Below are 57,671 nucleotides of genomic sequence, written 5' to 3' on the forward strand. Positions count from 1 at the left end.
ACAGCGGCGTGGCCAGGAGGGGAAGAGCGCGAGAAGGGGAGACGGCCTTCGCAACTATGAGTGCTTCCCCTTCTCGCAAATTACCCACTTTCAAAAAGTGAAAACTATAATCCAAAAAAATCAAACCATCCAATTTCCTCTCACTTTCAAAAAGTGAAAACTATAATTCAAAAAAATCAAACCATCCAATTTCCTCTCACTTCAAAAGGTGAAAACTACAATCCCAAAAAATCAAACTACCCAATTTATCTCACTTCAAAAAGTGAAAACTATAATCTAAAAAATCAAACCACACAATTTCCCCTCACTTAAAAAAGTGAAAACCATAATCCAAAAAGCAAACCACATAATTATAGATTCAAAGGAAGTCGTCCCACAACCTCCTTTGTCAACCCACCTATGAGAATCCCCGCCAGGACACCTGACACCAGCAGTGCCGGTGCATAAACCATCAAACTCGTATTGCTCACCACGATCATGGCAACGATCAGCTGCCCGATATTATGTGTGACACCACCGGCCACACTGATACCGATCAGACTGAAGCCGGAATGTTTTTTCAAAAGATCCATCACAGTCAGGCTAAGCGCAGCGCCAGCCAGACTATACAAAATACTGAACAGATTTCCAAACATAAATCCGATCACCAGGATTCTGACAACGGACACGAGAGCCGCTTCTTTAAAGGAATATCGGTCCAGTATAAAAAGTACCGCCAGGTTTGCAAGCCCGAGCTTGATACCCGGAATTCCTGTAAATACAGGGACCAGAGACTCCACATATCCAAAAATGATCGCTACTGCGGCAAATAATCCGAGATAAGCTGTTTTTCGTTTCATAAATAAATCCTTTCATTTGTTGCAGGAATATCGTTGCAAAAATAGCACAGACAGAATACCGTCTGTCAGAGAAAACTCTACGGAGAACACGTATTACGCATATTCTCCGGAAATTTTATGTCACCGCATCAATTTTAGGCGAACTATCCGAATCCAAATCCTCTGCAGTATTTTCCCCTTCTATCACAACCTTATTAGGAAGGCAGATGATGGAACCGCCGTGCTCGTCCACAGCCTTCTGTTTCATACAGTAATGATCCGGGCAGGTTGCTTCGATCATTGTAACTTTTCCATCTTTGATCTCGCAGACATTGGTGTCTCCGATGTGGATGATCTGGTCCTGGGAAAGCGAATAGGTTCCGAATTCTTTTCCGTCAACGGTAATATGGATCGTATTATGGGAACGTTTCCCCGCAATCTGAAAACCAAGCCAGAGAACCCCCGCCAGAATCAGGATCCCGGCAATAAAAATCAATTCTTTTTTCTTCAAAACAAATCTCCATTTCTGTTACAGATTCAGAAAAATCATATCATAATCGAAATTAAAAGGCAAACATAAGTTAATGATATCTAACCATAATTCATACAGCTGTTCCCAACGGAAAGGGAGGAGTGGCGATGATTTTTCTTTTATAAAAGACATAAAACAGAAAAATTCATATTGGAAAAAGTTATAAACTACTAACAAAAGTGTAGACAAGAAAAAAAACAGGTGATATAATACCTAACTGTAAGTTAGCATCGTCTAATTTTACAAAAAAGGTTAATCAAAACTAATTTATGTATATGGATAAAAACTATATAATTTGTCCAAAAGACAGTTATACGCAGATTACAGGACTGGATCGAGAGCATCTGACGTAGCAATATATGTTCGCATAGCGTGAGTCTGATGCAGCAATTTACAGAATTGTTAAAAATACAAGGGAGAAAAGAGATGAAAAATCAGAATTTTTATATGAGAGTGATCTCCTTACTGTTGGTGATCCTGGCTGTACTTTTTTATAACAGCAGCATGAAAGCCCAGGCAAATGAAAAAGAGATCGCGGCTCTGACAGATAAGGTAGATACACTTCAGGAGCAGCAGAATGAACTTCTCAGTGCGCTGGAGACGAGTTATGTAAATCGTATGCAGAATCAGGCAGCATCTGCAGGATCAGGCAGCAGTGATACAGATACAGCAGGCGATGACAAAACAACAGACACTTCAGACGGCAATGTATCCGATGCAGACGCAGAGGACACAGCAACCGCAGATTCCGATAATGTATATAAAGATGGAACCTATACAGGAGAAGCCGAGGGATACGGCGGGACCATTCAGGTGGAAGTGACACTTGCCGGTGATGAGATCACATCCATCAACGTAGTCAGCGCCCCAGGCGAGGACAGTGCATATCTTTCACAGGCAGAGAGCGTGATCGATTCCATCCTGAGTGCTCAGAGTACAGATGTGGATACCGTATCCGGAGCAACGTTCAGCTCCACAGGAATCCTGAACGCAGTGGATGCGGCACTTGGAAAGGCGGAAAACTCATGAAAAAAAGACAGCGGGAGGTAAGGCTGATGCGTGCGGGAATACAGCTGGCATTTTTTATTGCCGCCCCGTCTCTGTTTTCTACAGCCTTTGCAGGGATCAAATCGATCTTTCTTGCCATTGCGGCCGGTCAGCCGGTGGAGTGGAATTCCTTTCTGACTGTAACGGCAGTGCTTCTGATCTTTACCTGCTTTTTCGGAAGACATTTCTGCGGATATGCGTGTGCATTCGGATCTTTCGGAGATGCCGTATATGAAGGCTTTTCCTGGATCCGGATGAAATGCTTTCACAAAAAAAAGAAACCGGCTCTTTCCGAAAAAATGGTTCACGGGCTTCAGAAAGTTAAATATATCGTACTGGCACTGATCCTGCTTTCCTGCCTTACAGGTGTATACGGAAAGCTTACGGGAACCAGCCCGTGGGATGTTTTTTCCATGCTCACGGCAGGACGGCTCCCGAACAGCAAATATCTGGTGGGAATTGTGTTCCTGGTGCTGATCATTGTGGGAATGTGTACACAGGAAAGGTTTTTCTGCCAGTTTCTCTGTCCCATGGGAGCGGTTTTTGCATTAATGCCAATCCTTCCGGGCGCACTGTTTCGGAGAAACCGTGAGAAATGTCCGCCGAAATGTGGTCTCTGTAAAAAAAGATGTCCGGCTCATCTGGATATCGACGGCGACACAGGCAGATCCGGCGAATGTCTTTGCTGCCACGCATGTGCCGCAGCATGCCCGAGAAAAAATATTCACATTGGAACAATTGAGGAAAAATGATCTATGAGATATCAGGCTCTGAAAAAGAAAACTTTTCTGGCAGCAGCTACATTTACAGGAATTGCGGTGTTGTTTCCTGTGCTGTGCATGGCTGCTTCGGAAAATGATGTACAGACATATACCGATACAGATTTTGCAATGGATACTGTGGTATCAGAAACACTCTATACCACAGGTGACGATATAAACAGTAAGCTGACAGCTGTGCTGACAGATGTGGAGACGAACCTTCTTTCCTGGACCAATGAGAAGTCCCAGATCTATAAGGTGAATGCAGACAGCGGAAAAGATACGGAGATTTCCGACGAGCTTTCCGGATACCTGAAACGTCTTCTGAAGATCGCAGAGGATTCTGACGGAGCCTTTGACCCAACCATCGGGAAGCTGATCCGCCTGTGGGATATTGGAGGGGAAAACCAGAAAATTCCGGAAGAAGCAGAAATTAAGAATGTTCTGAAGGATTCCGGATATCAGAAAATTTTTCTTGACGGAAATACGGTCCACATGGAGGAGGGCTGTTCTCTGGATCTTGGAGCAGCGGGAAAGGGTATTGGCTGTGACCGGATCCTTAAAGAACTGGAAACAAAGAAGGATGTAATAGCAGCACTTATGAATCTGGGAGGAAGCAGTGTCATGACCTACGGAAGCAAGCCGGATGGTTCTTCCTGGAATGTGGCAGTGACAGATCCCAGAGCTGAAAATGAGGATGACTATCTTGGTGTGGTTGCCTTAAATGGTACAGAATTTCTTTCCACATCTGGAGATTATGAGAAATATTTTATCGAAAATGCTGTAAGGTATCACCACATTATGGACCCGTCTACCGGCTATCCGGCAGAAAGCGGAGTGACCGGGGTAACGGTAGTCTGTGACTCAGGTCTGGAGGCAGATGCGCTTTCCACAGCATGTTTTGTGCTGGGGGTGGAAAAAGGGACACAGCTGTTGAAAGCTTACGGTGCAGACGGACTTTTTGTGGATGAAGACCATCATGTATATCTCACTGAGGGGATGAAAGAGCGGTTCAGCCTGCTTGCGGATTCCTACAGTGTGGAGAATATTGCAGAGTGAAGCTGATCTCCCGGCGATCCGGTTTATGATTGTTTGGCAGAGGGGAATGCTCATATCCGCAGTACTTGCGATAGTAAACCTGGAAAGGGTTCTATAAATATATCATATTTTTAGGAGGAATAAGCAATGCAGAAGTGGAATCTATTGAAAAAAACAGCTCCATGCATTTTAAGTCTTGCAGTGGCAGCAACAACCTTTCCGACCGCTGTAATGGCATCTGATCTTGATGCAGCCGTGGTTTCCGAGGCAGAGGCAGGAGATACGGAGGATTTTAGTACAGAGGAAACGGCAGAGGATACTGAAGCTGTAGCAGAAGAAGCTATAGAGGATGCTGCAGACATAACAGAAGAAGCAGCAGAGGATGCAGCAGTGCCAGAAGCTGCTGCAGACGAGACAGAGGATATCCAGCAGGAAGATACAGCAGAGGAAGCAGACCCGTTCTCTACAGGGGAAGAGAATTTCACAGAAGGCGATGAAGTGGCGGAAGCATTTTCCGATTCTGACCAGCTGACAGGCGAGTATCAGTACGTATATGCAGGACTTACCTGGGGTGAGTACTGGGCAGCAGAAGGCGTATATGCAGCTGGAGATACAAGCTCTTCAGAAGAGAAGGATTCACATAGTGAGTTTGATACAGGAGCTTTTGATACAGTAACAAGAGCGACTGCAAATCATGGACTTCACAGAGGAAGCTATCAGACAGAAGCTACGATCATTGCTGAAGACGGAACCAGATTCGACGTATCCTACTGGGAGGATAAAGGAAGCACACTTTATCTTACAGACGGTTCCAAGGTAAAATGGAACAGAGGCAGTATAACAACAGAAGATGGAAAAACCTATACGATGGATCATTATGAGATATATGGTCTGAAATATGTCCCGGTAGCAGTTAAGACCGCAGATTTTGCAGATTTTTGCAAAAAGTATAATGTTGTACAGGATGGAGCTGTGCTCTCCGGAGGATACAGTGAAAACAATCTCCAGTATTATAAAGGCCTTGTGGCAGACGTAAATGCACAGACAAATGGTCTGAAATATGCGGAGAAAAATGGTGACGGCTTTACATTTACAGCAAGAAAATCAGACGGAACAGCTTCCGGTATCAAGGATCAGGCGTTAAAAACAGCAACAGAGATCAAGCCGAGTGTAAAAGCAGCAAGCGGAAGCTACGGCGAATTCCTCCGTGTGGATCTCAATGGAAATTATGGTGATCTTGGTGCAAATATGCAGGCTGTACGCTGGGATTATTATGGAGATGATTCCACATATACAAAATGCCTCGCTTCTTATGGAACCAAGTTTGCCGCAGATAACTGGATGCATAAAGCAATGGGAATCCAGCTTGGACTTACAAAATCTGCACGCTGCAAGCTTCCGGGAGGAACAGACGGAACAGGATACTGGAAACTGACAGTGTATGCTCTTGGATATAATGACTATACCTACAGCTTCCAGGCAACTGCAGAGAATATCGTAAATCCTACAATGGAGCCAACTGATTTTACAAGTCTTAAAACAGAAGTGGAAGCTGCAAAGGCTCTGGCAGAGGCAGATTACACAATTGCAACCTGGAAGTCCTTTGCCGGTGAGCTTCAGGAAGCAGAAGACATTCTTACAAAAACAGATGCAAGTCAGGCTGAGGTAAATGAAGCACTTGAACATCTTCAGGGAGCAGAGAAAGAGCTTCAGAAGGTAACAGTTACACTTGATAAGACAGCAGCTGTATATACAGGAAAAACAACGACTCTTAAGGCAACAACAAATGACAGCGATGCAACAGTGACATTTGAGTCCGGCAACACAAAGGTTGCAACGGTAAGCAGCAAGGGTGTTGTTAAAGGCGTAAAAGCCGGAACAGCAGTTATCACAGCAAAGGTAGGAAATACCACAGCAACCTGCAAGGTAACAGTAAAAGCTTCTACAATCAAGTTTGCAAAGGCTTCCGTAACGATCTACAAAGGAAAAACAGCAACTGTAAAAGCAACTGCAACACCATCTGCAACTGTAAAATACACAAGCAGCAACACAAAGGTTGCAACCGTAAACAGTAAAACAGGTGTTGTAAAAGGAATCAAAGCAGGAACCATTACGATTACAGCAAAGGCAGGAGCCCTGAAGACAACCTGCAAAGTAGTTGTCAAGAATCCTGCATTCAGTCTTGTAAAATCTTCTGCAACGATCAAAAAAGGTAAAACAACAACCATCAGATCCAAAGCAACACCTGCAGGCAAGGTTACATATACAAGCAGCAATAAAAAAGTTGTAGCTGTAAACAGCAAGGGTGTTGTAAAGGGAATCAAAAAAGGTAAAGCAACGATCACAGTGAAATGCAACGGAATTACAAAGAAATTTGTGGTAACAGTTAAATAATTTCACTGTTGAACCGAATGTGAGCACAGATATCCAGAAGCCTCTGCCGCAGACATAGAGCAATGTCTGCGGCAGAGGTCTGCTGATTTCTGAAGAGCAATGTCTGACAGAGGCCGCAAGAAAAGAGGAGAGAGTAAGGAAGCATGGAAAAAGATCTGAAAGATAAAAAGCAGGAGGAAAAAAATACTCCGAAGATACCCTGGACCAAGCTGGTCCCTGCAGCTGCTGTGATTGCGGCGCTTGTGTTTTCAGGCATAAAGGCGAAGGGCTCTGATGGAGAGACAGAAGCAGTCGGGCAGGCAGAGACGACCGTAATGTCCGCTTCAGAGCTGGAAAAATATTTCGGGTATGAAAAAGAAAATACTGTTTCTGACAGCACAGCTGAGAAAAACAGTACAACAAAAAAGAAAAGCTCATCGAAAAAAAGTTCAAAAAAAACAGCAGCGAAAAAAAGCTCAGGTACAAGAACGGTTTCCGAATCTGCAAAAAGCAATGCCGGCGCCGCAGGACAGGGAACCACGCAGACACCGGTAGCAAGCGTTCCGGCAGATGGATATAAGGACGGTACGTATGAAGGAAGCGGAACCGGATTTGGCGGGACGATCCGCGTGAGAGTAACAATCAGCGGTGGAAAGATTGCGGCCATAGATATTCTGGAGGCATCTGGAGAAACTGCGTCGTATTTTGCGTCAGCTCAGGGTGTGATCAGCAGGATGATCGCCGGAAATACACCGAATGTAGATGCAGTAAGTGGAGCAACCTATTCCTCCAACGGAATCATCCAGGCAGTTCAGAATGCCCTCTCCCAGGCAGCGGCAGATGGAAACAGCCAGCAGGTCACCCCTACACCTGCAGCAACTGCTTTACCAACTCCGACATCAGCTCCGTCACCTACAAAAAAACCATCCAAAAAACCATCTCCTACAAAGGAACCGGAAGATCCGGACAGTCCGAAAAAATATCTGGATGGTAAATATACAGCTTCGGCAAAGGGCTTCAATGGAGACGTGAAAGTAATTGTGACCATCAAGGATGGAGTGATCAAAGCTCTGAAACAGGAAAATACGGACACAAAGCAGTTTTTTGAAAAAGCATGGAGCGTGCTGGAAGAACAGATCATCGGTACAGATTCTGTGGATGATATTGATGCAGTCAGCGGAGCAACCTATTCCTCCAACGGAATTCTCAACGCTGTAAAAAAAGCTCTTAAAGAAGCGATCAATCCGGAGTATGGAAAGAAACCGACACCAACTCCGACAAAGAAACCGACACCAAAGCCAACAGCCACACCGAAACCTACGGCAACGCCGAAACCAACAGCCACACCGAAGCCAACAGAGACGCCGGCAGCAACCCCGACGCCGGAGCCGGACGACCCGGATGTGACGCCGGTTCCTGAAAAACCCAATGTAACTCCAACACCAGGGACAGATGAGCCGGATGCAACACCGGAGCCAACGGAAGCACCGGAACCGGTGGGAATGTACAGAGATGGAACGTATACAGGCTCGGCTTTTGGATATGGAGGAAAAACATATCTGACAATTACGATCTCAGGAGGCCAGATCGTATCCATTGAGCAGACAAATCAGGATACACCGGAATTTTTTGATCCTGCATGGAGCACGATCTATTCTCAGATCATGGCAAACCAGTCGGCGGATGGAATCGATACTGTCAGCGGAGCCACATATTCTTCCGAAGGGATCCTGGACGCTGCACAAAAAGCCCTTGCCCAGGCAAAGAATTAACCGGGTGAACGTTGGAGCAGCTATAAACATCTGAATCTAAGCCAATAATAAGAGGTGAAAGAAACCTCTGGACTTCTTGATTTTTTTTGAAGTTCAGAGGTTTTTTGCTAGGTTTCTGAAATTGCTTCTATAAATCGATAAAAAAATAACAGGAATGTATACAGAATAATATGGAAAATATCAGAAAATATAATCGGTTTAAATAATTTGAAATACAAATTAGCGGGAATTAACCTGAGAAATACAATAAAATTTTTATTGCACAGGGCAATGTTTTATGTTATGTTTGAATGTGTGTAATTAAAGTTGTTATTAAAATGACAAACAACGCTGAAAGGAGAACAAATATGAGCAGTAAAATTACGATCATCGGAGCAGGAAGTGTAGGAGCAACTATCGCTTATACCTTATCACAGAGGAGTATTGCATCAGAGATTGTTCTGATCGATATTAACAAAGATAAGGCTGAAGGTGAGGTTATGGATATTGAGCAGGGAACCAGTTTCCGTGAGCCGATCTCCATCGTGGCAGGAGATTACCCGGATGCTGTAGATTCTGACATTGTGATCATCACTTCCGGTATTGCCAGAAAACCGGGACAGACTCGCATCGAGCTGACACAGACCAACGTCAACATTATGAAGAGTATTACTCCGGAGATCGTAAAGGTGGCTCCCAAAGCGCTTTATATTATCGTAAGTAATCCATGTGATATTATGACTTATGCATTTGCAAAGCTTTCCGGACTGCCGGAAAATCAGATCCTTGGTTCCGGAACCGCCCTGGATACGGCCCGTCTCCGCTGCAGACTTTCTCAGCACTACGGTGTATCTGAGAAAAACATCCACGCCTATGTATTCGGAGAGCATGGAGATACTTCCTTTGTACCGTGGTCCAGAGCCTTTGTTGCAGGTGCGACCCTTGATGAGTTTGACAAGATCGTTCATGAGGATCAGAAAGATCTGCAGCCACTTGACAGAGAAGAGGTTCTGGAGTATGTTCATACTTCAGGATCAACTGTGATCGCCAAGAAGGGTGCTACATTTTATGCGGTAGCCGTATCTGTTTGCAGACTTTGCTCGCTTCTTCTTGCAGCATCTGATACAATAGTCAGTGTATCAACCATGCTTCACGGAGAGTACGGTGTTGAAGACGTATGTCTTAGTACCATGGCTTCTATCGGACCGGAAGGTGTAAAACGTATCGTTCGTGTTCCGCTGACCGAGGAGGAGACAGAGAAGCTTCATGCGAGCGCCAATGCTCTGAAGGACGTGATCGCACAGATTGATCTTTGATAAATGTCAGAAGCTGTGTAAAGAGGAAAAAGCAGCCTCAGGCAAATTTGAAACAACGGGAGAAAGATAAAAATGGATATTATTCAGGTAATTACCAGAGAATTGAACGTTGAGAAATGGCAGGTCGAGGCAGCGGTTAAGCTGATCGATGAAGGCTGCACCATTCCTTTTATTTCCAGATACCGTAAGGAAGCAACCGGTACACTGAACGATGAACAGCTTCGTAATCTTAATGAGAGACTTACTTATTTAAGAAATCTTGAGGATAAAAAGGCTCAGGTTCTGGGCAGCATCGAGGAGCAGGGCAAGCTGACTCCGGAGCTGAAGAAACAGATCGAGGCAGCGCAGACACTCGTTGTGGTAGAGGATCTTTACCGTCCGTACCGCCCGAAGCGCCGTACACGTGCCATCATCGCCAGGGAAAAAGGTCTGGGACCTCTGGCCGACATCATCCTTCTCCAGATGACGAAGAAACCTCTTGAAGAAGAGGCAAAAGCATTTCTTTCTGAGGAAAAAGAAGTCAAAACTGTGGAAGAGGCCATCAGCGGTGCCAGAGATATCATTGCAGAACACATTTCTGATGAAGCAGATTATCGTATCAGTATCCGTAAGAGAACAATGGATAAGGGAACTATATGTTCTACCGCAAGAGATGAGAAGGAGCAGTCTGTATACGAGATGTATTATGACTTTGAGGAGCCGGTGAAAAAGCTTGCAGGTCATCGTGTCCTTGCTCTGAACCGTGGTGAGAAAGAGAAATTCCTTACTGTGAAGATCCTTGCACCTGAGGAAGAAATCATCCGTTATCTTGAAAAACAGGTGATCGTCCGCGATAATCTATACACTACACCTGTTCTGAAAGAAGCCATTGAGGACAGCTATAAACGTCTCATCGGACCGGCTATTGAGCGTGAAATCCGAAGCGCCCTTACAGAGGCAGCAGAGGACGGTGCCATCCATGTCTTTGGCAAAAATCTGGAGCAGCTTCTCATGCAGCCTCCAATTGCAGGACAGGTAGTTCTTGGCTGGGACCCTGCCTTCCGTACCGGATGCAAGCTGGCAGTGGTAGATCCTACCGGAAAGGTTCTGGATACCACAGTTATTTATCCCACAGCACCAACCAATGAGACCAAGATTCGTGCCGCAAAGGAAACCCTGAAAAAGCTTATCAGCAAATATCATGTGACACTGATCTCTGTAGGAAACGGAACGGCATCCAGAGAATCCGAGCAGATCATCGTGGAGCTTCTTAAGGAAATCCCTGAAAAGGTCCAGTATGTTATCACCAACGAGGCAGGTGCTTCTGTATATTCCGCAAGCAAGCTTGCTACGGAAGAATTCCCGAATTTCGATGTTGGACAGAGAAGCGCCGCATCCATCGCAAGACGTGTACAGGATCCGCTTGCAGAGCTTGTAAAGATTGATCCGAAATCCATCGGTGTCGGTCAGTATCAGCATGATATGAACCAGAAAAAGCTGGGAGAAGCCCTTAACGGCGTTGTGGAAGATTGTGTAAACAAGGTCGGAGTGGATCTGAATACTGCGTCTGCATCCCTTCTGGAGTATATTTCCGGAATCAGCAAGGCCATCGCAAAGAATATTGTAGCCTACCGTGAGGAAAACGGCCGTTTCCAGACAAGAAGAGAGCTTCTTAAGGTTGCCAAGCTTGGTCCGAAAGCCTTTGAGCAGTGTGCAGGTTTCACACGGATCACAGGAGGCAAAAATCCTCTGGACGCAACCAGTGTCCATCCGGAAAGCTATGACGCAGCAAAAAAACTCCTGGAAAAGCTGGGCTACACACCGGAAGATGTGGCAGAGCGTAAGCTTACCGGTATTTCCGGGCAGATCCGCGATTACGGAAAACTGGCAAAGGAGCTGGAGATTGGAGAGCCAACCTTACGTGATATCGTAAAGGAACTGGAAAAACCTGCCAGAGATCCACGTGACGAGATGCCGAAACCGATCCTCCGTACCGATGTCCTGGATATGAAGGACCTGAAAGAAGGCATGGTCCTCAAGGGAACTGTCCGCAATGTTATTGACTTCGGTGCTTTTGTGGATATCGGTGTGCATCAGGATGGCCTGGTCCATATTTCCGAGATGAGCGAGAAATTCATCAAACATCCGCTGGAAGCAGTCAGTGTGGGAGATATCGTGGATGTCCGTGTTCTTGGGGTTGATATGAAGAAAAAACGGATCAGCCTTTCCATGAAGGGGATCAGTAAATAAAGAGAAAAACTGAGTAAAGAGAAGCAGGCAAGTATATTCTGCAGCATTCTGCGGCGGATTACCGGACCGATATACAATAAAGCTATAACAGAAATACAGCAGTGGTTTATACCCTATACTTTATAGAACCGGAGAAATCAGGTTTACAGGGAAAAACCACTGCTGTATTATTATATTACCAGATGCGGATTATAGGAAATGCTTATATCAGAAATAAGCTTTGAAGCTCATAGATTGATCCGCATATGTATATCGAATGATCGATCAGACAGGAGGGATTATATTTGGATAGTACTGTACAGACCGTGCAGGAGGTCGGAAATCAGGTAAGCCAGTACAGGCAGATGTTTGAAAATTATCTGCCGGACATCACGAAATTCGGAATCAAGGTTGTTCTGGCTATTGTTGCTTTCTGGGTAGGAAGCACGGTAATTAAATGGATCGTAAAGTTTGTGAGGAAATCACTGACAAAATCCAGGCTGGATACAGGAGTGGCACAGTTTATGTCCTCACTGGTCAAGATCGTACTTTACATACTCCTGATCTTTAACATATCCATAAGCTTTGGAGTAAAGGAATCATCTCTGGCAGCACTTCTCGGAACTGCAGGTGTTACTATGGGTCTTGCCCTCCAGGGCGGACTTGCCAACCTGGCAGGAGGTATGATGCTTCTTCTGTTCAAGCCTTTCCAGGTAGGGGATTACATCATCGTTAACGGACAGGACGGAAGCGAGGGAACGGTAGCCAAGGTCGAGATCTGTTATACAACGCTGTTATCCATTGATAACAAGCACATCGTGATCCCGAACGGTACTCTTTCCAATGTGACCATCACCAACGTAACAGCAAGGGATCAGCGAAGGCTGGAGATCAAAGTGGGGATCTCTTACAATGCAGATATCCAGAAGGCCAAGGATATCCTGGAAGATATCCTCACCGAGGATCCGGATACAAGAGAAGACGAAGAGATGGTGGTATTCGTAGACGAGCTGGCAGAAAGCTCTGTGATCATGGGCTTTCGTGTCTGGGTAGATACCGACCGCTACTGGGCAGCCAGATGGAGATTGAACCAGAGGATCAAGGAAGATTTTGATTATTATGGAATTGAGATTCCTTATAATCAGCTGGATGTGCATATCCATAAATAATGTGCATAAAGGAAGAAAGCTAAAGCCCTTTCACATGGCAGAGAAATTGCTGTGTGGGAGGGTTTTTTGGTGAAAGTAACTGGTTTTGGGATTATTACTGCCATTCACGATAATAGAGAATATGAAAATTATTGACAAACCAGTGTCGGGGTGCAATAATACCCCACAGAGATAGTATTTGGACTCAAAACTATACTCTGGCTGAAATCACTGGAATCTTATATAAAAATAGCCAGCCGGAACCCGGGATCGGGAACGGACGGATATATGAAAATTATAAAAGATACGAGCCTGTATCGATGATAACGAAGGCGTTACAACAGTTATGGGAATTTTGAGCAACTGTTGAAGAGCATGCTTTTCGTGTATAAAAAACAGGACTCAATATACAGGGAATCAATCAGAAGCGTTTCAGGGTCGAAGTGTACCCCGAGACGCTTTTTTATTAAATACGGAAGCGGATGTTTTTATCCACTTGAAAGTTATTCCCTGCAGGAAAGGACTTATATAAGATGACAATAGAGATGTTAAAAGGAAAGATCCACAGAGCAACCGTTGTCCAGGCGGAACTGGATTATGTAGGAAGTATCACTGTGGATGAGGAACTGCTGGAAGCTGCCGGGATACTGGAATATGAGAAGGTCCAGATCGTAGATGTGAACAACGGCAGCCGTTTCGAGACATACACCATTTGTGGAGAACGCGGAAGCGGTATGATCTGCCTGAACGGAGCAGCAGCAAGATGTGTAAGCACCGGTGACAAGATCATCATTATGGCTTACGCACAGTACGAGCAGGAAGAAGCCCGTACTCACAAGCCTGCAGTTGTATTTGTAGATGAAGAGAACAGGATCAGCAGAGTGACCAATTATGAGAAACACGGACTGCTGAAGGATATGGCCTGACGCAGATCAGGAAGATAATAAGACGAAGGTGAATTCAGAAAAGAGGCTATCTCGAATCTATTAAGAAAACCGGTTCTAGAACCGGAAAAGAGGAGAGCACAATGCAGGTAACAAAAACAGTAGAAGAAACAAGAAAACAGATCAAAGCGTGGAAAAAAGAAGGAAAAACAGTAGGCCTTGTGCCAACCATGGGATTTCTCCATGAGGGACACGCAAGCCTGATCAAAAAATGCAGAGAGCAGAATGATATCGTAGTGGTATCCGATTTCGTCAATCCTACACAGTTCGGTCCTACCGAGGACCTGGAAGCCTACCCGAGAGACTTTGAGCGTGACAGCAAACTCTGCGAAAGCCTGGGAGCAGACCTGATCTTCTGCCCGGAGCCTTCCGAGATGTATCATGATCCCCACGCATTTGTAAGTATAGATACTCTGTCAGAGACACTTTGCGGAAAAACACGTCCGATCCATTTCAAAGGTGTGTGTACCGTTGTGACCAAACTGTTCCATATTGTGGCACCGGACAGAGCATATTTCGGACAGAAAGACGCACAGCAGCTGGCCATCATCCGCAAGATGGTGAGTGATCTGAACTTCGATATTGAGATCGTAGGCTGTCCGATCATCCGTGAGGAGGACGGACTTGCAAAATCCTCCAGAAATACATACTTAAGCCCTGAAGAGAGAAAAGCAGCTCTTTGCCTGTCAAAGGCAGTAAAAGCCGGACAGGAAGCCATTCACGCAGGAATCCCGGCAGAAGAGCTTCTCGGAAAAATGCGAGCAGTGATCGAAGCAGAGCCTCTGGCAAAGATTGATTATGTATCCATGGTAGATGCACTTACCATGCAGCCGGTGGAAAAAGCTGACCGCAGCGTTCTTGTAGCAATGGCTGTTTACATCGGAAAAACAAGACTGATCGACAACTTCAGCTACGAGGTATAATGTATGGGAAAAGTTTTAAAGAAAATCGGAATTATCAGCAGCCTTGCATCCAGATATATCGGGATCATTATCATTGCTTTTTCCTGCCTGGCTTTTTTCTGGCGTGACGGATTTTCTTGGATGACGAACTATACGTCTGTATTTCTGGGAGTGATCATGTTTGGTATGGGTCTGACCATAAAACTGGATGACTTCCGGGCAATTTTTTCCAGACCCAAAGAAGTGGTGATCGGTGCAGTGGCTCAGTATACCATTATGCCGGTGATCGCCTGGCTTCTGTGTAAAGTGATGAACCTTCCGGCAGATCTGGCACTGGGAGTGATCCTGGTGGGATGCTGTCCGGGCGGAACAGCCAGCAATGTGATCACCTATATCGCAGGAGGTGATGTGGCGCTTTCTGTGGGAATGACTATAGTTTCCACACTGGCAGCACCGTTGATGACACCGTTTCTTGTATATGTTCTGGCAGGAACCTGGGTGGAAGTATCCTTCTGGGCTATGGTGATCTCTGTGGTAAAGGTAATTCTGATCCCGGTTCTCCTGGGAGTTTTTCTTCGGAGTCTTGCGGGAGAGCATGTGGATAAGGTATCCGATGTTATGCCGCTGGTGTCGGTTGTAGCTATTGTTATGATCATCGGAGGAATTGTGGCTGTAAATGCAGAGAAGATCGTAAGCTGTGGAGTTCTGGTGCTTGGAGTAGTGGCGATCCACAATTTCTGTGGTATGATGCTGGGATTTCTGGCTGCAAAAATCTTCCATGTGGAGTATTCCAGAACAACAGCTATAGCTATAGAGGTAGGCATGCAGAACAGTGGCCTTGCTGTCTCACTGGCAGCAGCTAATTTTGCAGCCAATCCGCTTGCAACACTTCCGGGCGCGATCTTCAGTGTATGGCACAATATTGCGGGTTCCATTTTTGCGGGGATCCGCCGTGCAGGTGCAGAAAACCTTGCAGAGCTTGACCGGATCAGGGAAATCGACTGCTGTAATTGCGAAAAGCAATAAGTAGTGAATGCGGATTGCGGATGTCCTCCTGACGGGGAACAGCAAAGCTGTGGAAGAATGTCTGTAAAGAAAGATCCCGGGGAGTTTGAGAGATAAAATGACAGATTATGTCGAAAGAAAAAGTCATAAAATGCAGAATTGTGGTTTACAAATTTTAGCCGGTATACTATAATAACCACATGGACGAACAAACGTCCCCAACATATGAAAACAGGGGGGCCCGCTGAAGCGAGCTGAGAGTAGACTGTAAATGTCTTGACCCATAACCTGATTTGGATAATGCCAACGTAGGGACATATGCACGAAGGATTCTTAAAGACACAGAAGATCAGAGAGTACAGAAGAGATCAGAAGTACAGAAGATTTTCATTAAGTACGTAAGAGTAAGAGCCGGTTGCCGTGATGCGTATGCGTTGCAGCAGCCGGTTTTTTGTTGTATAAACACAAAGAATTTATGGAAGGAGATTTTTTTTACATGAGAAATTACAGTACACAGATGGAGGCAGCCCGTAAAGGCATCGTCACACCTGAGCTTGAGATCGTAGCTAAGAAGGAACGCATGACAACAGAGGAACTGCTTCCGCTGGTAGCCTCCGGTAAGGTGGCGATCTGTGCAAATAAAAATCACAAATGTATCGATCCGGAGGGCGTAGGTTCCATGCTCCGCACCAAGATCAATGTAAACCTTGGTGTATCCAGAGACTGCAAGGACTACGATGTAGAGATGCAGAAAGTAATGGAAGCTGTAAACATGGGCGCCCATGCTATCATGGATCTTTCTTCCCACGGAAATACCATTCCGTTCCGCCGCAAGCTGACATCCGAGTGTCCGGCCATGATCGGAACCGTTCCGGTTTATGACTCCGTTATCCACTATCAGAGAGATCTTGATACGCTGACAGCTAAAGATTTTATCGATGTAGTAAGACTCCATGCACAGGATGGTGTTGACTTCGTAACTCTTCACTGCGGAATCACAAGAAAGACCATCGACCAGATCCGTAACCACAAGAGAAAAATGAATATCGTTTCCAGAGGAGGATCTCTTGTATTTGCATGGATGTGCATGACCGGTGAGGAGAATCCGTTCTATGAATACTACGACGAGATCCTGGATATCTGCCGCGAGTATGATGTGACCATCTCCCTTGGAGATGCCTGCCGTCCGGGATGTCTGGCTGACGCAACAGACGTATGCCAGATCGAGGAGCTTGTACGTCTTGGCGAGCTGACCAAACGTGCATGGGAAAAGGACGTTCAGGTTATGGTTGAGGGACCGGGACATGTGCCGCTTGATCAGGTTGAGGCAAATATGAAAGTACAGCAGTCCATCTGTCAGGGTGCACCGTTCTATGTATTAGGACCTATCGTAACTGACGTTGCACCGGGATATGACCACATCACATCCGCGATCGGCGGAGCAGTAGCTGCTATGTCCGGAGCAGCATTCCTCTGCTATGTAACACCGGCCGAGCACCTTGCACTTCCGAATCTTGAGGACGTAAAACAGGGAATCATGGCATCTAAGATCGCAGCTCATGCAGCAGACATTGCCAAAGGTGTCCGCGGTGCCCGTGAGATCGATGACAAGATGGCAGATGCCAGAAGAAAGCTTGACTGGGAGGCACAGTGGGAATGCGCCATGGATCCGGAAACAGCAAAACGTATCTGGAACGAGCGCAAACCGGAGCATGATGATACCTGCTCCATGTGCGGTAAATTCTGCGCAGTACGAAGCATGAACAAGGCACTTGCAGGAGAGCATATCGATATTCTGTAAGAATACAGAATGCATATGAGCATGCAGCATCACAGTAGAACGTGGTGTTGGCAGTATCCAGCCAGAAAACTGGTTGATCGAATGCGGATATGGAAAGAACAGTAATGCTGAAATTGTGGAAAGTCTGATGTTCCGATAATAAAACATAAACCGCTGTGATCTAAAATGAAGATCACAGCGGTTTTTTTGCAGAGTAGGGGACATTATTGCAGCTTGCGAAAAGACAGGGCCGCGTTATAATAAAAACAGAACTTACATATAAACGGTTTACATAAAAAGGAAGGAAAGGTACGAAATGAAATTTCCGAAAAAATTGATAGCATTTGGTCTGTCATTATGTATGTCTGTTGTTCCATGTGGATCGGTGGCGGCCGAAGATTTTACAGACGCACAGACGGATATGACAGACACCATTGATACTTTTACAGATGACGGGAATTCTGAGGAATCAGAAAATACCGTAAACACAGATCAGATCACGGAAGAAGATACTACCGTGAGCACAGATCAGATTACAGAAGAAGAGTTTCCGGGATCAGATATCGGAACGGAAACGGATGAAGCTGAAAGCTCAGAGAGTGAGGAAATACAACAGGATTCTGATGAAGGATTAATTCTGGAAGAACCTTCGGCGGTCATCAGAAAAGCAGAAGGAACAGAGGATACAGAGGAGGCTGCGGCACCGGAAGAAATTTTTGGTGACGGAGAAAACCAGGAGCAGCAGGAAGATATATTCACAGATGATATTCCGGCAGCAGGTACTTCCGAAAAAGAAACAGATGTGGAGAGCACAGAAATATATCTGTATGCGATGAATGATACCTATAGCAGTGTGATCTCCATGCCGGATACCATGCAGACATCTTATCAGATCCAGACATCCGGCAAAAATCCGGTATATACGGTTGTTTCCGGTTATACTGCGAAAGTCAGCGAAACCGGTCTTGTTACTCCTAAAATGCAGTATGTAACCTATGTAGACAAAAACGGAAATGACGTAAAGAGCCAGTGGGAATACATGTTTGGAGAGACCCTGATCTCTGTACAGGATGGAAACAGTACCGTTTATTATAAATTCATACTCAAAGATTATGCGGAGTATTACGCAGAACAAAAAATGGATACATTCCTCAAAGAAAATATTACTGCGGAAATGTCCGATTATAAAAAGGTGGAGACGATCGCCAGATGGCTTGCCAACAACTTTAATTACAGTCAGTATCATTCCGGCTATACAGGCCTGATGCTGGATGGCGGCGGAGACTGCTGGGCCAATACCAGCGCAGTGAACTATATGTGCGAAAAACTGGGACTGACCGTGTATGCAAGGTATGCGGCAAATGATCCGGGGGCGGGAAGCGGTCACAGGAACTCCGTAGTCATCATTGACGGCGAAAGATATCTGGTTGACTGCGGATATACGGGAAATGCCCCCAGACATTATGAATTGTCCAAAATGGACTATGACTATTCTTATGAGATCCTGAATGATGGAACACTCAGGCTGTATCAGTATGAAGGGACAGATACAAATATCGTAGTTCCGGATACTATTGACGGAAGAAAAGTAACGGTTCTTGGAAACAGTACCTTCCAGTATTGTACCCAGGCTTCTGATATAGAATCTGTTACTTTGCCGGATTCGCTTACAACCATCGAAAAGAATGCTTTTTACAACTGTGAGAAATTGAAATCTGTTACGATTCCCCCAAATGTGTCATCTATAGGGCTGGCTGCTTTTGTGGAGGGCTTGTCTGAGTCCAGTCTGACAGAAATTAAAGTAGATCCGGAAAATCCGTATTTTTCTGAAAAAGACGGAGTGGTATTCAGTAAGGATGGCACAAAATTGATCGTGTTTCCGTCCGGACGTTCCGGAGATTACCAGATCCCGGATGGAACTGTAAGCGTGGGAGACTATGCTTTTTATTACTGTGTAAATGTTTCTTCCATAACAGTCCCGGGAAGTGTCAGAAGCCTTGGAGAAGGTGCATTCGGAAACTGTTCGTCGCTTACGAAAGCTGTCCTGAACGAAGGCTTGGAAGAAATCGGTGAATATGCATTCCAGAGCAGTTCAGGGATCCGTGATATTATAATTCCCGCATCTGTAAAATCAGTTGGGAAAAATGGACTTCGTCTGTCTTCCGAGTGCAGGATAAGAGTACTGAGCACAGATACTGTCTGGGCGGATGATGCGTTCAGGGATTCAGCACTGATCGCGGGAAAAAAGGATTCCACACTTCAGAAATACGCAGAGGACCGTGGCTACACGTTTGTGGAGCTGTCAGCAGACAACCGGATACCGCTTCAGAATGAATGGTTTGAACAGATCACTTCAGACTATGAATATAATGGAAAAAGCCATGAACCCGAAATAGAATCCAGTGAATCCGCACCGGAACTTGAGCAGGGCTCCGATTATGAAGTAACTTATGAAAATAACATCAATGCAGGAACTGCGACTGTAAAGATCACGGGAAAAGATATTTTCTGCGGTACAGTAGAGCGGAGTTTCAAGATTACGCCAGATGAAAATGGAATGTATGTGTGCTATTTTGCGGAAAATAATGAAACATACCTGGAAACCACCTTTAAAGGAAAAAAAGTGGAACCGGAAGTGGTAATTGATGGACTGGTACAGGGAAAAGATTATACGGTAACCTACGTTAATAATGAAAAGCCTGGTGAAGCTCGTGCAGAGCTCACGGGAATCGGCAATTATAAAGGATCGGAAACATTATATTTTACTATTTACGGAAAACTACCGGCTGTGGATCCAATAGCTGATCAGACATATACAGGAAAAGAACTCACACCTGCCATCGTGATTCCGGGATTGAAAGCCGGCGAAGATTATTATATGTACTACGAGGATAATCAGTATCCGGGTGTTGCAACGGTAACCATTTATGGTACCGGTTATTATAAAGGTACCGCAACCATTCATTTCAAGATCATAAAAAAGACAGAAAAGTTTGTCAGCAATGTTAAGCTAAACAGAACCTCTTACACTTATACGGGAAAATCCATCCGGCCATCAGTAACCGTAACTGTAAATGGAAAGAAGATTGGTGCGAATGCTTATAAGCTGTATTACAGAAATGATAAAAATTCCGGAATTGGAACTGTGCAGGTCAGAGGAATCGGAAAATACAGTCGTATCAACAAAACGCTTACCTTTAAGATCCTGCCTCCAAAAACTCTGCTGACAGGACTGAAAAAAGCAAACAGATCCTTTACCGCAAGCTGGAAAAAAAATATACAGGCAACCGGCTATCAGATCCAGTATGCAGCAGACAGCAGATTTATAAAAGAAAGAAAAACGGTCACAGTTGGAAAACAGTCTGCGATCAGATATAAGATATCAGGACTGAAAAACAAAAAGACCTATTATGTCCGCATCCGGTCATATAAAAGAGTCGGAAAAAAGGTTCTTTACAGTAGCTGGAGTACGGTAAAGAAAATCCGGGTTTGATCATAAAGGAGTGGATCTTAGATTTATATAAATGGAGCAGAATGCTTCTATGACAGAATTAAGGCTTGTAATTATAAAAAGAGCGCGTTATAATGAACTCATAAAAAAGAAAATTTCTTCGGGGCAGGGTGTGATTCCCTACCGGCGGTATAGTCCGCGACCCGCTTTGGCGGCTGATCTGGTGAAATTCCGGAACCGACAGTAAAGTCTGGATGAGAGAAGAACGCGCAGTATTTAAAGAACGTGCTCAGTGCCCCGGGAAGAAGCTCCCGGGGCTTTTTATGTGAAGAATTTTTTTACGCATAAAGATTTCTTGTGGAAATTTTCTTTGAATATTTCTGAAGAAGGAGAGAGAGTTATGAGTGAACAGATATTACAGAGAGGAAATGCCGTGGAAAGAAGCAGAACAAGAACCATCGCGCAGGTAGCCATGCTTGGTGCTGTGGCAGGAGTATTAATGAATCTTGAGTTTCCAATCCCGTTTCTTGCACCGTCTTTTTATCAGCTTGATTTTTCCGAGGTACCGGTTATGGTAGGAACCTTCGCTATGGGACCTGTGGCAGGTATCCTGATCGAGCTTGTGAAGATTCTCGTACATCTTGTGACTAAGGGAACCATGACTGCCGGTGTTGGTGATGTTGCCAATTTCCTGTTTGGATGTGCCTATGTGGTACCGGCCGGCCTGATCTACCGTTTCCGTCACAAAAAGAGCAGAGTACATGCAGTTGCAGGTATGGCAGCAGGAACAGTCCTGACAGCGATCCTTGCATGCTTTGTCAATGCCTTTGTGCTGCTTCCGGCTTACGGTAAAGCGTTTGGAATGCCAATCGAGACCTTTATCCAGATGGGAAGCGCAGTACACAGCTCCGTAAACGGACTGCTTACCTTTGCACTGCTGATCATTGCTCCGTTTAATATCTTTAAATATGCACTGACATCTCTGATCGTATTTGTAATTTATAAGAAGATCCGTGTTGTACTGAAGGGTGACTGATCATAAGCAGCTGCCGGAGGATGAAGAAAAGATCAGAAATTGGTGGTTTCAGATAAATATCTGAGAATGTGAGAAATGCCATGTAATATATTGCCGATGGGCAGTAAATTACATGGCATTTTTTATGTTATAGGAAATTACTCCGTAATGTTCCTATAACATAAAAAAGCCCTCCGGGCAGGATCGCACTGCGACGGAGAGGAATAATGTCGCTGAAGCGACCCGTCGCAGGCGGAGAATCCTGCAAGCAGGATTCTTTCTTGTGTCAGGCGTTTTGTTCTGCAGTTTTCATGACTCCAAGCTCACGTCTGGCAAAAACAACGGCCAGCACAAATGCAGAGGTATCTGCAATTGGTCCTGCGTACATGACGCCATCGATTCCGAAGAAGACCGGGAAGATGACGATCAGCGGCAGCAGGAAGAGCACCTGCCTTGTGAGGGACATGATCACACCAAGCCTGGCTTTTCCAATGGAGGTAAAAAAGCCGGCGGACATAGGCTGGATCCCGTTGGCAAAGGTCATCAGCATGAAGATGCGGAGATATTTTTCTGCAAAATGAAAGTACAGGTCGCTGCCGTTTCCGAAGATGCCTACGATCTGATGCGGGAAGAACTGGAAGCAGATAAAAAATATGGTTGCGATCACAGTACATAAGGTTACGGAATAGCGGTATGTCTGGCGTACACGGCTGTATTTTTCGGCACCGTAGTTAAATCCCCAGATGGGCTGGGAGCCTTGGGAGATTCCGATGCAGATGGCCATAAATACCTGATTGACTTTGGAAATGATCCCTGCACAGGCAATCGGAATATCACTTCCGTAAGCGGAGAGTGCTCCGTAATGGCGAAGTGTATTGTTCATGACAATCTGCACTGCAGCAATGGCAACCTGATTGATACAGGATGCCATTCCCAGAGAAAAAATGGCAGACAGATTGCGTGCCTTAGGAATCAGCATGGAGTGGTCCAGGTACATTTTCCGGAGTCTGGAAAAATAAAAGATGATCAGAAGTCCGGATACGATCTGGCCGATCACGGTTGCCCAGGCTGCACCTTTGATGCCCCAGCCGAATCCAAAGATGAAAAGCGGGTCCAGGATGGTGTTGATGGCGGCACCGGCCAGGATGCAGGCCATGGAATAGGTAGGACTCCTGTCTGCTCGGATCAGGTGGTTGCCGCCTGTGCTTAAAACATAAAAGGGAAGTCCAATGGCGGTGATCCCTATGTAATCAATGGCATAGGGCATGACGTCCGGTGTTCCGCCGAAAAAATGAAGAAGTGGCTTCAGGAACAGAAGGACAATGACAGAGAGTATCGTACCGGAGATTATCAGCGTGGAGAGTCCGGTTCCTGCAATGGAGCTGGCTTTTTTTTCGTTTCCTGCGCCCATTTCCAGGTTGTAATTGGAGGCGCTGCCGATTCCCAGGAGCAATGCAGCAGCAGTAGAGATAATGGTTACGGGAAATGCGATGTTTGTGGCGGCGTTTCCAAGCATTCCTACGCCCTGTCCGATAAAGATCTGGTCAACGATGTTGTACAGAGCGCTGACTAGCATGCTGATGATGGCGGGAATGGCGAATTTGGTGATCAGGCTGCCTACAGGGGCAGTTCCCAGAGGGTTTTCGGCCTGGGCAGCATTGGTCTGGTTTTTCAATGTTTTTTCCTTCTTTCTTGTCTACAGTAGCTGTTTGGTAATGTAATAAGTAAATTTTAAATTTTATAGCAGGGTATTTATTATAGCACTATTGTGAAGTGAGTGTAAGTATAAAAAATTGACCTTTGGTTTTGGATGGGATAAAATGTTTTTAGAAAAAATTTTCGGGAAGGAGCTTTTCAGATGGGTAAGATCAACAGTGTGAAAAAACTTACAGATAATAAGTTTGTGAATCTTTATGGGGTGGATGCGACCAGTGTACATGATACGCCGGTTTCTTATTTTGTGGCCTCCAGGGCGAAGTGTGTGGAGGATTTGAAGCTTTCTACGGGGGAGAATCATCCGGATGGGGTGATCATTTACAGTGTTTATGGAGAGAAGCGGGATAAGGTTGTGCTGATCCGTCAGTATCGGTATACGATCGGCGGATATATTTATGAGTTTCCGGCGGGGCTTGTGGAGTCTGGGGAGGATTTCCATGAGGGTGCTGTGCGTGAGATGTTTGAGGAGACCGGGTTGAAGCTGGAGCCGATCAAGGTTGCGGAGGCTTTTGAGAAGCCTTATTTTACAACGATCGGGATGACGGATGAATCCTGTGCTACGGTTTATGGGTATGCCAGTGGTGAGGTTAGTAAGGCTGCTCAGGAGGATAGTGAGGAGATCGAGGTTGTGATCGCGGACCGGGATGAGATCAGGAGGATCCTGAAGGAGGAGAGGGTTGCGATCATGTGTGCTTATATGCTGATGCATTTTTTGAAAGATGAAGAACCATTTGATTTTTTGAAAGAAATCTGAGAAAAAATCAAGGGGAATCTGCCGTTGGCGGATTCCCCGTTTTGATCAGAGTTCTATGAGTTTTCCCAGGTCTTTGTTGTATTTGCAGTATTTGCCGTTTTCGGAGATAAATGGCTGGTAGGTGTCGGTCCGGTTGTCTTTGACGTAGACGATTCCGGTGGCGATCATTTCTACCAGGGAGAAGCGTTTGCTTAAGCTGGAGATCCAGCGGTAGGTTTTTTCGTTGCCGGAGTCTGCCATGAGGAGGTTGTAGCCGCCTGGGCAGGCTTCCAGGGTGAAGTAGACTTTCTGGGACCGGATGGAGGTGTTGAAGACCTGGCCGGTGATGTAGGTGGAGAAGTTGGTTTCTACAAATTGGCGGAAGGTGTAGAAATCGTAGATCACGCCGGTGGTCTCATCTTTGATCTTGTCGCCGCGTTCGATGCGGGCTTTCAGGAGCTTGAGGACTTCGATGGTCCAATTGATGAAGGAGATGCTGCTGTAGGTCATGCTTTCCTGAAGTTGATCGACCAGCTGTTTTGACAGGATGTTGGATTTTGATGCTTCATTAAAAAGTTCTTCGTTCATAAGGTTCCCTCCAGTGTTGGATTTTTATATGGTTTTCGCTCTTTTTTTGTATCTTTTATTATAAGTCTGAATTATATATAAAGCAATAAAAAATGCGTAAAATACAAAGATGATTATCGGGAAATGATATATAATTAACGATTATGTTTTGAAAATGTCAGTGCTTTTGAGGGCTGGGTTAAATGTGGACTTTAAATATCGAGTTAATTTGGATAACTATAAATAATTATAAGGAAGAGTTTTACCAAATATTCTCATTTTATTGATAAAATTTTGTTGTATATCTCCCTTGACATAAAGCCTTCCTCCGGGTGTATCATAGTGCTGTGTTAAAGGAGGTAGACTATTATGTTTGAGACATTACAGGAGAAGACGGAAGAGAAAGCAATGGTGCAGTTCCTTGAACGCTTTACAGATTATCCATTTCTGGTAAAGTTCAAGAATTCCGAGTATCACATCGGAGAGGGTGAACCTACATTTACGGTGAATTTTAAGAAAGCGATTCCTCTGGCGGATCTGATGAAGAGCACATCCCTTGCACTGGGTGAGGCGTATATGCGTGGGGATTTGGATATCGAGGGAAATCTTTATGAAGCGCTGGATCATTTTCTGGGTCAGATGGGAAAATTTTCTACCAATGAATCTGCTCTGAAAAAGATCATGTTCAGTTCAACATCAAAGAAGAACCAGGAAAAGGAAGTGACCAGCCATTATGATATTGGAAATGACTTTTATAAACTTTGGCTGGATGAGACTATGAGTTATTCCTGCGGGTATTTTATCCATGAGGATGATACGTTGTATCAGGCACAGGTAAATAAAGTTGATTATATCCTTAAAAAATTACATCTGGAAGAGGGTATGAGTCTTTTGGATATCGGCTGCGGCTGGGGTTTTCTGCTGATCGAGGCAGCTAAGAAATATAAGGTTCATGGTACCGGTATCACCTTAAGTCATGAACAGTATGCAGAATTTCAGAGACGGATCAAGGATCAGGGGCTGGAAGATTATCTTACGGTAGAGCTGATGGATTACCGTGATCTGCCGAAGAAGGAGTATCAGTTTGACCGTGTTGTCAGTGTCGGTATGCTGGAGCATGTTGGACGTGATAATTATCAGCTGTTTCTTGACTGCGTAGAAAAGGTCCTGAAGCCGGGCGGACTGTTTCTGCTTCACTTTATCAGTGCTCTGAAGGAGCATCCGGGTGATCCGTGGGTCAAGAAATACATTTTCCCGGGCGGAACTGTTCCGAGCTTACGTGAGATCCTGAACCATATGGCAGAGGACAATTTCCATACCCTGGATATCGAAAATCTCCGTCTGCATTACAATAAGACATTGCTTCACTGGGAAAAGAATTTCCGGGACAATATTGAAAAAGAAAAGACTATGTTTGACGAAGAGTTCCTGCGTATGTGGGATCTGTACCTGTCAGCATGTGCGGCAACCTTCCACAACGGAATTATCGATCTTCACCAGATTCTTATGACCAAGGGTGTGAATAATGATCTGCCGATGACACGCTGGTATTGATAAAAGCCTTTACAAACCTGCCGGAAAGGAATATCATACTTTTATAAAACTATTTATAAAAACGTATAAGGAGCCTGTGGATTCAGCATATGAGTACAGAAATGCTGAATTCGCAGGCTTCGTTTTTTAACCGATAAACCACGAAGGAGTTATTCGGTCATGAGCAAGTAGCGAAGCGTATTGCGAATATTCGCTTGACTATTCCGTTTACCGATAATTATGGAATGTGCATAAAAACAAAGCTGCAAACTTGTTCAATAAGCAGAATCATAGAAAACTATCTTGACAGATCAGGAGAAAAGAATAATAATGTAATTACTTTAATAAAATAATTAATAAAAGATGATATGCAATAGAAAGAAATTAAAGGAGGAGAATAAGATGCTTCAGCAGGTAATGACAAATCCAGGAGAGATTATTTTCAGAGAGGTTCCAGTTCCGGAAGTGGGAGATGACCAGGTTCTGGTTAAGATCATGAACATTGGTATCTGCGGATCAGATATCCATGTATATCACGGCAAGCATCCTTTTACAAAATATCCGGTAACACAGGGACACGAAGTATCCGGTGAGATCACGGGACTTGGAAAGAATGTGACAGGTTTTAAGGTTGGCCAGAAAGTAACCATCGAGCCTCAGGTATACTGCGGACACTGTTATCCATGCCGCCATGGAAAATATAATCTCTGCGAGGAACTGAAGGTTATGGGCTTCCAGACAACAGGAACAGCTTCTGAATTCTTTGCAGTAGATGCATCTAAGGTAACACCGATCCCGGAGGAGATGTCTTACGAGGAAGGTGCAATGATCGAGCCGCTGGCAGTTGCAGTCCATGCCGTGAAGCAGATGGGCGATGTAAAAGGGATGAACATCACAGTGATCGGTGCAGGTCCCATCGGAAATCTTGTTGCGCAGACAGCCAAAGGAATGGGGGCAGCCAGGGTTATGATCACGGATGTCAGTGACCTTCGTCTTACAAAAGCAAAAGAGTGCGGCATTGATATCTGTGTAAACACGAAGGAGAAAAATTTCGGAGAGGCACTGGTAGAGGCATTTGGTCCGGATAAGGCAGATGTGATCTATGACTGTGCCGGAAATAACATCACCATGGGACAGGCCATCCAGTATGCGAGAAAAGGCAGCGTGATCGTACTGGTAGCGGTATTTGCAGATATGGCAACCGTTGACCTTGCTGTTGCCAATGACCACGAGCTGGATATCAAGAGTACTATGATGTACCGTCATGATGATTATGTAGATGCCATTGATCTTGTAAATGCGGGAAAGGTTCATTTAAAGCCGCTGATCTCAAAGACATTTAAGTTCGCAGATTATCTGAAGGCTTATCAGTATATTGATGAGAACCGTGAGACAACCATGAAGGTTATCATCAATGTGCAGGAGAAATAATTTCTGCAGATTATAAGTGATATAAGAAAAACTCCCGGATGTTTGGCTGTCCGGGAGTTTTCAGATGGTGGCGGTGTCAGATTATGGGAGAATTTTTGGAACAGTTTTGAGTGATTTATTTATTGATGTGTGGTATGGTTATTATATCTTATAGGATTCTTGTCTGTATGGACATTCTGAAAGCTTCGTATTCTGGAGCGTTTTCCATTTTAAGTTCCTGTAGAGTTTGTAAAAATACGTTTTATGGGGTTTTTATGTTTGGATGATGTGGTATAATTTGTATATAACGGTGGGAGTGATCAATCGTTTGTTTTTGGATGGACGGTCGGATGAAGTGCAGCGTGTGATGACGGATGTAAAATGGCGTCAGAAGCTGTATGATGAGTATGAACTGTAACAAGTGATATGAGTATGACGAGGAGAAAATAGCATGGAGAATATTTTTCACAGAGTAAGTATCCGTAAATATGAAGATAAACCCGTAGAGAAGGAAAAGATCCTTCAGATCCTAAAAGCAGGTATGCAGGCGCCAAGCGCATGTAATCAGCAGCCGTGGGAATTTTATGTTGTGACAGATAAGGAGAAGATCCTGGAGCTTTCCAAAGCCACTCCCTATTCCGGATGTGCAGCAGGTGCACCGGTTGTGATCGTTCCGGTATATCGGAAAGAGGGATTGCCTGTTCAGGATATGGCACAGATCGATATGTCTATCGCACAGGAGAATATCTGGTTGGAAACGGATGCACTGGGACTTGGCGGCGTGTGGATCGGAATTGCACCGCTTAAGGATCGTATGGCGTTGGTCCATGATATTCTGAAGCTTCCGGAGAATGTGGAGGTATTTTCTCTTTTTGCCCTGGGGTACCCGGCAGAGAGCAGAAAGCAGCAGGATCGTTTTGATAAGAGCAGGATCCACTTTGTAGAATAAAAAAAAGCCTTCTTTGAGGAAGATAACATCCGGAAACAGAAGAAGTCTGAATGTAGTGAAAAATACCAATAAATCCTCTGAAAATTTGTGCAGAACGCATTTTGCATGACCGGGATTTTTACGATAAAATGTAGGTATAAGAACTGAAAAACTGCATTAAATGAAAGAGGTGAAGGGTATGAAGGAATATGAGATCATTATTGAAACCATTAATCCCTGCGGTGGCGATCGTCATTCTCAGCAGGAGATCATTGAAGCAAATATCGAGAGCCCGGAAGCTTTCGTAAAAGAAAAAGGAAGATTTCCGATCATTGATAAGATTGAGAATCCCGATGGCGGAGTCGTGATCGTAACCGGTGACGGAAAAGGATACATGGTAAGATATACATTTTCTGAATAATGGATAATGCGGCGTATGTGACGGAAAACGGATCGTAAAGCAGAGCTGGGATCAGATCTGGCTTCGTTACATACGCCGTGTTTTGGCTTTTACCTAAAAAATGCATAAAAAAACATATGCAAATTTATAAAATATATATAAATTATTTGTTGAATTTTTATAAAAAAAGGAGTAAAACATTAGATAAATAAAAAAGAGAAATGCATGGAACAGGACAGATCACAAGAAGCAGACCGGATCACAGAGAGCCGCAGCTGGTGAGAAGCGGCAGAAGGTATTTTGTGATATCACCTGGGAGCATCCCGCTGAATAGAAAGGTTAAGTAAGCCGGGACGTAGTCTTCACGTTACAGAAGAGGCTGTTTGATATGACAGTAATAAGTGGTCGCGTTTAGCAATAAATACGATAATACAAAGTGGTACCACGGAACATTCCGCCTTTGTTATCCGAAAGGATAGCAAGGGCGTTTTTTGATGCAATAACTGTTTTACGGTCATTGTATCATGTATAAAAAACACAAAGGAAAGAGAGTTGATATTATGAACGGAATCACAATGATGATCATAGCCATTGTAGTTCTCGGAGGCGCATATCTTCTGTATGGCCGTTATCTCCAGAACAAATGGGGCATTGATCCGAAAGCAAAAACTCCGGCATACGAAATGGAGGACGGAGTTGATTATGTACCGGCTGATACAAATGTAGTATTTGGACATCAGTTTGCATCCATAGCAGGTGCAGGTCCCATCAACGGACCGATCCAGGCCGCAATTTTCGGTTGGCTGCCGGTTCTGTTATGGATCCTCATCGGTGGTGTATTTTTCGGAGCTGTGCAGGATTTTGCATCCATGTATGCATCCGTAAAGAATAAAGGACGTACGATCGGATATATCATCGAAGCGTATATCGGAAAGCTTGGAAAAAAATTATTTCTTTTATTCTGCTGGCTGTTCTGTATTCTGGTCGTTGCCGCATTTGCAGATGTTGTAGCAGGAACCTTTAACGGATTTGCCGTAAATGATGCAGGAACAGTTACAAAGGTAGCGGCAAACGGAGCTGTTGCAACCACTTCCATGTTATTTATATTTGAGGCTGTTGCACTTGGATTTTTCCTTAAATATACAAAATTCAACAAATGGGTCAACACTGCAGTCGCAATTTTACTGCTGGTAGCAGCAATTGTGCTGGGACTTAATTTCCCCATGTATGTAAGTCTTGGAACCTGGCATATCATCATTTTTGTATACATCCTGATCGCCAGTGTCGCTCCTGTATGGGCACTGCTTCAGCCACGTGATTATCTGAACAGCTATCTGCTCATTTTTATGATCGTCGGTGCGGTTATCGGTGTATTTGTTGCCAATCCTTCCTGTAACCTGAAGGCATTTACAAGCTTTAACGTAGACGGACAGTATATGTTCCCGATCCTGTTTGTAACCATCGCCTGCGGTGCTGTTTCCGGCTTCCATTCACTGGTATCTTCCGGTACTGCATCCAAGCAGATCAAAAATGAGAAAAACATGCTTCCTGTTTCCTTTGGAGCAATGCTGATGGAAAGTATGCTTGCCATCATCGCACTAATCGCAGTTGCATCCTTTGCAGATGGTGAAGCAGCAGCACAGGGACTTACAACACAGCCGCAGATTTTTGCAGGTGCTATCGCAAACTTCCTTTCTGTAGTTGGCCTTCCGCATTCACTGGTATTTACTCTGATCAACCTTGCTGTATCCGCATTTGCACTGACCTCTCTTGATTCTGTAGCCAGAGTCGGACGTCTGTCATTCCAGGAATTTTTCCTTGATTCTGATACAGATGAGGAAAACATGAGCCCGTTCCTGAAGGTAGTAACAAATAAATATTTCGCAACAGTCATTACACTGGTACTTGCCTACATGCTTACAAAGGTCGGCTATGCAGAAATCTGGCCGCTGTTCGGCTCCGCAAACCAGCTGTTATCTGTACTCGCTCTTGTAGCCTGTGCAGTATTCTTAAAGAAAACAAAACGTCAGGGTTGCATGCTCTGGATCCCGATGGTATTCATGATGGCAGTTACCTTCACAGCACTTGGCATGACCATCACAAAGCTTTCAAAGGCACTGGTAACAACAGGGCTGGATCTTGGAAACACCTTACAGCTTGTATTTGCAGTATTACTGCTGATCCTTGGTGTACTGGTAGCAATCCAGGGCGTGAAGAAACTGCTTGAGAAGACAGATGATAAAAAAGCAACAGCATAATATTATCGGATAAGATTACGTATTTTTGTTTGGCTGGAGAAGCATAAAAAGGTACTGATGGATTTTTTAGTGTATTGCAGCAATTCTTTACCTTCCTCCAGCTTGCAGCGCAAAATAAATGCGCTGACAGAAAAAACAAGGGTCTTTTTAAATAATCAGGAAATGATGGCTGCGATGATGGAAGGAATGCCGCTTCGTCAGTTGTTAAGCTTCGTTCCCGGAATTAAAAGAAAAATGCTGGAACAGATGGTTGGTGCTTTAAACGAAGGCGTTGCATATAATAAAAAAAATATATCAATGGAAATGAAAGCCTTATGCCAGATCAGAAAATAGAGAATCTTCTTAATCTTGCCATGAATGCCCTGCCGCAGGAACGGGCAAAATCGGAAAATCTGAATGTGGGATATGATCCCACCACCAGGTTGTGGGATGTGATCGTGAAATACAGTGGCCCGGAAAGCGGACTTGGTGGTGAGCGGATCCAGGTGGTCCCGCTGCTTGGTGGTTATGCAGTAGTGACACTGCCGGAATCGGAAATTTCTGCATACTCAGTCAGAGAGCAGATCGAGTTTATAGAAAAGCCCAAGAGACTCTACTTTGAGACCTTTGAAGAGCGGGAGGCAAGCTGCATTTTACCAGTGCAGAATGGAGCCGATGGCTTAACCGGCGAAGGTATTTTGGTGGGCATTGTGGATTCCGGAGTGGACTATTTCCATCCGGATTTCAGAAACGAGGATGGCAGTACCCGGATCCTGCGACTGTGGGATCAGAGTGTAGATGGAAATCCACCGGAAAACTATGTATCAGGAACTGAATATACGAAAGAAGAAATTGATGAGGCGCTTGCACTCGGGGAAACCGAAGGCAGGCGCCTTGTTCCGTCTGGGGATTTCAGCGGACATGGAACAGCAGTTCTTGGAATAGCAGCAGGAAATGGGAGAGCATCGGAGGGAGTGAATCGAGGCGTTGCGTATAGAAGTGATCTTCTGGTGGTAAAGATGGGAAATCCACGGGAAAATTCATTTCCGCGGACAACGGAGCTGATGGAGGGTATTGATTACCTGATACGGCAGGCAGTGAAGATGAGAAAACCGATCGTTATAAACGTCAGCTTTGGGAATAATTATGGTTCTCATGAACCTTATAATTAAGGGAAAACATAAGAAAACACTGATATTTCCTGTGTTTTCAGGCAATTCAGTGTTTTACTCGGATTCATGTTTGGTTGTTGTTTGAGTCTTATAATACTCGGTCAGGATCATGTTAATCTGCTGGGAACGTGTACGATAGTTCGCTTTTGCATCCTTATCAATCTCAGCAACCAGTTCTTTGGACAAAGTAGTATAGACCTGAATATTGTTGGAACTGATAGCCATGTGGCACCTCCGATTCAATTTAATAGAATTATTCTATCATACTTCTTCGGGAGGGGCAATGTGAACTGAAAATTGAAGAATTATTGTTACTGTAAAATTGGAACGGTCGTAAAGAAAATCTATGAATAGAGAACGATAAGAAAGGTAGAACAGACAATGAAGAAAACAATTTTTGAAGAGATGGGCGGTACTTATATCAGACATGGGGATTATCTTATCCCTGCTCTTACCTTACCGAAGGAAGAAGAACAAAGGGTTGTCGGTGTATGGGGACAAAGACATTTGCGGTATTTGAAGGAATACCGCAGATTGCTATATCTGAATATGCTTACAAGCGGCAGGCTGAATGGTTATTTGGCTGATATAGAAGAACAGGCACAGGAACGCTTTGAAAGACTTGTAGAACAGATGAAACAGGCACAAGGCATTACAGAACAGCTAAAGGTGGAAAATGTCTTGGAATGGATAGGAAGAATGAACAATATACAAGTATGTGCGAGGGAGATTGTGGATAAAGAGATAATTTATCAAGAATGAAATGTAAGATAAATAGTGTATAAAATGTAGCAGGGCATCATAAGATAAAATTGTAATTGCATTTTCCACATAGTTCGTGTAAAATGTAATTAGAAAAGCTGTGCATCAGCGGTGGGTTGACACCTAAAATCTGATACGTTTTCCGAACGAAGGTGTCGGAGGTTGGCAGGCAACGGAAAAACCTGATATTTTCCAGACGAAGGTGCTGGAGGTTGGCAGACAACGGAAAAATCAACCATGAGAAGGGAATGTTTAGTGCTGCGGCGTGAACATTCCCTTCTCTAAATTTTATGGGATAAGGATTAAGTTATGGACAAAAGACGTGCAATTCAGATTATGACAAAAGCGGCACAACTATATAAAGAACATCTTGAGGATCAGAAGGTTTTGTTCCTATATGGCTTACCGAAAGAGGTGAATAAGCAATTACAGGAAAGTAATAAGATTTTGTCATCTGTACAGGGATATGAAGTTGTTTTCCATAGATACAATTTTTTACATTTGACAGGAGTTCGATTGAATAAAAAAGAGACAGCTTCTGCAATTCATTTTTACCAGAAATGCCTGGATAAGCGATTAACAGAAAATGATTTTGTTTTTGCAAAAGATGGCTCTACGGGGCAAAAATTGGATATATTGGAACGTATGATGCTTATTAAGAAAAACGTAACAATGATAGGAGAATTTACAGATCGAGGACCGAAATTATATACAGAAAAAGCTGCCGGGAATATATGTGGTTGTATTGGCTTCGTAAAAGATAAAAATACGAAATTAAATGTACCGAACACATTGCTGAAAAAGGACATCAGAGATGTAACAGCACAGCCTACATATAAAGTATTTGCTGTAATATCAAAACACTATACAGATGAGAAATATACAAATCTTGTGAAGATGGACAAAAGTATTGATTTGAAAGAGTGTTGTTTCTCAGAAACAATAGAAAATATGATAGATAGAGAAAATCTATAATGAAATATAAAGAAACCATGCTACTGCTTTTTGTAACAGTATCATGGTTTTATTGTTTGTCGTCTATATTTTAAGTTGATTATTACTTTACAAAATTGGCAATGTTATAATTATCATTGATTTTAGAAGAAGGGAGTATCGAGGGAAATTAGTGGAACTGGTTTTGCAAGCATAGCGTTTGGATATCCAAACGCACTTTGGGAGCCCCCCAAACCCCATTTGTTGGCTTTACAAAGTAGGAATTTTTTGCTCAAGATAAAAAGAGAGTGCGTAAGCGGAAAGAAATCAAATTATGCTTACGCACTTTGTGCCTCACTTTTGCTCGGTGGTTAGCAGTTTGTGAATTATTGGGATGAAGCAATATAACTGTTTTGAGAAAACGGGATATTTTTTATATTAGTAGTTTAAACATTATAGTTCTGTGTTGTGCGATTTTTGCCTGGATTGAACAGGATGTTTTTTTTGCAATTCCTGTTTCCTCTGATATTCAAGTTCCCAGGTACGATGAGAGAAGCTATAGGGATCTTCCATATTGAGATCATCCACTTCATGGGTTGCGATATCACGATAGTGATAGTCATAATATTCACCAAAAGTACCTTTGAGCTGCTCAATCAGTTTCTCTCGGAAAGTAGGTCGTATCTGGATTCTGGCATCCAGTAATTCTGTATATTGCTCTGGTTTAGGCCGGAGTTTTTCCTCTTGGAAAGCGACAGCATCTTTTTCAAGCTGCTCTTTGAGAGCCATATCCTGAGAATCGAGAATATCCAGATTCTTATCCATCTGGTCGTATTTTCTGGAAAGGCTCGCCATATCTTTCTCTGTGGAGCATTCAGCCTGAAACAGCAGCTGTTCTTTGGCAGATTTCAGTTCCTCGATTTCTTCTGTTACGGTTGTAAGCTGCTGGTTTAACTTTATATGCTGGAAAGGATTTAGAATACTGGTTTTACTTTTTTGCACATTTAGTTCTTTCTTTTCAGTAACTTTCGCTTTGAGCTTTTTCTTAATGGTATCATATTTATTTAGGATAGGACGAAAATGCTGCATCCAGTCATGGATCACTTCTTTTTGCATTTCATTATGAAGTAAATGATATTGTGTAAAAATCATATGATTGCGGATTGCTTCTAATGTTTCTGCAATTACCGGAATAGATTTTTCGACAGCTTGAACCAATTTTTTTATCTGTGTTTTTAATTCCCGTAGTATTCTGTTATCCGCACGAACCCGACGGTTGATTTCACACCGGTCTGCTATCATGCCTTTCTTTTCCATATTCTGGGCAATGTAGCCTTCGTGGATGGTTGGCTGTTCAGTGATTCCCTGAGCTGCAAAACTGCGGTGATCAATGGCGGCATTTATCTGATTAAGGGCAAGCATTTTATTTACGGCATCTGCCCAGTTTGCTCTCCAGAGGCAGAGCTGTTCCTCACTGTTCCATTGTTCGGAAATCGGGTTTTGTCTGCCATACCGGGTGCTTTTTGTATGTTTGTCGATACGTTCATAACCTTTCTCCTGTGCTGCCGAGGGAGTCAGATATACTTTCTTTTTCCCAGCTTTATAACGATACTGTTTTTCCCAGCCCTCTTTCTGAGCATCCTTAAATTCAGAAGCAGTAAATCCCTTTTCCTCTCCATCTTTGATGCATAGATATTCTTTTTCGGTTTTATACTGCCATGTTCCGTTTTCGTTTAATGGACGGACAGTAAGTAGAATGTGTGCATGGGGATTGTGACCATCTGTATCGTGAATGGCGAAATCGGCACACATTCCCATATCTACAAAATTCTTTTGAATAAAATTCTGAAGAAGAGAAATATTGCTGTCTTTATCCAACTCAATAGGGAGTGCGACAACAAATTCTCTTGCCAGTCGGCTGTCTTTTGTTTTTTCAGCAGCTTCTACAGCATTCCAGAGTTGCTCCCGGTTTTTCCATTTAGGCGGAGCCATAGGGGGAAGCATTACTTCCTGATAGATCAGTCCATGTTTTCGGGTGTAGTCATGCTGGATGCCATCGTAATCATTGTATATGCGGCTACAGCTCATATAAGCAGATGCAGCGACAGCAGACCGCCCGGAACCACGGCTGACGACCTTGGCTTGCATATGATAAATTGCCATATCTGGCACCTCCTTTCGATGTTGCCTGCAACAGCGGATAGCCCTCGGCAGAGCGCACGAGCCCCGTAGGGGATACCACCGCCCGATTTATCGGGTGGTGAGTAAGTGCGCCCTTCGGGAGTAGAACTTGTGTATTTACATTCCTCTTAGCCGGAGCATCAGCTCCCGCTTTAGGGTATCTAAATCCATTTCTTTAATATGTGGAGCAATGCTTTCCAGAATCGCTCCTTCTTGAATCAATCTGCGTGTTCTGGCATTACGTTCCTTTTTACGGTTTCTTGCTTCGATTTCTTCCAGTCTGTGTTTTGCCTGTAAAAGCACTTTTTCTTCTGGTGTCATAATTCTTTTATTTGCCATATCTGGCACCTCCTTTTTATGCCCGTATCCGGGCGATTTAGTTTTAAAATCTTGTGGTTTAGTACTATAGTTTTAGATAACTGACAGTGGCATGTCTCTGGTGATAAATAAGAAAAGAAAGTAGTACTACTGTCAGTGAAAAATAGTTATTGTGCGATGCTGCTTTGTTTCAACTCTGGTTTGAAGTGTGATTATCTAACAGAATTTTTTTCGTTTTTTTTAAATTAGCTGTTGCATTGTCCTGACGGATATTCCGGTTATTGATACGGATGGGAACACATCTCTCCAGAATCCGGTCATAAATTCGCTTGTGTGCGATATCAGCGGCGTTATTCAGCTCTGATAAAGTGAGATTGGTTGTTATGATCAGGGGCTTTTTACTGCGGTAACGGCTGTCAATCACATTGAATACCTGTTCCAGTGCAAAGTCAGAGTTCCGTTCAATTCCGAGGTCATCAATGATCAGAAGGCTGTAGCGGTTTAAGCTGTGGATGAACTGATTCCTGTCTTCAAAATGCATTCCGGTAAGGGTATTCAGAATCCGGGAAAAGTTGGTCATCAGTACCGGGACGCCTTTTTCCAGAAGGGCATTGGCAATGCAGCCTGCAAAGAAAGATTTTCCAGTACCGACATCGCCCCAGATGAGAAGTCCGGAAGCGTTTGCTTTCATCTCTTCCCAGTTACTTACATAATTGTGTGCAAGTTTCATTTCCGGATTGCTGCCGTTATCTTTGGCAAAGGTGTAGTCATAAAGTGATTTGTCCTGTAAGCCGCTGGTTTTGAGATGCTCTATTTCCATTTGCTTTTCATGAAGTTTTCTCTGGGCTTCCTCCTGTTCAAAGATCTCCTGCTGGCACTTACAGCGGATGGAAGGAATAAGAACCTTTCCCTGTAATTCATGCCTGCACTGTCTTGGCGTATTGCATTTGGAACAGTAGATCAGGTGATTTGTTTCGTTAAAATATTCATCAGACTGAAGCTCTCTGTTTGGTGTGATAGCTGTTGGTTTTTCTGTAAATGTTGTCATAATGTTTCGTATTCCTCACTTTCATAATTTCGTTGCCGGGAAACAGGATGATCCTGTCTTGCCCAACGGATGATGGTAGCTGCATGGTTTTGGTATTGCTTTCCGGTAGAAGCCATATAACCGGATAAGCGTTCCATATAGTCCTGCCAGTCAGGGATTGTCTGCCGGATATTTTCCAGCTCCGTCTCTGACAGAAAAACATTTTGAAATGTTCCATAGGGTGAGCGTGGCTCTTTACTCCCTCTTATTGTTAAATGGTTCTTTTTTATCTCTTTCTTATTACTGGACAGTTTTCTGTCTGTATCAGGGAAAGAATCCTGTCTGTCAATAGGACAGTTTTCTGTCTGTCTTGAGGAAAGAATTCTGTCTGTATTGCTGAGGGTTTCTTTCGGGATTTTTACATAGATCCGATTAGGGTGTCCGGGTCCCTGCCGTTTTCGGAAGATAAGCTCTTGTTTTTCCAGTACTGCCAGAGCAGTTTTCACCGTCATCTGGCTTTTGTGGAGAACTTCTGCCAGTGCTTCAATCGTAAAGTAGAGGAACACATGACCATTTGTATCTGACCAGCCCTCATTTTTCTGGGAAAGCCTTGCACGGTCGAGCAGGATCATATAAAGCATTTTGGCAGTTTCGTTTATTTCCATGTCCAGAAGAAAACGGGGAAACATCATATAAGATGGCAGGCTTGTGTCTGCTGTCAGAAAGTCCGTCATGTGTTCACCTCCAATCACAATGGTTTATTCTCCAAGAAAATCCCAGTCTATATCACGATCCGGCTGTTCTTTTTCAGGAGCTGGAAAGGGCATCCTGATGGGGGATTCCCTTTCCAACATGCCTGCAGTCAGCCCGGACAGAAAAATCGGCAATGACTGTTTCAGGCTGTGTTCTACTGCTTCTACAATCTGTTTCACAAAAAGTTCTTCCCGTTCCCTTGTTTCCAGATAGGGATCAGCCTGAGTGCGGTAGTAGCGGTCAAAATAATCGACCAGTGCAAGGGAGATTACCTGGCTGTAAGATTTAAAATTCTGTCTGTCCATCGTCTGTAAATATTCCCAGGCTCTCCGCTGCTGGTCTTTGTCCAGATTAAATCGCAGGTTTGTGTTGCGGATATGGTTCTGCATGGCTTATCCCCTCCTTTTCAGGCTCATATAAGCCAGAGATTCATAACCTTTGGCAGTGGCACAGATATCATCAAGGATGGTAACTCGTGATTTGTCATACGCTCCAAAGTTACGGATCAGGCATCCACCGCCTCCGACCACATACAGGCGCATCAGGCCAGGATTGTATTCATATTTGCGGAGCGTGGCAAAAATATCTGTGACATACTGTCTGGCAACAGCAGTAATACAATCCAGATAAGACGCTGAAATGTCAGCGGTTCCAAACCGCAGAATCTGCTCTACGGTAGATTCTTCAATCTTTACTCCGAAGTTGTCCAGAACAGCGTTTTTAGCGGCAATCATGCATTGGTTTACGCCAAACTTTTCTGTCCAGCACCGGCTTTCCTGTGCTTTCTTATTATTGATATACAGAATGTTCATGGTTCCGTTGCCGATATCTGCAAGAAGATTTGTCCCCTTGAAATCTCCAAGTCGGTTTACGATAGCCGGATATCCCTGCGGGTAAAGGCTGCATCCCACAAAACGGAGATGATACTCTTTGCTGTTAAATCGGTAATGGACTTCTGGATTCTGGAGCAGATAGGAACGGAAATCTTCTCTCTGGTTTCTGATCCATGTCAGAGGAAGCCCGGCAGCCAGATGAACGTCTGCTTCACGGATGGAAAAGACATTCAGTTCCCTTGCAATCGCCATGAGAGTTAGAAGATAATATTCTTCGTCCATAGCTTTATCTGGGATAAATTCTTTGTGTCCTTCGCCAATCCGGTAGTAAATGCCGTTATATTCCAGAATATTCCCGGTGAAGATGGGTTCTGTTTCATAGGCTTTGATTCCGGTTGGTGTGACGGTATTTGCTGTTTTCATGTTGCCGTAGCCGTGATCTACAGCAATGATTTTTGTGTTTCTGAGTTCTCGCATAAAAAACACCTCCATTTTCGTATTGATTAATTCAGCAGGCTGTACCGGTGTGGTACTGCTTTGCTGTGAGATAAGCATACGAAAGTTGGAGGAAAAAGACATTGAGGGAAAATTGAGTTGGAATTGAAAAATAGGATATAATTTTGTAAAATAGAGCAATTTCTTTAGTTTTTTATAGCCCTGCATTTTTTTGTTATAAACGTTCATTAAATGTTGACATGTTATTATATAAATGGTAAAATTGTACAATAAAATGTGGAAAGTTGGATGGAATTTATTGAATTATAATAAAACTAATCGTACTTAACTGGCGGCTTATGTATTTGTAGAACTTAGAATAATAGAAAATTTAAAATATTATCAATTTTTACAGCTGTTGCAATGCTTTCAGTAGGAACAACAGTTTTTGCAAGTCCTTAACTGTTGTTTGATAAGGAGTGTAGTTTTATACAAATAGTGATATTATTGCAAAAAACTAGGATTTTATAAAAATAAAAAAATCAAGTCTATAGCTGTTTGAAGTGAGGAGAAAAGCGTATGAGAAATGTGTTGGCAACGGACATAAAAAACAATATTCGAAGCATTCGCTTTATTTTGGGGATTTTTCTAATCGTTTCGGCTACCCTGATGTCTGAGCATGAGATGTTGCAGAAGATCATAAATGCAGGCGGATCTGCAGAAGGACCAGGCTGGTTCGTAGCATACACCTATTGTATGAACAGCGTTAATATGCTTCTGTTTGTTCCCATTGCCGTTGCTTTTGCGGGTGGAGAGAATACGGAGGCTGAGCTGCACAGTCGTTTTTTTCTGTTCAGTTATATCCGTTCAGGGAGAAAACAGTATCTCGTAGGAAAAGCAGCAGGATTGTTGGTCTCCGGAGGTTTGACAGCTTTTTTAGCCATGGTGTTCCTTCTTGTAATCTGTATACTGAGGTTCGGTCAGTATCCTTCTCTGATTGACGGAAATTATGAGATGGCAGTGCTTGTGGGCAGAACGGCGGTAAGCTTTCTGAGATTGTTTTTAAATGGCGCTTTTTGGGCGCTAATTGGCGGTACGTCGGCTGTCATAACAAAAAATCGCTATATGTCCTATGCCGTTCCTTTTATTCTTTATTATGTCCTGACCGTATTTCAGGAGCGTTACTATCAAAAAGCATTCTTTCTGAGTCCCCGCTATTGGGCGGCGTCTATTTACTACAATGATATCTTCTGCATTGCTATATTAGCGGTTGGAAGTTTTTTAACGGCACTGATCTTTATGTGCGCAATAGAAAGAAGGTTGCGGTATGCGTGATATTAAACAGGCTTTTTGGATTGCAGGCCAGAATTTCTATGGATGGAAAAAAAGTCCGAGGATCTGGATGACCTTTATTTTGGCAGCTATATTATGTCTGATGCTGTCGGATCAGATTATTTCCCATGCGATAAAATATGAGACAATCCTTCAGGTATTCGAGCCGTTTATTTGGACATATGGGGATGCATCCTCTGTTATGCTGTCCTCCCTGCTTTTAATCCTGCTCTTTGCGGACATGCCATTTATCAGTCAGGCAACTCCGTATTGGCTTGTACGCACAAAACGGAAGATATGGCTTGCGGGTCAGATTATCTATGTGATCCTGGCGACTGTGATCTATAATATTTTTTTGGCTGTGATGCTTGGAATTATGGGAGCTCCCTTTTCCTTTACGGGAAATGTGTGGAGCGAAACAGCGGCAATGTTGGGCTATGGCGGTGGGGAGAGCATAACCGTTCCTGTTTCCATAAAAACAATGGAAAGCTCAACTCCTTATATGTGCGCAGCAATAGTGTTTGGACTTGTACTTTTATATACTCTTTTTATCGCAGTTCTCATGTTGTTTTTAAATCTGGCTGCGGGAAATATGGCAGGGGTGATCGGTGCTTTTGCAGTCAGTCTGTATGGGCTCCTGCTGAACCCAGATGTTTTCCGGAAACTGTTTCATTTTACAGAAAGTCAGGAATATAGGGCGAACGTGTTCTGCGGCTGGCTGTCTCCGTTGAACCAAGCTACCTTTCCCATGCACAGCTTTGGTTATGATTACCTGCCAGGGATCGGGATGAGCATGTTCATATTTGCAATATTAATCATAGCGCTGATCGGCTTGTCAGCCGTCCGAATTAAGGGCTATAATTTCTCTTTTACGCAGACAAACGAATAAATGGAGGGCAAAATGGAATATGCAATCAGGTTGAAGGGACTGACAAAATCCTTTCAAAAAGAAAAAGTATTAAAGAACATTACCCATGATTTTGAAAAAGGGAAGATTCATGGGATTATGGGGTTTAACGGTTCAGGGAAAACCGTAATGTTTAAATGCATCTGTGGATTTTTACAACCTGAGAGCGGCACAGTGCTCGTAGGGGGAAAACAGATCGGGAAGGAGCTGGACTTTCCAGATTCCGTAGGCATTATCATTGAAAACCCTGGCTTCTTTCTGGATCTCAGCGGTTTTGCGAATTTAAAGAGACTGGCGTCTCTGAAACACCGTATTTCCGATGACGATGTGAGGGCGACGATGCGTGCCCTAGGGCTTGATCCTCTGTCTAAAAAGAAGGTAGGACAGTATTCTCTTGGAATGCGTGAACGTCTTGGTATCGCACAGGCAATCATGGAAGATCCGGAGCTTTTGATATTGGACGAGCCTTTTAATGGTCTGGACAAGCAGGGGGCAGGAGAGGTCTGCGAGCTTTTGCGGGGATTAAAGGAACGAGGGAAGACTATTCTTATCGCAGCACATAACATGCTGGAGATCGAATGGCTCTGCGATACGATCTGTGAGATGGATGCAGGTGTCCTGACGCAGATAAAATAAAAATACGGGGGAAAGAGTTTATAATTGAAGTTTCGTGAAAAAGCGACAATTCTATAAGATATATGGAGGAAAAATGAAAAAAAGTGTTCTAGCAATTATGGTAGGTGCGTTGTGTATTATTCTTTCCAGCTGTCAGGAAACACCAGAGGAGAGTTCGGTAGTCAGCAAAGTGGATGGGATTAGCGAGGCGGCTGTCTGTGAACCTCTTAAAAAAGGAGAAAAGAGAGAGACAAATGTTCCAACGCATTGGAAATTTGAAGAAAAGAAAAGCAACGACCGTGTGGTTATCCAGGCAGATATTAAGTTGGGCGAACAAAGCATTGGCAATCTTCCAGTCATAGAGATGCAAAATCACGAGTTAACGCAGGAAGAACTGAATGGATTGATTGATTATTTTACGGACGGTGAGGAACTATATATGCCACAGATGGTGACAAAGGATGCGTATCAGGAAGTGTTAGACAGGATTTCCAGCAAGGAAGGAAGTTACTTGCAATCAGCATATTCTACATCGATTGCAGGGATTCAAAACGCAACCCGAGAGGGGATGGAGCTTGCACCGGATGAAGCGTCTGCACCGGAAAAGATGGAGATAAAATTTCAAAAAAAAACAGAGGATCACGGTGTGGAAGCGGCACGGAGTTGGATGAGTACTGAATTGGAAAACACAGATACAGAGGATTATTTTACTGCAGATGTGGGCGAGGACAGGAAGGCATATATAGAAGCAGAGCGGTATAATCAGGAAATTGACAATGACAGTAGTTTTCTCTGGATGGAGGGTTCTAATTTTATAGAAGAAGAAACAATAGAAACTGAGGAAATGCAGAGTGAGTATTACAGTAGCTTTGGCATGGATACCAACGGCTATACAGAGAAATTTCATGAACTGGCAGATGCGTATCGAAAGTGCATGGACAAGATCACCTTTACAGAGGAAGATGGAAAGGAACAGGCAGAACAAGTTTTAGAGGATTTAGGTATCGATGGAATGGGCCTTGTAGATTCTGATCGTACCGTGTGGTTCCCGAATGGCGCATGTTCAGAGCGCAATGGTCTGGGACTTGGTAGTGATGCTTTGTGGCAGGGAGATCTGGATAGAGGATTACCGGGATATCTGTATTGTTTTTCGAAAAGTGTAGAGGGTATTACTTCAGTTCCTGATGGCGTGGTTGCGGAAGAAACAGTGGATAGTTATGTGCCTCCGTTCCAGGTAGAAACAATCTCTATTCTGATAACAGAGGAAGGAATTAAATATTTTAAATGGGATGGGATATCGGAAGAAGTCTGTACGGTGACGGAAAATACAAAGCTTCTGCCTTTTGAAAAAATACAGGCAAAGCTGACAGATCAGATTTTTTATTGGTATTCCGGAAAAGGCCAGTCTGCCAACGACACTACCGCACTGGAGTATGATGTGGTAAACGCAAAATTGCAGTATACTTATACCACAGCCTATCAGGAGCCGAAACACGCATGGTTGGTTCCAGCATGGATTTTTACTGTCAGGGAAAGTATTGGTGGAAATTCTCTACAGGAGCTTTCTTATGTGATCAATGCTTATGATGGCAGTGTGATTGGAGAAGCATATTAGGGTTCAGCGACACTTGAATTTTTATTGACCATAGAATTACAAGGTTTATCATGAGAATAATAAATATGCGATATTTGGCTTGGATATATAACAGGTAAGAATAGGAATAGTGCAAATGATTAAGCTCGCATTGATTGATAACGGTATACCTTATCATATGAGAAATAACAGGAATCAAAGGATTGTTCATAAATCTTTTTTGGCTTCTAAATGCGATCCAAGTGAGTATAAAGACGATAAATCATTCCATGGCGCTGTATGCGTCGGAATTATCACAAGCATATGTAGAGATATAAATTTCTAATAGAACTGAGCCACTATGCATTTGACATATTGTATCAAACAGTAGGTTGATGACGAGATGATTGTAATGTATCGCAGATTGAACAAGCAGAGGAGCATATTTACAAGTTCTCAGGCATTGATGAAGGCAATATACCTAGACTATAAAAAATTTGAGATAGGAGGAGCGAAAAGTGTCAAAAAAAGAAAAGTGATCCTTATGTAAACGCTCCATGTCTAAGAAAAAATGGAAATGGACAAGCGCCTAGTCTTGGAGTGTATCTCAAAACTAGGCGTTTACATTATTGAGGCAATATATTTTACAAGTGTTTGTAGGAACCGTTAGTGCTTGGTGAGAAGAATACTTTTTGCCAGAGCAATTCCAGCTTGTGGATACAATTCTTGAATTGCTTGATATTTTTCTTCAATCAATTCGGGTTCGTCTGCCCATATATCCTCATAAATTTTCAAGGCTTTTTTAAAATGGGTTTTCGCTTGCGAAATATTTGCAGTGATCAGGCAGATACTTCCAAGGGATTCCTGTACCTGGGCATAATCCAAACAGTGGTTTGAATTATATTCTTTGATAATCTGTGCTAATTTCTGAAGAGCAGACAGGGCAAGGTCAGGTTCTTGTATTTCAATTAAGAGGACAGCATAATTATTAATCTGAGGAATACTGTCATTAGTATAAAGAAGCTGGTATTGTTGTAAAAGAGAGATACCCATTTTCATGTGCCTTTTAGCGAGATCAAGTTGTCCGTTGATTCGGTAAAGCCCTCCAAGATTGGAATGGAGGTTGGAAACCAGGTGGGCATTTTCTTTTGTGGTTTCTTTTATTTGAGCAAGTGCTTCTTTTTCTAATTTTATCGCTTTTTCTGTTTTGGGTTCCAGAGTTGCCTGATAATCCAATAGTAAGGCACGGTCAGATGCAGTCCCGTAAGTATTTGCTTTTATAAAATGCTGTAGTTCCTGGATGATTTTTTTCATACCCTTTTGATAGTGGTACTTCTCCATATATGGAAAAACATCTTCTAAAAATAACAGGTATTGGGGAATATCGTCCTTTTCAATGAAAAGCATGATGTTTTCTACTGTTTGAAATAATTTTTTATAATAGCTAACTTCAATGCCATGCATCAAACATATTTTTTGCAGAGAATCCAATAACGTGTGGCAGCTTGTAACAGAAGGTGCGGTCTCGGAAACTGCAATTTCCTGAATCATTGGATGCAGAGAAATAGTATGCCGGAGACTTGACTGTACAAAACCTGTCTCGATCAGATCATTCACGTCATTTAAAGTAGGCAGCTCCAGCCATTTGGAAAATATACGGGCAGAAATACCAGATGAAGGCATAAAACACATATTGCACATAATATCCTGCTGTTTCCGTGATAAGGAGTATAACGAAAACAGGGTATGGATATGGTTGTAATAGGTGGCTTTTTTGCTCTGACCATCTTTCATTACTTTAATCTTATCTTCATTATGAAGAGAAGCCTTTTCCTCTTGAAGTTTTATCAATAATTGCTCTGGAGTTAAAATTCCATTTTCCAGAAGTTTGGCTGCCAGTTCGACAGCAAAAGTATGGTAGTGTACAGTTTCTATGATTTTTTCTACGATTGCCCGGTTTTCCTCTGCTTCTGAATAAAATACAGATGTCAGTTGAAAAAGAGTGGGTATATCTTTCAGTTCTTTTAATTGAAAACTACAGTATTCAGACAGTTGGCTTCTGGTTGTAAATAAAACCCGGCAACGGTATTTTAATACGACTGACAGGCAACTGTCCTGTGTGGATGTGACATTAAAATTGTCTATGATCAGCAGTGTATCAGATTTCAAAGAGCGTAAGAAACGGTTATGTCTTTGAAAACGTTCCTGCTCACTGATTTCTGGTGGATCATCAATAAAATCCATGTCTACAATATCTTGATATAGATTACCGGTGTATTCCATATAGAGAATATTGGTGTACTGTTTTCTGTATTGCTTTGCATAGGCTTTAGCAAGCTCGCTTTTCCAATTCCGGCAATTCCATAAAGAAATATATGTCGGTTCTCTTCAAACAAAGTATGGAGTTCATCCAGTTCTTCTTCTCTTCCTAGAAAATGACGGCATGGTTTTGGGACTTCGCTGTCCATAATGTAATCCAGAACAATCGGAGATAGAACACCTCCTGCAATCAGTTTTTGATTTCTTGTATCACGTTTAATAAATTGCCGTTCCATACCAAAAGAAAGTACTTTTGCTAAAAACAACAGCCTTGAATCAGAAGGTTTATATAGAGATACAAGTTCCTGCTTTTTTGTATCCGAAATCGTATCGTCCTGTATGAATAACGTGTAAATGTCCTGTATAACCATGTTGCAGTCTGCCATTAAGGGAAGTAAGTTCCGCTGAATGGTTGTTGCCAGTTTTTTCTGATTGCTGGGTTTTGCATAATATGAGGTTATTTTGGGACTGATTTTTGCTTGTCCGGTTATCCAGCGGCAAATTAGACCATTATCCATAGAAAAATCTTCATTTATCGGATCATTCATAAAATCTTCAAATAATTCGTATAAAAAATCAGGTTGGTTCATCTGATTGCTTTCACTGATTTGATTTTTTAGGCATGTGCTAATAGAAGAAAAATCACATCGTTCCAACAGAAATCCCTCCTTTGGTTTTCGTGTTTTATATTCTTAAAGTCTTTTTATTATAACACGAACAAATGTTCCGGACAATAGGAATTGATACTGTATAGGAAGAAAATGAATCTTAAAAACTCAATCTGCGGTCAATTTCAATTCAATGTGATTGGTGCAGAATAATTTTAGAATGTAATCAGGCTTTCGAAAGCCGAATTCAATTCATACAGAACTTTTGTACAATCCTGCCGGCATAGGATGTAGAGAGAACTGTATGCTGAAGGAGGCATATAGCATGAATACGTTATTTGATTCTGTAGAAGTTCTGGATACAAAAAAAGAAATCCAAAAAGAGAATGTAAGCTATGAACATGCAGGATATCAGATTCGAGTGCATTTTAATGGGGAAAAGACATTGATCCAGTGCATTCAGAATCTTACTGAACGAAAAATTGCAGGTTGATTTTCTTAAGTTCTTGTTGTAAAATAAAGACAATTAAAGACAATGACTACGCAAGACCGATGAAAAGAGGGATAGAATGTATCAGGCAGGAATTTATTGCCGAATTTCCATTGAAGAGCAAAATAAAGAGGGTGAATACAGCAATAGTATTCACTCTCAGATTCAGATGGCAAGAGATTATATTGCAGAGAATAAAGATATTGCAGAGAAAAAAGTTTATGTAGACGATGGGGCTTCTGGAAGTAATTTTGAAAGAACTGAATTTCGGAGGATGCTGGCAGATATTGAGCTTGGTGTTATCAATATGGTGATTTTTAAGGACGTATCTCGACTTGGAAGAGAACATATTGATACCAACTATTATCTAGGCAAATATTTCCCGGAGAAACAGATTCGGATTGTTTCGATTCTGGATAATTATGATTCAGCCGTTGGAACTTATGATGAAATGTTAGAAATAAAAACTTTGCTGAATGATATGTATTTGAGAGATACATCCAGAAAGATTAAGACAACGATTCAGACCAAAAGAAGTATGGGCGAATATACTCCGAAACAGCCCCCCTTTGGATATGTGAAAAGTAAAACAATTCATAATCATCTGGAAATTGATCCTTATGCAGCCGAGGTTGTTCGAAGAATTTACAGAATGTATCAAAATGGATTTGGCTGTACGGTTATTTGCAGGACTTTGAATGAAGATGAAATCCCTTGTCCCGCAAAATATAAAAAGGAAGTTTTAAAAACCAATTATGTATGGGATTCGGGAAAAGGTCTGTGGACATCGTCTACTGTAAGTGGAATTTTAAAGAATCCGGTCTATACTGGGGCGGTTGTGATTCGGAAACATGAAAGACCGTCTTATAAGCTGAAATACAAAAAGGCAATTCCCCTGGAAGAAATGGAGCTGGTGCCGGATGCACATGAGGCAATCATTTCTAAAGAAGAGTTTGATAGGGTTCAGCAAATAAGAAAGGGGCGCAGAGTTTCCTATTTTGATAAAAACAATGAACCACATAAATATGTGGGACTGCTCTTTTGTGGGAAATGTAAAACAGCCATGCGAAAACGTTATCTGGCATCTCATAAAGACTATGACGGATATATGTGTGGTTTTCATCAGAAGCAGGGGCAGAATTACTGTGAGCTGAATCATATTACATTTGAAAAGCTGGATGAACTGGTTGTATTTGCAATCAACCAGCAATTGAAACAGATGAAGATGGATATGAAGAATCTGGAAACTCAGATCAGACAGAAACAGCCGGAACTGGATGGTAAAATTGCAAAATTGCAGGCAAAAATAGAAAGAAATCTGGAATACCGGAAACGAGCATATGAACAGTTTATGGATGAAGTACTTTCCAAAGAGGAATATCTGGAATTAAAACAGATGTATGAAACAGAGAATCAGAAATATCAAAAAGAATTATCAGAACTGAACCATGAAGAGCAAAGGCAGCGGGCGGCGGTCAATGAAACAAAGATATGGTTGGAGCACTTTAATCGCAGAAGAATAACGGTAAAGCAGCTTACCAGAGAAGCGCTTGTGGAGTTAGTTGATAAAATTTATGTATATCCAGAGCAGAAAATAGATATATATTTTAAGTTTGCTTCAGTAGAGAGTTCACCAGATAGAATACTTGAGAAAGATGGGGTGATATGATGTATCAGATGGGTGTATATTGTCGTCTGTCGAAGGATGATGGAGAGAATAAAGTTAGTGAGAGTATTGAAAATCAGATGAAACTGATTCGTGAGTATGTGACTAAATCAGAGGATCTGGAAATCGCAGATATTTATATTGATGACGGTTATTCGGGGCTTTATTTTGCGAATAGACCGGAATTTCAGCGGATGATGGAGGATATCTACAAAGGGAAAATTCAAGGCGTTATTACGAAAGATATTTCCCGGCTTGGGCGTGAACATATTGAAACCAGTAACTATATTGAGCGTGTTTTTCCATCTTTGGGTGTGCGTTATATTGCAATTTTGGATGGCGTGGATTCTGTTCATCACAGTAATGAAGAATTGGCACAGTTTAAGACGTTGTTTAATGATATGTATAGTCGTGATATATCTAAGAAAATCAGAGGTGCATTGACCGCCCAGAAGAAACGGGGACAGTTTATGTCTGGGTTTGCCCCATATGGATATGTAAAAGATCCGGCAGATAAGCATCATTTTCTTGTAGATGAAGAAGCAGCTAAAGTGGTACGGAGAATCTTTTATATGAGTTTGGAAGGATATTCCAGGGATGGTATTGCAAAGAAACTGAATCAGGAAGGAATTCTGACACCGTCAGAGTATAAGAGAAAGGTGCAGGGATTGAAATATGCCAATGCATTAGAAAAAGCGGGTGCAAAGGGCTGGGCATATCCTACGATCAATGTAATTTTGCGAAACAGAGTTTATACAGGGGCTATGGTACAGCATAAATCAGAAAAGATATCCTATAAAGTGGAAAAGTATCAATATATTCCAGAGGAACAGCAGTATATTGTGGAAGGAATGCACGAAGCAATTATTAGCAAAGATACTTTTGAGCAGGTACAGGAACTTATGAAGAAAAGAACACGGACACCGGGATTTAATAGCGAAGTGAGAAAGGTAAATCCATACGCAGGAATTATTGTTTGTGGAGATTGCGGATATAATTTCCAGAGGGTTACTTGTCGGGACGGTTATGAGTGCGGTACCTACCACAAAAAAGGAAACACAGTTTGTTATTCTCATTTCATTAAAAAAGAAGTATTGGATTCTATTGTAAAAAATGAAATCCAAAGACAAGCGGAACTGGCACTGAAAGAAAGTGATAAGGATGAAATATTAAAAGTAGCAGATAGGAAGAAGGAGGTGCAGAGACGATGTGCAGAAGCAGACCAGCAGATTGAACGGTTACAAAAAGAACTTGCGGCTGTCCAAAAGTATAAAAAGAAAACTTACGAAAATTATGTAGATGGTGTTCTGGATAAAGAAGAATATCTCTCCTATAAGGCAGAATATGAAAAGCAGGATAAAGATATCAGGGCGAAGATTCAGTTGGCAGAACTAGAGAAAGACAGCTTTGGAGAGGCAGAAGAATCTTATGAAAACTGGATAGAGAAATTTATCAAGTATGGAACATTATCCGAAGTGACAAGAGAAATTGTGACAGAATTGATTGAAAAAATTGTTGTGAATGGAGATAAGAGCATTGATATTGTATTTAAGTATCAGTCGCCTTATCCGGTAGAAAAACAGGCAGTGTAAAGACTGCAAATTTTTTTACAGTAATTTTCCCCTAGTTATAATGAACACACAGAGGGGATTCTCTTCTGGAAAACTATATTGATACAGTTGCGGCCATGGGGCGGACTGTGATCGTTACAGGAACCGGAAATAACGGCAGCCAGCCCTGGCATGCAGGAGGAATCCTGCAGCAGGGGAAAACAGAAGAGATCCAGTTGGCGGTGGGAGCTTTTGAGCCCACATTAAATGTACAGTTATGGAAGGATTATGAAGATGAGATGGAAATTTATCTGGAAAGTCCGTCCGGAGAACGGATCGGTCCATTATATGAAAGGCTGGGTCCACAGCGGCATCTGCTGGAAAATACAGAGCTTTTGATCTATTATGGAAAACCCGGTCCCTATCAGCTGTCCCAGGAAATCTACATAGATTTCATTCCTGAGGGTAATTATGTGGACAGCGGTGTCTGGAAAGTTCTTTTAAGTGGAAAACGTGTGCGCTCCGGGCAGTATTTCCTCTGGCTGCCGGGTGGAAATGTACTGAATCGCGGAACCGGGTTTTATTCTCCGCGGGCTGTGGGAACTTTGACGATTCCTTCCACTGCCGGAAAAGTTATTTCTGTTGGAGCTTATGATTCCAGACAGAATGCCTACGCAGATTTTTCCGGAAGGGGAAGTCAGTTCTTGCCGATCCGGAAGCCTGATCTCGCAGCTCCCGGTGTATCCATCTCCGCCCCGGTTCCCGGCGGAGGCTACGCCACTGTCACCGGAACCTCCTTTGCGGCACCCTTTGTCAGCGGAAGCGCAGCTCTGCTTATGGAATGGGGGATCGTGAAAGGAAATGATCCGTTTCTTTATGGGGAAAAGGTGAAGGCATATCTGAGGAAAGGCGCACAGAGTGTGGGCGGATATGAGGAATATCCGAATGTGGAGGTGGGATGGGGGATTTTATGTACAGCCAAAAGTCTCCCTCATATGTGAAAGTTAAATGTTGTGGTAGAGAGTGGAGCGAAGTTTATATTAAAACTCCTAAACAAATGTTAGACTTAGAAGTAAACTTGTACTTGAATTAGTTTAAACGTTCGTTATAATTAAAATTAGATAATAAAAACGTAAGGAGAAGACTAATGATAGCAGATGAAATGAAAGTCGATAAAGTTCAAACAGGAAAGAGAATTAAAAAGTTAATGGACGAAAAAGGAGATACGGTATTGACTTTATCTCAAATAACAGGGCTATCAAAAAGTGCGATTCGAAATTATATAAATGGGAAAAATCCACCAAGCTTGCAAAATTTAGGGGTTATAGCAGATATTTACAGTGTAAATATCTCTGAAATTGTTGTTTACAGGAAGGAAAAATAAGATGGAAGAATCACAGCAAATGATGATAAAAGAAGGTATTATAGAATATATGAAAACTAAAGTAGGGGTGGAAAGAACTGTTGATGAAATAAAATTATATGTAGAGCAACATAAGGTGAGAATAGATAAAGGTTCAAGTGCGCTTAGAAATGCATTATTTAGCTTAAAGAAGGAAAATCCTGCTTTAATTAATGTGAGAAGGGGCGTATATATATGGAAAGAAGAGAATGTGAAAGAAAAGGATAATACTGTTTCAAAATATGATTTTTCTGATTTTATCACTATTTCAAATTTAAGAAAGCGAGAAAATAATTTGGTGATAAGTATTTTTCAAGATGGTACATTTTCGTTGAATTCAAGTTTATTGCAGTATTTACCTGAAAGAAAAGTTGAAATTAAATTGAAACAAGACTGTTCACAATTAGCAATTATCAAAAAAGGAAATATGAAGATAGATTTGGGGAAAAATGGAAGAATAAAAAATTATGACATTATAAAAAGATTAGAAAAACAGAAGAAGAAATTTCCGATATACTATGTTGGAAGTTGGGATGAACAAGAGGAAATATGGATTGGGAATCTTACCACTAATAACCCCAATAAAAGAAATGTTCGTAGAAAGAAAAATATTAAATAATCAGCGCATTGAGTCTGAAAGTAGTTTATGGGTTATCTCAGTAGATTGAAAAAAAGTATGTGATGTTATGGCAATAAGATTAGTAGAATATTTGAGAAGTCTGGTACGAGAGCTTGCAAAATTGCCGGATGAGACTGAGTGGGTAGAATTTAAATGTAATAACAAGCAGCCACAAATGATAGGTGAATATATTTCAGCTCTTAGTAATGTAGCTGCGTTGTGAACAGAGTTTGTCAAGTAAAGTGTGTAAATTTATATTTTTTGGCGGTCATTTTTTGACCGCTATTTTGCATCTACTAATCAAAAGGAAGTTCCTCACCATTGCGATAAGCTTTATATAGAAGCAACATATCGTGCTCTTTGAGATACTGATAGCAGGTAAGAAGTTCATTCATGAGCGTTATCCATTGTTATTTCACCTGAATTATGTTCCTGTTCTTCAAAATAGTCATAATATTTACTCATAAAAATCCTTCTGAATTCCATTAGAAATTTTCGTATTTCAGTATCCGTGCTTGAATTTAATCGTCCATGGAGAGCTGGTTTCTTACTATAGCCCAATTCGAAACTAATCGACCATTTCGCTTTTTGTAAAGCTCCGTAATTCGCAAATATAATGCTTTCATTACCGAATCCTAATTTTGGAAAGAGCCTTTCTTGGTTACTTTCCGAAAACTGGAGTTGATCGATTCTATGGCGTTTGTGCAGTGTATTGTGGTAAAAGATTTTAGAAATTATATTGATATGGGAACTTATCTGGAACAGATTTTTCCATTTCTTGGAGTACGATTCATTTCTATTTCAGACCAATATGATTCTAAAGATTATAAAGGAAAGAGTTCGGACAGCGAAGTACAGTTTAAAGGACTGATTGCAGATTTTTATGTGAAAGACCAGTCCGTAAAGGTAAAAGCGGCAGTCAGCACTAGACGTGGAAAAGGCGAGGATTGCTGTGGTTCTGCACCTTATGGGTATTGAATTAATCTTGAAAATAAGAAAGAACTGGTGATTGTAGAGGACGAAGCGAAAGTAATCTGCAGAGTATTTGAACTGACCAACCAGCGGTATTCCAAGATGGAAATTTGCAAGTTATTCAATGAAGAGGGGGTACTGACTCCCTTGCAGTCCATGAGTAGACGACAGAAATCAGACAGCAAGAAAGCTACATCAAGAGGATTACAGTGGACGAGTGATATGATACGGAAGATTGTAGATGATAAGACTTATATAGGCTGTATGGTCTATGGAAAGACCAAGATTCCAAATCCCGGAACAGGGAAAGAAGTAGCAGTGCCGAGAAATCAGTGGAAAGTGATGGAAAATCACCATGAGCCGATCGTATCAAAAGAAGTTTTTGAAAAAGCACAGTCCCTGCAGATCAGATACACAAAGAAAAGTAAATTTGACAGGGAAACAACACTGTTAGGTGGCTAGGTGAAGTGTGGAAATTGTCGCAGAAGTCTGACTTCAAGCAGTCCGGTTCATGGTCATATCCTTTATAGCTGCGCTTACAGTAAAGGAAAAGAAGATACAGGATGTTTTGCCGGAAAAGCGGATAACAAAATGCTGGAGCATATTGTGCTGGCAGAAATTAAGGCATATTTACGTCAGAATATCAGCCAAGAACAGATGCAGCAATCTATGAGAAAACAGCATACGGACAGCATAGAAGTCTATAAGACGGAAAGTGCAGATTGTGAAAAGTGTCAGGAGCAGATAAAGATTCAGAACCGTCAGAACTATGAGAAGTATCACGAAGGACAGATGAACCAGAACCAGTTTATGGAAGTCAAGAAGCAGTTGGAAGAAGAAAGAGAACGACTGCAGAAACGTGTACAGGAACTGGAAGAACTGATAAATGGTGAGAAAGAAATCCTGATGAAAAAGAATGTTCCAGTGGAGCAGATGTTGAAGTATTTAGGCTATGAAAAGCTGACACGAGAAATGTTGGAAGAATATGTGCAGGGAATATATGTGTATGATGATGGGAGAGTGGAGGTGAAGTGGAAATTTAGTAAAGATATTGCAAAGTAGTAGTAGTATTTATTATAATGAAGGAAATGATTAGGTTTGTTGAAAGAGTATATGTAGAAGGTATAGGTGGAATATGCAAAAAATAGAAATTAAATATTTGGGACCAGTACAAGAACTGGAAATGGATATCAAAGATTTTAATTTACTTATAGGTGAACAAGCTACAGGAAAAAGTACTGTGGCAAAAGCTATATATTTTTTTAGAATCATAAAATCTACTTTGACGGACTATTTGTGTCAAGTGTACGATACAGCATTATACAATGGCAATGATGTTAGTGATGGGTTTAATAAAGTGTTAAAGAAAGAGTTAAAATCAATTTTCATTTCTTTATTTGGATATAGTTGGGATTTAGATAAACGATTATATTTAAAATATGAATATGCATCGGGGATATGGCTTGATGTAAAATTGAATAAAAACGGAAAACGAAAATATATAAGTGTTCGTTATTCGCCTAAATTAACACAAACGCTAAAAGACTTAGAAAAAGAAGCATTAGAACTTTTCGAGCAAAAGCCAGAAACCACAACTATTAGTTTGGCATATGCAAGTAAGGAAAGACTTCGCAATTATGATAATTTTAAAAACAGTGTAAATAAGATTTTTGATGATTATAAAGAAACCTACTATATCCCTGCTGGACGTAGTATGCTGACTTTATTAGTCAACAATAGATCGTTATTAGAAAATGATAATTTGGATTTGATAACAAGGCAATTTATGCAGGTTATTGATAATATTCATAGAGTTTTTGAGGATGGAATTAGAAATGTTCATAAACGCTATCCTGACGGCGAACGAAGATTTGATGTAACTAAAACTGCGGAAATGTTAATTTCAGATTTGAAAGGCGATTATCTTTATAATGCAGGAAAAGAATATATTGTTGTTGAGGATGAAGAGGAACATAGTGAAAAAATACCAATTAATTTCGCATCATCTGGTCAGCAAGAGGTTTTATGGTTACTTAATCAACTGTATATTTTAATGTTAAAAAAGGAAAAAGCATTTGTAATTATTGAAGAACCAGAAGCACATTTGTATCCAAGCTTACAAAGTAAGGTAGTGGAATTTATTTCATATTTTGCGAATATTAACAATAGCTCAATCTTGATTACAACACACAGTCCGTATATTTTAACATCGGTCAACACGTTGTATTGTGCTGGGAAGGTGATTGAGAAGAATTCTACGTATTCAAAAAAAGTATATGACATAATTGATAGTAATTGTGAGATTGATCCACAAAAAGTTACAGCATTAAAAATCAATAAAGATAAAAGTATTTTAAACTTAATTAATGAGGAACTTCAAGAATTAAATACGGAAATGATTGATGAAATTTCTGACAGCGTAAATGAAAAATATATGGAATTATATTATTTGCTAATGTCAGAAAATGATGTGCTGTAAGGAGAAGCAAATGGCGAAAAAAAATAAAGGAAAAAATAAAGGAAAAAATAAATACAAGGAAAATAAGAAAAAGGAGCCAAATAAATTAGCATTAGGAAAATATACGGATAATTTTGAGTGCTTAAAAAATGGAGAAAAAAGAACTCTAAAAGATTCAAAGTCTGATAAAAATTCAATTATGCCAATAGAGGTTTGTGATGAAGAAGTATATTTGACAGAGCCAGATGGAAAATTGATACCTAATATACAAGATCAACAAAAGTGTGATTTTTTAATATATTGTCAAAAGGTATTGCAAACATGTTTTATAGAACTTAAAGGTGCAAATATATCTGTTAAAGAGGGCTATAATCCGTATGACCAAATTATTGACACAATTAAGTTCTTGAAGAAAGATGATGACTTAAAAGTGATAGTTGCGAATAATATTGAAAAGCATGCTTTTATTGTTTCTCCTGGACGACAAAAAATACCTAAAGGTATAGAAACAAAAGAAAGAGCATTATGGCAGCAGCTTATACAAAGTGGAGACAATAAAAGAAAAATACTGGAGCTTATTCATTATGTTAAGGTAACAAAGTCCGATAGATATAGTAATAATGGGCAAATAATTTGTTCGCCTAAATCACCGGTACAAATACCTTTTCAGAATTAGGAATAATTCTAGCAATGACGTTACATCCTCCCCACCTACTTTGTGACAATTATATAACGTCCTCTATACAGAAATATGCGGTTTTAAGCCATTTTCGTGGCAAAAAAGCCGCATATTTTTTGTAGCAATGACTTGACATCCTCGGGACGGTTGTGTCTGGCAGAGAGTATCCCATACGGCATATCCTGAACATATAGAAACAGACAGGATTTTCAGATACGAGCCTTATGATCCTGACATTGATATGAAGATGAATTCAGTTACTGTCAGAGATGCTAGTGCAAATGGCGAAGCATTCACGCATAATGTAGATAAACAAAAACACAAATATAAAAAGAAGGAGGATTGGGTATGGGATTATTTGATAAGAAGATCTGTGATATCTGCGGAGAGAAAATAGGTTTATTAGGCAACAGAAAACTGGATGACGGAAATCTGTGTAAGGATTGTGCAAAAA

General features: G+C 42.1%; 54 protein-coding genes, 1 pseudogene and 1 riboswitch (1 of these 56 running past the window's edge). Of the genes and pseudogenes, 41 read left to right on the top strand and 14 right to left on the bottom strand.

Annotation, left to right across the window (positions count from 1 at the left end; translation table 11 throughout):
• Nucleotides 1-350 precede the first annotated feature (350 nt).
• Together NCY57_RS10115 and NCY57_RS10120 are read right to left on the bottom strand one after the other, a co-directional pair.
• Nucleotides 351-839, bottom strand: coding sequence for a Gx transporter family protein (locus NCY57_RS10115; RefSeq protein ID WP_118608873.1), 489 nt, complete (start codon nt 837-839; stop codon nt 351-353).
• Nucleotides 840-954: 115 nt separating this feature from the next.
• Nucleotides 955-1,329 carry a NusG domain II-containing protein gene (locus tag NCY57_RS10120; RefSeq protein ID WP_250789639.1) on the bottom strand — a complete coding sequence of 125 codons (375 nt, stop codon included), beginning with the start codon at nt 1,327-1,329 and terminating at the stop codon, nt 955-957.
• Nucleotides 1,330-1,776: 447 nt separating this feature from the next.
• On the opposite strand from NCY57_RS10120, the gene NCY57_RS10125 reads away from it, so the two are divergent.
• From NCY57_RS10125 to NCY57_RS10190, 14 genes are all read left to right on the top strand, one after another.
• The gene (locus NCY57_RS10125; RefSeq protein ID WP_250789640.1) at nt 1,777-2,379 is read left to right on the top strand and encodes an FMN-binding protein; all 603 of its coding nucleotides are present in this window, start codon (nt 1,777-1,779) and stop codon (nt 2,377-2,379) included.
• Nucleotides 2,376-3,149: a 4Fe-4S binding protein gene (locus tag NCY57_RS10130; RefSeq protein WP_250789641.1), complete on the top strand. Its 774-nt coding sequence runs from the start codon at nt 2,376-2,378 to the stop codon at nt 3,147-3,149. Before NCY57_RS10125 ends, NCY57_RS10130 begins: the two co-directional genes overlap by 4 nt.
• 3 nt (nt 3,150-3,152) lie before the next feature.
• Nucleotides 3,153-4,217, top strand: coding sequence for an FAD:protein FMN transferase (locus NCY57_RS10135; protein WP_250789642.1), 1,065 nt, complete (start codon nt 3,153-3,155; stop codon nt 4,215-4,217).
• Nucleotides 4,218-4,343: 126 nt separating this feature from the next.
• The gene (locus NCY57_RS10140) at nt 4,344-6,590 is read left to right on the top strand and encodes a penicillin-binding Tp47 domain C-containing protein (protein ID WP_015526228.1); all 2,247 of its coding nucleotides are present in this window, start codon (nt 4,344-4,346) and stop codon (nt 6,588-6,590) included.
• A 143-nt stretch (nt 6,591-6,733) separates the two neighbouring features.
• Nucleotides 6,734-8,341, top strand: coding sequence for an FMN-binding protein (locus NCY57_RS10145; RefSeq protein WP_118752723.1), 1,608 nt, complete (start codon nt 6,734-6,736; stop codon nt 8,339-8,341).
• Nucleotides 8,342-8,688: 347 nt separating this feature from the next.
• Entirely contained in the window at nt 8,689-9,636 is a 948-nt protein-coding gene (locus NCY57_RS10150; protein ID WP_015526226.1) for an L-lactate dehydrogenase, read from the top strand.
• A gap of 72 nt (nt 9,637-9,708) precedes the next feature.
• Complete coding sequence (locus tag NCY57_RS10155; protein WP_250789643.1) at nt 9,709-11,865, top strand: Tex family protein; 2,157 nt, start codon at nt 9,709-9,711, stop codon at nt 11,863-11,865.
• 284 nt (nt 11,866-12,149) lie between these two features.
• A complete protein-coding gene (locus tag NCY57_RS10160; RefSeq protein ID WP_330383034.1) occupies nt 12,150-13,013 on the top strand; it encodes a mechanosensitive ion channel family protein in 864 nt (287 codons plus the stop codon).
• Nucleotides 13,014-13,525: 512 nt separating this feature from the next.
• Nucleotides 13,526-13,918, top strand: coding sequence for an aspartate 1-decarboxylase (gene panD, locus NCY57_RS10165; RefSeq protein ID WP_015526224.1), 393 nt, complete (start codon nt 13,526-13,528; stop codon nt 13,916-13,918).
• 101 nt (nt 13,919-14,019) lie between these two features.
• The gene (panC, locus tag NCY57_RS10170; RefSeq protein WP_015526223.1) at nt 14,020-14,859 is read left to right on the top strand and encodes a pantoate--beta-alanine ligase; all 840 of its coding nucleotides are present in this window, start codon (nt 14,020-14,022) and stop codon (nt 14,857-14,859) included.
• 3 nt (nt 14,860-14,862) lie between these two features.
• Nucleotides 14,863-15,864 (top strand): bile acid:sodium symporter family protein, encoded by a 1,002-nt coding sequence (locus NCY57_RS10175; protein WP_015526222.1) that lies wholly within the window; start codon nt 14,863-14,865, stop codon nt 15,862-15,864.
• Nucleotides 15,865-16,339: 475 nt separating this feature from the next.
• Entirely contained in the window at nt 16,340-17,644 is a 1,305-nt protein-coding gene (gene thiC, locus NCY57_RS10180; protein ID WP_250789644.1) for a phosphomethylpyrimidine synthase ThiC, read from the top strand.
• Between the two features lie 295 nt (nt 17,645-17,939).
• Nucleotides 17,940-21,116, top strand: coding sequence for a fibronectin type III domain-containing protein (locus NCY57_RS10185; RefSeq protein WP_173739472.1), 3,177 nt, complete (start codon nt 17,940-17,942; stop codon nt 21,114-21,116).
• 110 nt (nt 21,117-21,226) lie between these two features.
• A riboswitch (FMN riboswitch) is annotated at nt 21,227-21,344 on the top strand.
• A 130-nt stretch (nt 21,345-21,474) separates the two neighbouring features.
• Nucleotides 21,475-22,110: an ECF transporter S component gene (locus NCY57_RS10190; RefSeq protein WP_022426189.1), complete on the top strand. Its 636-nt coding sequence runs from the start codon at nt 21,475-21,477 to the stop codon at nt 22,108-22,110.
• A gap of 265 nt (nt 22,111-22,375) precedes the next feature.
• On the opposite strand, the gene NCY57_RS10195 is transcribed toward NCY57_RS10190, so the two are convergent.
• On the bottom strand, nt 22,376-23,764 hold the full coding sequence (locus tag NCY57_RS10195) for an MATE family efflux transporter (protein ID WP_244092771.1): 1,389 nt from the start codon (nt 23,762-23,764) through the stop codon (nt 22,376-22,378).
• Between the two features lie 183 nt (nt 23,765-23,947).
• On the opposite strand from NCY57_RS10195, the gene NCY57_RS10200 reads away from it, so the two are divergent.
• Nucleotides 23,948-24,559, top strand: coding sequence for an NUDIX hydrolase (locus tag NCY57_RS10200; protein ID WP_173739471.1), 612 nt, complete (start codon nt 23,948-23,950; stop codon nt 24,557-24,559).
• Between the two features lie 45 nt (nt 24,560-24,604).
• On the opposite strand, the gene NCY57_RS10205 is transcribed toward NCY57_RS10200, so the two are convergent.
• Nucleotides 24,605-25,126 carry a hypothetical protein gene (locus NCY57_RS10205; RefSeq protein ID WP_015526216.1) on the bottom strand — a complete coding sequence of 174 codons (522 nt, stop codon included), beginning with the start codon at nt 25,124-25,126 and terminating at the stop codon, nt 24,605-24,607.
• A gap of 348 nt (nt 25,127-25,474) precedes the next feature.
• On the opposite strand from NCY57_RS10205, the gene NCY57_RS10210 reads away from it, so the two are divergent.
• The 8 genes from NCY57_RS10210 (at nt 25,475) to NCY57_RS10240 (ending at nt 32,785) form a co-directional block, all read left to right on the top strand.
• Entirely contained in the window at nt 25,475-26,659 is a 1,185-nt protein-coding gene (locus tag NCY57_RS10210; RefSeq protein ID WP_015526215.1) for an SAM-dependent methyltransferase, read from the top strand.
• Between the two features lie 381 nt (nt 26,660-27,040).
• Entirely contained in the window at nt 27,041-28,069 is a 1,029-nt protein-coding gene (locus tag NCY57_RS10215) for a zinc-dependent alcohol dehydrogenase (protein WP_173739470.1), read from the top strand.
• 262 nt (nt 28,070-28,331) lie between these two features.
• The gene (locus NCY57_RS16825) at nt 28,332-28,466 is read left to right on the top strand and encodes a hypothetical protein (RefSeq protein ID WP_274602084.1); all 135 of its coding nucleotides are present in this window, start codon (nt 28,332-28,334) and stop codon (nt 28,464-28,466) included.
• Nucleotides 28,467-28,499: 33 nt separating this feature from the next.
• Nucleotides 28,500-28,997, top strand: coding sequence for a nitroreductase family protein (locus NCY57_RS10220; protein ID WP_114001788.1), 498 nt, complete (start codon nt 28,500-28,502; stop codon nt 28,995-28,997).
• A 178-nt stretch (nt 28,998-29,175) separates the two neighbouring features.
• Nucleotides 29,176-29,397, top strand: coding sequence for a hypothetical protein (locus NCY57_RS10225; protein WP_059086708.1), 222 nt, complete (start codon nt 29,176-29,178; stop codon nt 29,395-29,397).
• Between the two features lie 539 nt (nt 29,398-29,936).
• Nucleotides 29,937-31,634, top strand: a complete 1,698-nt coding sequence (locus tag NCY57_RS10230) for a carbon starvation CstA family protein (protein WP_022426195.1) — start codon at nt 29,937-29,939, stop codon at nt 31,632-31,634.
• A 57-nt stretch (nt 31,635-31,691) separates the two neighbouring features.
• Nucleotides 31,692-31,967, top strand: coding sequence for a hypothetical protein (locus NCY57_RS10235; protein ID WP_173722461.1), 276 nt, complete (start codon nt 31,692-31,694; stop codon nt 31,965-31,967).
• Nucleotides 31,949-32,785: a S8 family serine peptidase gene (locus NCY57_RS10240; RefSeq protein ID WP_173722462.1), complete on the top strand. Its 837-nt coding sequence runs from the start codon at nt 31,949-31,951 to the stop codon at nt 32,783-32,785. Before NCY57_RS10235 ends, NCY57_RS10240 begins: the two co-directional genes overlap by 19 nt.
• Nucleotides 32,786-32,839: 54 nt before the next feature.
• Here the strand turns inward: NCY57_RS10240 and NCY57_RS10245 are convergent, their stop codons facing one another.
• A complete protein-coding gene (locus NCY57_RS10245) occupies nt 32,840-33,010 on the bottom strand; it encodes a hypothetical protein (protein ID WP_005428285.1) in 171 nt (56 codons plus the stop codon).
• A 156-nt stretch (nt 33,011-33,166) separates the two neighbouring features.
• On the opposite strand from NCY57_RS10245, the gene NCY57_RS10250 reads away from it, so the two are divergent.
• Both NCY57_RS10250 and NCY57_RS10255 read left to right on the top strand, forming a co-directional pair.
• Nucleotides 33,167-33,547: a TnpV protein gene (locus NCY57_RS10250; RefSeq protein ID WP_005428283.1), complete on the top strand. Its 381-nt coding sequence runs from the start codon at nt 33,167-33,169 to the stop codon at nt 33,545-33,547.
• Between the two features lie 309 nt (nt 33,548-33,856).
• A complete protein-coding gene (locus tag NCY57_RS10255) occupies nt 33,857-34,522 on the top strand; it encodes a PBECR4 domain-containing protein (RefSeq protein WP_005428282.1) in 666 nt (221 codons plus the stop codon).
• Nucleotides 34,523-34,933: 411 nt separating this feature from the next.
• On the opposite strand, the gene mobQ is transcribed toward NCY57_RS10255, so the two are convergent.
• From mobQ to NCY57_RS10285, 6 genes are all read right to left on the bottom strand, one after another.
• Nucleotides 34,934-36,643, bottom strand: coding sequence for a MobQ family relaxase (gene mobQ, locus NCY57_RS10260; RefSeq protein ID WP_250789645.1), 1,710 nt, complete (start codon nt 36,641-36,643; stop codon nt 34,934-34,936).
• Nucleotides 36,644-36,778: 135 nt separating this feature from the next.
• Complete coding sequence (locus tag NCY57_RS10265; RefSeq protein WP_005428277.1) at nt 36,779-37,000, bottom strand: hypothetical protein; 222 nt, start codon at nt 36,998-37,000, stop codon at nt 36,779-36,781.
• Nucleotides 37,001-37,169: 169 nt separating this feature from the next.
• Nucleotides 37,170-38,027, bottom strand: coding sequence for an ATP-binding protein (locus NCY57_RS10270; RefSeq protein WP_005428275.1), 858 nt, complete (start codon nt 38,025-38,027; stop codon nt 37,170-37,172).
• A complete protein-coding gene (locus NCY57_RS10275; RefSeq protein WP_005428274.1) occupies nt 38,024-38,740 on the bottom strand; it encodes a replication initiator protein A in 717 nt (238 codons plus the stop codon). The genes NCY57_RS10270 and NCY57_RS10275 overlap by 4 nt, the downstream gene beginning before the upstream one ends.
• A 24-nt stretch (nt 38,741-38,764) precedes the next feature.
• Nucleotides 38,765-39,148, bottom strand: a complete 384-nt coding sequence (locus NCY57_RS10280) for a hypothetical protein (protein WP_005428271.1) — start codon at nt 39,146-39,148, stop codon at nt 38,765-38,767.
• 3 nt (nt 39,149-39,151) lie between these two features.
• Nucleotides 39,152-40,069 carry a ParM/StbA family protein gene (locus NCY57_RS10285; RefSeq protein ID WP_009245410.1) on the bottom strand — a complete coding sequence of 306 codons (918 nt, stop codon included), beginning with the start codon at nt 40,067-40,069 and terminating at the stop codon, nt 39,152-39,154.
• Between the two features lie 714 nt (nt 40,070-40,783).
• On the opposite strand from NCY57_RS10285, the gene NCY57_RS10290 reads away from it, so the two are divergent.
• The 4 genes from NCY57_RS10290 (at nt 40,784) to NCY57_RS10305 (ending at nt 44,496) form a co-directional block, all read left to right on the top strand.
• Nucleotides 40,784-41,362 carry an ABC transporter permease gene (locus NCY57_RS10290; protein ID WP_244094046.1) on the top strand — a complete coding sequence of 193 codons (579 nt, stop codon included), beginning with the start codon at nt 40,784-40,786 and terminating at the stop codon, nt 41,360-41,362.
• Complete coding sequence (locus tag NCY57_RS10295; RefSeq protein ID WP_005428264.1) at nt 41,355-42,248, top strand: hypothetical protein; 894 nt, start codon at nt 41,355-41,357, stop codon at nt 42,246-42,248. The genes NCY57_RS10290 and NCY57_RS10295 overlap by 8 nt, the downstream gene beginning before the upstream one ends.
• Nucleotides 42,249-42,260: 12 nt before the next feature.
• Nucleotides 42,261-42,902 (top strand): ABC transporter ATP-binding protein, encoded by a 642-nt coding sequence (locus NCY57_RS10300; RefSeq protein WP_009245407.1) that lies wholly within the window; start codon nt 42,261-42,263, stop codon nt 42,900-42,902.
• Nucleotides 42,903-42,975: 73 nt separating this feature from the next.
• The gene (locus NCY57_RS10305) at nt 42,976-44,496 is read left to right on the top strand and encodes a DUF6034 family protein (RefSeq protein WP_005428257.1); all 1,521 of its coding nucleotides are present in this window, start codon (nt 42,976-42,978) and stop codon (nt 44,494-44,496) included.
• 624 nt (nt 44,497-45,120) lie between these two features.
• On the opposite strand, the gene NCY57_RS10310 is transcribed toward NCY57_RS10305, so the two are convergent.
• Entirely contained in the window at nt 45,121-46,698 is a 1,578-nt protein-coding gene (locus NCY57_RS10310) for a tetratricopeptide repeat protein (protein WP_330605106.1), read from the bottom strand.
• Nucleotides 46,699-46,700: 2 nt separating this feature from the next.
• Entirely contained in the window at nt 46,701-47,429 is a 729-nt protein-coding gene (locus NCY57_RS17170; protein WP_330605105.1) for an ATP-binding protein, read from the bottom strand.
• 277 nt (nt 47,430-47,706) lie between these two features.
• Here NCY57_RS17170 and NCY57_RS10315 point away from each other — a divergent pair, with 277 nt between their 5' ends.
• The 6 genes from NCY57_RS10315 (at nt 47,707) to NCY57_RS10340 (ending at nt 53,108) form a co-directional block, all read left to right on the top strand.
• Entirely contained in the window at nt 47,707-47,874 is a 168-nt protein-coding gene (locus NCY57_RS10315; protein WP_009245398.1) for a hypothetical protein, read from the top strand.
• Nucleotides 47,875-47,950: 76 nt separating this feature from the next.
• Complete coding sequence (locus NCY57_RS10320) at nt 47,951-49,540, top strand: recombinase family protein (protein ID WP_009245397.1); 1,590 nt, start codon at nt 47,951-47,953, stop codon at nt 49,538-49,540.
• On the top strand, nt 49,537-51,129 hold the full coding sequence (locus tag NCY57_RS10325; RefSeq protein ID WP_173739469.1) for a recombinase family protein: 1,593 nt from the start codon (nt 49,537-49,539) through the stop codon (nt 51,127-51,129). Before NCY57_RS10320 ends, NCY57_RS10325 begins: the two co-directional genes overlap by 4 nt.
• Before the next feature lie 107 nt (nt 51,130-51,236).
• The gene (locus NCY57_RS10330; RefSeq protein WP_235812396.1) at nt 51,237-52,088 is read left to right on the top strand and encodes a S8 family serine peptidase; all 852 of its coding nucleotides are present in this window, start codon (nt 51,237-51,239) and stop codon (nt 52,086-52,088) included.
• A gap of 146 nt (nt 52,089-52,234) precedes the next feature.
• Complete coding sequence (locus NCY57_RS10335) at nt 52,235-52,471, top strand: helix-turn-helix domain-containing protein (protein ID WP_059086711.1); 237 nt, start codon at nt 52,235-52,237, stop codon at nt 52,469-52,471.
• A 1-nt stretch (nt 52,472) separates the two neighbouring features.
• Entirely contained in the window at nt 52,473-53,108 is a 636-nt protein-coding gene (locus NCY57_RS10340; protein WP_059086712.1) for a hypothetical protein, read from the top strand.
• A gap of 521 nt (nt 53,109-53,629) precedes the next feature.
• Here the strand turns inward: NCY57_RS10340 and NCY57_RS17175 are convergent.
• A pseudogene (locus NCY57_RS17175) lies at nt 53,630-53,824 on the bottom strand (IS256 family transposase); the annotation flags it as partial.
• Here NCY57_RS17175 and NCY57_RS10350 point away from each other — a divergent pair.
• From NCY57_RS10350 to NCY57_RS10375, 6 genes are all read left to right on the top strand, one after another.
• The gene (locus NCY57_RS10350) at nt 53,802-54,086 is read left to right on the top strand and encodes a hypothetical protein (RefSeq protein WP_235812397.1); all 285 of its coding nucleotides are present in this window, start codon (nt 53,802-53,804) and stop codon (nt 54,084-54,086) included. The pseudogene NCY57_RS17175 and the gene NCY57_RS10350 overlap by 23 nt on opposite strands.
• 27 nt (nt 54,087-54,113) lie before the next feature.
• The gene (locus NCY57_RS10355; protein WP_235812398.1) at nt 54,114-54,542 is read left to right on the top strand and encodes a recombinase family protein; all 429 of its coding nucleotides are present in this window, start codon (nt 54,114-54,116) and stop codon (nt 54,540-54,542) included.
• Nucleotides 54,543-55,142 (top strand): zinc ribbon domain-containing protein, encoded by a 600-nt coding sequence (locus tag NCY57_RS10360; RefSeq protein ID WP_235812399.1) that lies wholly within the window; start codon nt 54,543-54,545, stop codon nt 55,140-55,142.
• A gap of 73 nt (nt 55,143-55,215) precedes the next feature.
• Nucleotides 55,216-56,559: an AAA family ATPase gene (locus NCY57_RS10365; protein WP_059086713.1), complete on the top strand. Its 1,344-nt coding sequence runs from the start codon at nt 55,216-55,218 to the stop codon at nt 56,557-56,559.
• A 10-nt stretch (nt 56,560-56,569) separates the two neighbouring features.
• Nucleotides 56,570-57,214: a hypothetical protein gene (locus NCY57_RS10370; protein WP_059086714.1), complete on the top strand. Its 645-nt coding sequence runs from the start codon at nt 56,570-56,572 to the stop codon at nt 57,212-57,214.
• A 351-nt stretch (nt 57,215-57,565) separates the two neighbouring features.
• On the top strand, nt 57,566-57,671 hold the start of the coding sequence (locus NCY57_RS10375; protein WP_173739468.1) for a DUF4428 domain-containing protein. 782 nt of this gene lie beyond the right edge of the window; 106 of the gene's 888 nt are visible here — the first part of the coding sequence; it begins with the start codon at nt 57,566-57,568; its stop codon lies off the right edge, out of view.

It is taken from the genome of Blautia sp. MB18-30 (genome assembly GCF_023669475.1).
GTDB classification, from domain to species: Bacteria; Bacillota; Clostridia; order Lachnospirales; family Lachnospiraceae; genus Blautia_A; species Blautia_A fusiformis.

Excerpts from the sequence above, each read along its gene's own strand:
- NCY57_RS10280 (WP_005428271.1), bottom strand. The coding sequence starts at position 39,148 with ATGCAGAACCATATCCGCAACACAAACCTGCGATTTAATCTGGACAAA.
- NCY57_RS10275 (WP_005428274.1), bottom strand. The coding sequence starts at position 38,740 with ATGACGGACTTTCTGACAGCAGACACAAGCCTGCCATCTTATATGATG.
- NCY57_RS10185 (WP_173739472.1), top strand. The coding sequence starts at position 17,940 with ATGAAATTTCCGAAAAAATTGATAGCATTTGGTCTGTCATTATGTATG.
- thiC (WP_250789644.1), top strand. The coding sequence starts at position 16,340 with ATGAGAAATTACAGTACACAGATGGAGGCAGCCCGTAAAGGCATCGTC.
- NCY57_RS10340 (WP_059086712.1), top strand. The coding sequence starts at position 52,473 with ATGGAAGAATCACAGCAAATGATGATAAAAGAAGGTATTATAGAATAT.
- NCY57_RS10155 (WP_250789643.1), top strand. The coding sequence starts at position 9,709 with ATGGATATTATTCAGGTAATTACCAGAGAATTGAACGTTGAGAAATGG.
- NCY57_RS10220 (WP_114001788.1), top strand. The coding sequence starts at position 28,500 with ATGGAGAATATTTTTCACAGAGTAAGTATCCGTAAATATGAAGATAAA.
- NCY57_RS10145 (WP_118752723.1), top strand. The coding sequence starts at position 6,734 with ATGGAAAAAGATCTGAAAGATAAAAAGCAGGAGGAAAAAAATACTCCG.
- NCY57_RS10365 (WP_059086713.1), top strand. The coding sequence starts at position 55,216 with ATGCAAAAAATAGAAATTAAATATTTGGGACCAGTACAAGAACTGGAA.
- NCY57_RS10230 (WP_022426195.1), top strand. The coding sequence starts at position 29,937 with ATGAACGGAATCACAATGATGATCATAGCCATTGTAGTTCTCGGAGGC.
- NCY57_RS10295 (WP_005428264.1), top strand. The coding sequence starts at position 41,355 with ATGCGTGATATTAAACAGGCTTTTTGGATTGCAGGCCAGAATTTCTAT.
- NCY57_RS10350 (WP_235812397.1), top strand. The coding sequence starts at position 53,802 with ATGGCGTTTGTGCAGTGTATTGTGGTAAAAGATTTTAGAAATTATATT.
- mobQ (WP_250789645.1), bottom strand. The coding sequence starts at position 36,643 with ATGGCAATTTATCATATGCAAGCCAAGGTCGTCAGCCGTGGTTCCGGG.
- NCY57_RS10270 (WP_005428275.1), bottom strand. The coding sequence starts at position 38,027 with ATGACAACATTTACAGAAAAACCAACAGCTATCACACCAAACAGAGAG.
- NCY57_RS10315 (WP_009245398.1), top strand. The coding sequence starts at position 47,707 with ATGAATACGTTATTTGATTCTGTAGAAGTTCTGGATACAAAAAAAGAA.
- NCY57_RS10150 (WP_015526226.1), top strand. The coding sequence starts at position 8,689 with ATGAGCAGTAAAATTACGATCATCGGAGCAGGAAGTGTAGGAGCAACT.
- NCY57_RS10190 (WP_022426189.1), top strand. The coding sequence starts at position 21,475 with ATGAGTGAACAGATATTACAGAGAGGAAATGCCGTGGAAAGAAGCAGA.
- NCY57_RS10210 (WP_015526215.1), top strand. The coding sequence starts at position 25,475 with ATGTTTGAGACATTACAGGAGAAGACGGAAGAGAAAGCAATGGTGCAG.
- NCY57_RS10125 (WP_250789640.1), top strand. The coding sequence starts at position 1,777 with ATGAAAAATCAGAATTTTTATATGAGAGTGATCTCCTTACTGTTGGTG.
- NCY57_RS10255 (WP_005428282.1), top strand. The coding sequence starts at position 33,857 with ATGGACAAAAGACGTGCAATTCAGATTATGACAAAAGCGGCACAACTA.
- NCY57_RS10300 (WP_009245407.1), top strand. The coding sequence starts at position 42,261 with ATGGAATATGCAATCAGGTTGAAGGGACTGACAAAATCCTTTCAAAAA.
- NCY57_RS10285 (WP_009245410.1), bottom strand. The coding sequence starts at position 40,069 with ATGCGAGAACTCAGAAACACAAAAATCATTGCTGTAGATCACGGCTAC.
- NCY57_RS10130 (WP_250789641.1), top strand. The coding sequence starts at position 2,376 with ATGAAAAAAAGACAGCGGGAGGTAAGGCTGATGCGTGCGGGAATACAG.
- NCY57_RS16825 (WP_274602084.1), top strand. The coding sequence starts at position 28,332 with ATGATGTGGTATAATTTGTATATAACGGTGGGAGTGATCAATCGTTTG.
- NCY57_RS10235 (WP_173722461.1), top strand. The coding sequence starts at position 31,692 with ATGGATTTTTTAGTGTATTGCAGCAATTCTTTACCTTCCTCCAGCTTG.
- NCY57_RS10200 (WP_173739471.1), top strand. The coding sequence starts at position 23,948 with ATGGGTAAGATCAACAGTGTGAAAAAACTTACAGATAATAAGTTTGTG.
- NCY57_RS10325 (WP_173739469.1), top strand. The coding sequence starts at position 49,537 with ATGATGTATCAGATGGGTGTATATTGTCGTCTGTCGAAGGATGATGGA.
- NCY57_RS10215 (WP_173739470.1), top strand. The coding sequence starts at position 27,041 with ATGCTTCAGCAGGTAATGACAAATCCAGGAGAGATTATTTTCAGAGAG.
- NCY57_RS10135 (WP_250789642.1), top strand. The coding sequence starts at position 3,153 with ATGAGATATCAGGCTCTGAAAAAGAAAACTTTTCTGGCAGCAGCTACA.
- NCY57_RS10225 (WP_059086708.1), top strand. The coding sequence starts at position 29,176 with ATGAAGGAATATGAGATCATTATTGAAACCATTAATCCCTGCGGTGGC.
- NCY57_RS10115 (WP_118608873.1), bottom strand. The coding sequence starts at position 839 with ATGAAACGAAAAACAGCTTATCTCGGATTATTTGCCGCAGTAGCGATC.
- panC (WP_015526223.1), top strand. The coding sequence starts at position 14,020 with ATGCAGGTAACAAAAACAGTAGAAGAAACAAGAAAACAGATCAAAGCG.
- NCY57_RS10305 (WP_005428257.1), top strand. The coding sequence starts at position 42,976 with ATGAAAAAAAGTGTTCTAGCAATTATGGTAGGTGCGTTGTGTATTATT.
- NCY57_RS10205 (WP_015526216.1), bottom strand. The coding sequence starts at position 25,126 with ATGAACGAAGAACTTTTTAATGAAGCATCAAAATCCAACATCCTGTCA.
- NCY57_RS10320 (WP_009245397.1), top strand. The coding sequence starts at position 47,951 with ATGTATCAGGCAGGAATTTATTGCCGAATTTCCATTGAAGAGCAAAAT.
- NCY57_RS10240 (WP_173722462.1), top strand. The coding sequence starts at position 31,949 with ATGCCAGATCAGAAAATAGAGAATCTTCTTAATCTTGCCATGAATGCC.
- NCY57_RS10370 (WP_059086714.1), top strand. The coding sequence starts at position 56,570 with ATGGCGAAAAAAAATAAAGGAAAAAATAAAGGAAAAAATAAATACAAG.
- NCY57_RS10310 (WP_330605106.1), bottom strand. The coding sequence starts at position 46,698 with ATGGATTTTATTGATGATCCACCAGAAATCAGTGAGCAGGAACGTTTT.
- NCY57_RS10290 (WP_244094046.1), top strand. The coding sequence starts at position 40,784 with ATGAACAGCGTTAATATGCTTCTGTTTGTTCCCATTGCCGTTGCTTTT.
- NCY57_RS10265 (WP_005428277.1), bottom strand. The coding sequence starts at position 37,000 with ATGGCAAATAAAAGAATTATGACACCAGAAGAAAAAGTGCTTTTACAG.
- NCY57_RS10245 (WP_005428285.1), bottom strand. The coding sequence starts at position 33,010 with ATGGCTATCAGTTCCAACAATATTCAGGTCTATACTACTTTGTCCAAA.
- panD (WP_015526224.1), top strand. The coding sequence starts at position 13,526 with ATGACAATAGAGATGTTAAAAGGAAAGATCCACAGAGCAACCGTTGTC.
- NCY57_RS10140 (WP_015526228.1), top strand. The coding sequence starts at position 4,344 with ATGCAGAAGTGGAATCTATTGAAAAAAACAGCTCCATGCATTTTAAGT.
- NCY57_RS10175 (WP_015526222.1), top strand. The coding sequence starts at position 14,863 with ATGGGAAAAGTTTTAAAGAAAATCGGAATTATCAGCAGCCTTGCATCC.
- NCY57_RS10335 (WP_059086711.1), top strand. The coding sequence starts at position 52,235 with ATGATAGCAGATGAAATGAAAGTCGATAAAGTTCAAACAGGAAAGAGA.
- NCY57_RS10250 (WP_005428283.1), top strand. The coding sequence starts at position 33,167 with ATGAAGAAAACAATTTTTGAAGAGATGGGCGGTACTTATATCAGACAT.